The sequence below is a fragment of the Roseburia zhanii genome, assembly GCF_014287635.1.
Lineage (GTDB): Bacteria > Bacillota > Clostridia > Lachnospirales > Lachnospiraceae > Roseburia_B > Roseburia_B zhanii.
Genome location: NZ_JACOPH010000004.1, coordinates 173,015 through 230,685 on the forward strand (window position 1 = coordinate 173,015; position 57,671 = coordinate 230,685).

Consider the following 57,671-nt stretch of genomic DNA (forward strand, 5'->3'; position numbering starts at 1 on the left):
ATTTTCAATGTGGTAGATTTACCAGCGCCATTCGGTCCAAGCAGTCCATAAATCTGTCCCTTTTCGATATTAAGTGAAACATTATTTACCGCTTTCTGTTTTCTAAAATATTTACATAGATTTTGTGTCTGTAACATCATTTCCATCTTTACTATCCTTCCTTCTATATTTCATTTCTTACTGAAATATAACCTAACAGAAAAAAATAAAGATTTGATGAAGATTTATTCCCGTATGGAATAAACCATCAATTGAATATCATTATCAGAACTCGGCTTTCCACTGAAATCAGCAAAGCTGTTACAAATACGAAGTCCTAATTTACAGAATATCTCCGTGATTTCATCCAAACTATATAACCTTATAGGATTTCCTTCTTTCAAAAAGAAAGCGAATACCATTTCATGATGATCTTCGCTTTCTTTTTTTACTCAAAATATTTTTTATAAAACTTTTCTGATTCTAAATTATCATTTTTTATATCTTCGCAAACCTTTTTTAATAACTCCTTGCATTTTATCAAGAAATTATTTAATTGATAAATCCCTGCTTCCATAAGGTTTTCTTTATCAAAAACTACCGGATTTAATTGGATTTTATTATCATATATCTTTGCTAATTTCTTCTGAAAAGCTTCATCTACACAAGGAATAATAATATTATTCCAATATCCCACAGCGAAACTTCCACCATTTGCGCCCACAGACATCTTTGTTAGTATCCCTTTATGTCTCATGTAATTCAAATATAATCCCAAAAATATGCTTTTGATAATATCAGTTTGATTATCTATTGGATATAGCATCGTCCCATGAATGTTTGTTGTAAACTTCATTGAATCATCACATACAACAAATGTTTTTCCAATTGTTCCTTCAGATGAAAACAATATATACTTTTCACTCAAAAACCATACGGGTATTCTCGCTCCTAAATATGTAACTTTTTCTACAAATCCTGCATCAGATATATCACTTGGGTAGATTAAAACATTGTACCCTTTTCTATAATTTTCTGTTTGAATCGAACGCCCTAAATCTCTAACTTGTAAACTAGGTCCTCTTTTTGTCCTAAAGCCAAATCCTTCCAAATCTGTATAACCATTCTTGTAATTTTCAATGTTCTTCTGCCACTGATATACTTCTTTTGAGTAAATACCAGAATCCAGTCTTGATTTTTCTGTCAATTTTTTAATTGACGGATTTTGATATGGATATTCCCTTACAAGCAATTCTGAATCTATCATTTCTTCGGTCTGTCTCATTTTCATATTACATATATATTCTGTATAAGCAATATTTTTAATCAGATTTTCATAAAGACTAAATATCCAATCTTCAAAACATATTGGAATTCTACAATTAAGCAATAAATCTCTTGAATGCCTTATTGTTGACCCTTTAGGTGTAAGCGTATTTAATTGCTCTCTGAAATAATCATCTCTAATAAATCCCATTACATAATATTTGTATTTTTCATTTTTAAAATTTAGTTTCACAATCCCTGATGAATATACTGCTTTTTCATTTACTCCTAAATATAAACAGCAATCTCCTATATTCGCATCCGTACAAAAAAGCACATCTTCATTTTCAACAGTACATGCATCATAATAATTAGGATTTAAGTATATATATTTTTCTTTATCATTTGAAAATCTAATATTATCTATGCAACTATTTCTCAAAAAAATCTGATTTGACTTTTCAACATATGCTGTACTTCCTGGTTCAATTCCTCGTTCAAATGGAACATCTTTCAAAAAAAACGACAAATATTCTTCATTAGTATTCTGGATTTTAAGTTCCTTATAATTATTAGGAGATAATGATTCAATTTCTCTTATTCTTGATATTTTTACCTCTTTAGGTGCTATTAATTCATGCATAACATTATTACTCCAAAAACAATTTTTTTAGTTCAATTTCTTGATTTATACACCACTCTTTGAATTCTTTAATAATTTGGGAGAAATCCTCATCCAATATAGATTCACCTTGGTCATTTGTAATAGTTTCAAATGTATCTGGATTCAATTTATAATCATTATCAAACTTCACTGTTCGTTGTGATGGTTTTTTCTTATATCCAACTTTGTGAATGTCGCGTGTAAAGACACTATAATCATCTGAAACAAGCTTTTGTAATCGCTCTTTGGAAGGCTTATAGCCTACTAGAATTGTCGTATTTACACCTGTTTCAGCAAATACATTCTCTGGCAAATCGAACAGCGCTACCACACGTATTTTCTCCATAACCCAATCTCGTGCAAAAGCCCATGTATTATTTGACATAATTGCATTGCTTAATACAATTGCAAATCTCCCGCCTTCTTTTATTTGCCTTATTGCATTTTCCAGAAATACAACCCCTTTATCCAACCCTGCCTTTGGATTTGTCTCTGTATACCTGTCGTATAGTTCATATAATTTTGCTACTTCCACATCATGCGAATTTGACAAGTCCAAACTTCTATTTTTCCCAAAAGGGGGATTTGTTAATATAACATCATATTCCATCAACTCAGTTTCGTCATACCATTTATTCCATTCGCCGCTTGAATGAATCGCATTATCAAGCAACGCAACCTTTTTATCAGTTGTTAATTTTTGTGTAATGCTTCCATATTCTGGCATATATTTAATAACTGCATTACCATCTCCATTCAACAACATATTCAATTGAGCCAAAACTGTCATATTATAATCATTATCAAATCCGTATAACTGACAATCATCAAGCTTCATATCTGCATTGATATAACTTTTCGAAAGAAAATCTGCAATCCCACAACAAGGGTCACAAATAGTTTCACCAGCCTTTGGATTAACTATCTTAACTATAAAATCAATAATAGGTAACGGTGTTAAAAACTGTCCCTTTTCATCCTTTTGAAATTTCGTTGCAAAATTATAAAAAATCAACTGATACAAGTCATTATTGCTTGACCTAACAAAAGAATAGTCTTGAAATTGTTTTACAATTTCATTAGCAACTTTTACATGTTTTTCCCTTTCCCATTTAATATTATTGTCTCCCAGAATATTACTATAATAAATTTTTGCTTCTTTATACAAATTCTTCATTCTCTCAACAAAGTTCTGTACTTCCCTTTTGTTTAGCGTACCAGTATAATATTCATCATCATTTATGTAAAACTTTAAAGTTCCACCATGGTCTTGCCTTTGCTTCTCATCATATATTTTCATCGCAATAAGTTGAATCAAAATCATGTATCCTTCTTCATTCGATAAACTTACTGAATCCAATACCCTCATAATAGAATTCAAAGCATTTTTCATATTATCATCCTGAATAGTATAGACAATATCCAAATCTTCGATATGCATACTACTTCTATCATTTTTTGAAGGATTTCTTAAAATTTTAACTATATTGTCCAAAGAAGGAATAGAATAATAAGGGTCTGTAATTTCTAATTGATATTGCTCTAGTATTTTCTGGCTATTAGGAAAACTCAAACTGTTATCAAACCTTGTTATCTCATCCTTTATTTTCTTAAACAAGAATAATCTACCTGTATCATAGTAAATACCCAATACAAAAGGATTTTCTGGTTCTTTTATTGATGCTCTTATTTGCGAACTAAATACTTGTTCAATGCTTTTATCATTTCTCTTATACTCAATTACACCAATTGCTAGTTCTCTTACCTTTTTCAATGAAACAACATCTTTAGGATTTGCTCGATAATTTCTGTAATAATCTATCCATGCAATATCGGAAAATATAACAGAGTCAATTTTTATCGGTGCTGAATGTATATTACCTTTTGGAAAATATATCTCAGCTCCAATATAATCACGACTCGGTATCTTTCCAGAACTAATTAAGCTATATATAAATTCCCATTTGTAGTACTCCTCATTAGGATTTCCATTTACATCTTTAATCGAAATATTTTCAACAAAAGTACCATCTACTGTACATAAAGACTTTGGTAATACTTCTTTTCCTCTAAATTCATTATTGTAATTTATTCTTGCCTGTGAAAAATCCATCTCACACATTCCTCCTGCTATTTATCCCTATTTTCTTCTTTTTGAATAATTCTGTTTGATTCAATTAATGCAGTTCTTCTTACAAACTCGCTATAAGAAGCATATGCTTCTAACCGAGCTGCCTTCTTCAATTTTTCTAATTCTTCCCCGCTAACCCTAATACTCATTGAATATGTTTTGTTCATATTTAAGCCCTCCTAGAAAAATTATAAAATCTGCGTGGAGCATTTACAATACAAATATCCACGTTTTTTCAAAAAAATAGAACCCCATGCAAAATGGAGTTCTATTGAACGTGTTCTCTTATCTTTGGTCATAAATTAGCCATAGGATTTAGTTTATTATGCTATATCACTAACTAATTTAGTAAAGTTTTGCACCAGCTGGGATATGATTATCAACCATAATAAGATGAAGTTCTTCATCCTCTGAATCTTTAAGATTATTTACTGCCGAAAGTAACATACCACAAGATTCAATTCCCATCATTGCTCTAGGTGGAAGGTTTGTAATAGCAATAAGTGTCTTTCCAACTAATTCTTCTGGTTCATAATATGCATGAATACCAGAAAGAATTGTTCTATCTACACCTGTACCATCATCAAGAGTAAATTGTAAAAGCTTTTTGCTCTTTGGTACTGCTACACATTCCTTAACCTTAACTGCTCTAAAATCTGATTTTGAAAATGTATCAAAGTCAACTGTTTCCTCAAACAATGGTTCAATCTTTACATTTGAGAAATCAATCTTCTCCTCAACGGTCGCAATCTGGTCGCAATTCTCTGTCGAATCACTCTTAGATGCCTTATTTTCCTTGCTTCCGCCGTCTAATGACTTCATCGTCGGGAACAGGATCACATCCCTGATCGCCGGTGAATCTGTCATCAGCATTGCCATACGGTCGATTCCGTAACCGATACCACCTGTCGGCGGCATACCTACGCTGAGTGCATTTAAGAAATCTTCATCTGTATGATTTGCTTCTTCATCGCCTGCTGCAAAAAGTTTTTCCTGTGCCTCAAAGCGGGCTCTCTGGTCAATCGGATCGTTTAACTCTGAATAAGCATTTGCCATTTCCCATCCATTCATAAAGAACTCGAAACGCTCTACATAGTCAGGGTTGTCCGGTTTTCTCTTAGTCAGCGGGGAGATTTCTACCGGATGATCCATGATAAATGTCGGCTGGATCAGGTGCTCCTCTACAAATTCTTCAAAGAACAGATTTAAGATATCACCTTTTTCATGGTGTGCTTCATATTCCACATGATGCTCATCTGCTAATTTCTTAGCTTCATCTGTGGTATGGATCTCGTTAAAATCAACGTTTGCGTATTTTTTAACGGCATCTACCATTGTGATACGTTCAAATGGCTTTGACAGATCCATTTCGTGTTCACCATATTTTAACACTAAAGAACCATTTACTTCCTGTGCTACATAGCGGTAAAGATTCTCTGTCAGATCCATCATGCCGTGGTAATCTGTATATGCCTGATATAATTCCATCAATGTAAATTCCGGATTATGTCTGGTATCTGTACCTTCGTTACGGAATACACGCCCAATCTCATATACACGCTCTAAACCGCCAACGATCAGTCGTTTCAGATATAACTCTAAGGAAATACGAAGTTTTACATCTTCATTTAATGCATTGAAATGTGTTTCAAATGGTCTTGCTGCTGCACCACCTGCATTTGCTACAAGCATCGGTGTTTCCACTTCGATAAAATTCTGTTCATCTAAGAATCTGCGGATACTGCTGATGATCTTTGAACGTTTGATCATAGTTTCTTTTACATCTGCGTTCATAATCAGATCAACGTATCTCTGACGATAACGGGTATCTGTATCTGTCAGACCATGGAATTTCTCCGGAAGGATCTGTAAGCTTTTTGAAAGCAGTGTTACAGCAGATGCATGAATGGAGATTTCTCCTGTTTTAGTCTTGAATACTTCTCCTGTAATTCCTAAAATATCACCTACATCATATTTCTTAAAATCTTTGTAAGAATCTTCTCCAATACTGTCCCTTGCTACATATGCCTGAATACTTCCCTGTACGTCCTGCACGTTACAGAAAGATGCTTTTCCCATAACACGTTTAAACATCATACGTCCTGCTATGGTAACGGTCTTGCCTTCTAATTCTTCAAAATGATCTTTAATCTCGATACTATGATGTGTCACATCAAATTTTGTGATCTTAAATGGGTCTTTGCCGTTTTCCTGCAACTCTGCAAGTTTCTCGCGGCGTACCTTTAAAAGCTGATTGATATCCTGCTGCTGTACATTTTTCTGCTCTGCCATTTTATCCTCCATCTGCTATCCTTACATGGATCGCTGAATCTCTAATACCTTATACTCTAAATCTCCAACCTGTGTTTCTACTTTGACGGTATCTCCGACTTTTGCTCCGATCAGTGCACGTCCTACCGGAGATTCGTTAGAGATCTTTCCTTTTAAGCTGTTTGCTTCTGTAGAACCAACGATCTTATATTCTAATTCTTCATTAAATTCACAATCTAAAATACGAACGGTACATCCAACGCTGATCTTGTCTAATTCTACTTCTTCTTCTACGACAACTTCTGCGTTTTTCAAAATCTTTTCAATGTCTTCGATACGGGCTTCAATATCACGCTGCTCGTCTTTTGCTGCATCGTATTCTGCATTTTCGGATAAATCTCCCTGTTCTCTGGCTTCTTTGATCTTCTGTGCCACTTCTTTTCGTTTAACAACTTTCAATTCCTGTAACTCATCTTCGAGTTTTTTAAGTCCCTGATACGTTAAGATATTTTTCTTATCCATGCTGCTATTCTACCCTTCTTTATTTATTCATTCTCGTAAAAAGCCTGCTCGAACTTATCATAGCAAGGCTGTTTATGCACCGTTTTTATGTTCTTGACAATCACTGTATTATACCCGATAGGCACTGTAATGTCAAGGTTTCCGGCATCTTCCCATGGTTTTTTAAAGACCGGGATATAGATTTTTCTGCCGAATTTTATCTCCTCCTGCCGTTCACTTCCTGTTTCAAAATCTAAAATAAGATTTCCTTTGGTCTCTTCTTCACCTAATACCGCTATTTTTTCAAACGTTTTTGGAAAAAACTCTACGATCAGTCCCTGTTCTTCATACAGCTTTTCCGATATATTTTCAAAATATGCAGCACGGTCTGTCAATACGATCAGGCGGTTTAATTCACTACCGATACAACGTATCGCAAGAAGCACGTTTTCTATCTCATAGCCATCGATGACCACTAGAACCAGTTTCTCATAAGAAAGTTTCTTTTTCTTTAAAATAGCATCTAGGATTTCTTTTAACTGCGGCAGATATGGATTTTCTTCTTTTTCTGCTTCTTGCTGTGTTCTGTTTATATTCTCTTTGGACTTTCTCTTTTTAAAATAGGTTAAAATTCTTATTTTTATCCATGATAAAGGCAACAATTCTCTCCCTGATACTATGATGTATGCTTCAAATGCTTTATTCAGTATATGAGAGCACCTCGTCAAATAATGCCTTTAGTTCTTCATAGCTTTCGATCTCATTGATCTTTGCCCGCAGTTTTGCAGAATTGCGGTAACCGCCGGTATACCATGTGGCATGTTTACGCATTTCTCTGACACCGGTATAATCTCCCTTGTAGTCAATCAGCATTTTGGCATGACGCAGCATCATTTCTACCATTTCCTGCATTGATGGTTTGGGAAGATTTTCTCCTGTCTGCATATAATGCAGGATCTGCCGGAAGATCCATGGATTTCCCTGTGCTCCTCTTGCGATCATAAATCCGTCGCAATTTGTCTGCTCTTTCATACGCATGACATCTTCACCTGTTAAAATATCTCCGTTTCCGATCACCGGAATATGGACTGCCGCTTTTACCTGTCGGATGATATCCCAGTCTGCTTTTCCGGAATAATACTGTTCTCTCGTCCTGCCATGAACGGCTATCGCAGCGGCACCGCTTTCCTCTGCGATATGTGCCATTTCTACCGCATTGATATGTTCCTCGTCAAAACCCTTCCGTATCTTTACGGTCACCGGTTTTTTTATGGCTTTTACGGTCTGTTCGATGATCTTTCCTGCTAAAAGCGGATCTTTCATCAACGCAGAACCATCACCATTATTGACTACTTTTGGCACCGGACAACCCATGTTGATATCTAAAATATCAAACGGACGATCTTCGATCTGCTTTGCGATTTCACTCATCACCTGCGGATCTGAACCAAATAACTGCAACGACACCGGATGTTCTCTTTCGTCGATCGTCATTAGTTCTTCTGTATTTTTGTTTTTATAAAGGATTGCCTTTGCACTGACCATCTCCATGCAGATCAGACCTGCTCCCTGTTCTTTACAAAGAATACGAAATGGCAGGTCGGTCACACCTGCCATCGGAGCTAATATTAAATTATTTTCTAATGTTACATTTCCTATCTGCAGTCTTTCCATTGCTCCCTGCCTTTTTGTTTTCTATTGATAATCATTCTTTCTTATTTTGATTTTGTCTGCTTCTCATAGATCAGACGAAGACCCGATAAAGTCAGATTCGGATCATAGATATCGATACAGTCTGTTTCATTTGCAATGATCCTTCCAAGTCCACCGGTTGCCACAACTTTTACGTTTTCATAACCGGATTCTTTGATCATATTCTTTACGATATATTCTGTCTGTCCGATCTGTCCGTATACCAGACCTGCCTGCATACTGCTGATTGTTTCCTGCGCTAAGATGCTTGCCGGTTTGCGGATCTCAATTTCAGGAAGTTTTGCTGCATCTTCCCAGAGTGCCTTTGCACTGATACGGATTCCAGGTGCGGTAACTCCTGCCACAAATGCACCGGATGCATCGACAAGATCATAAGTTGTCGCAGTTCCAAAATCAAGTACAAGTACCGGTCCTCCATACAGATCATAAGCTCCTACTGCATCAACGATACGGTCTGCACCGATCTGTTTTGGATTTTCTGTGACCACGCGGATTCCGGTTTTGATCCCCGGCCCTACAATAATCGGTGTGATCTCTAGATATTTGATAATCGCACTGTTTAATGAATGCATGACATTTGGCACCACAGAAGCTGTAATGACATTCTCGATCTCTTTTTTCGGTATCTGGTTACGCTCTAACATATCGATCACGCTGACACCATATTCATCTGATGTACGAAGCTGTTTTGTCGTCATACGAAATGTGGTAACTAATGCTTTTTTATCAAATATCCCAAATGTAATATTGGTATTTCCTACATCAATGGTCAGTAACATCTTTATTCCTCCTCAAACTCCCCTAATATGATGACTCTGTAAAATATCTGAAGGGAGTCTAATAATTCCGCTTTTGAAACCTGTAACTCTTTTACTTTCAATACACTTCCGATCTCATCATAGAGATAATCTCCCTCGTCTGCTGATGTACGGAATTCTAATTCTCCGTCTTCATTGTAAACTAAGGTCAGAATCCCGCCTACATCTTCTGTAAAAAGTACACACATGATCTTTAGTTCATCTTTGACACTTTGCGGAAGCCCCTGAAATATCTGGTTTAAATAGAATTTTTTATCATATGCACTTGATGCGCATAATACGATCTCCTGCTGTTCCATACTATCTCCTTTTAAACATATCCATAGATTCCCCGAACGGATACTTCTCCCGAAGATACCAGCCGGATGCCGTCTTCTGCTTCTACTATCAGTTCCCCGCCATCTGTGATCCCTCTTGCGGTTCCCTCATAAGGTTCTCTTGGATCTAATACACGTACCTGCCTGTCTAAATTTACAAGCAGGCTGTTGTATTCTTCTTTGATCTCTGATAAATTTCCCTTGCTGCAGAATTTATCATAATAAATCTCAAACTGTTCCCAGATCGCTTCGATCAGTCCGGCTCTTTTCACCGGTTCTCCTTTTTCGAGCAAAAGAGACGTTGCCACATCTTTGATCTCATCCGGAAAACTCTGATTCAACACATTGATCCCGATACCGATCACTACATAATTGATATATTCGATCTCGGTATTCATTTCTGTTAAGATTCCACAGACTTTTTTGCCATTGATGACAATGTCATTCGGCCACTTCACACCTGCCGGGAGTCCGGTATATAAACGTATGCCTTTTGCAACTGCCATTGCTGCCACAAGTGTCAGCATGGAGGCTTCATCCGGTTTTACAGTCGGTCTTAACAGCATGGTCATAAAGATTCCAGTATTTTTCGGGGAATCCCAGCCTCTGCCCCTGCGTCCTTTTCCGCTCTCCTGTCGGTCTGCAACGACCAGGGTTCCATGCATACCGCCTTCTTCTGCAATCCGCTTTGCCTGCACATTGGTAGAATCTGTAACATCATAATAGACGATCTTCTGTCCTGCCCAGCTTGTCTTACGGATGCTTTCTAATTCCTCTGCACTTAAAACATCGGGTGAACTGATCAGCCGGTAGCCTTTGTTGGAAACAGCTTCTATCTCATATCCTTCTGCTTTTAATTTCTGCATTACTTTCCATACGGCAGTCCGTGAAACACCTAATGTTTCACATAACTCCTGTCCTGATACATATCCGTCACTGTTTCGTAATGCTGCTAACAATTCTGTTTTCAATCTAATTATCTCCTAATGTTGCTAACATGATCGCTTTGATACTGTGCATACGGTTTTCTGCTTCATCAAATACCACTGACCAGTCGCTTTCAAATACATCATTGGTCACTTCGATTTCCTCTAAACCGAATTTATCATGTACTTCCCTGCCGATCGTTGTCTTAAGATCATGGAATGCAGGCAGACAGTGCATAAAGATTGCGGTATCCTTTGCATTTTCCATCACTTTGCGGTTTACCTGATATGGCATCAGTTCTTTGATACGTTCTGCCCATGCTTCTTCTGGTTCTCCCATGGATACCCAGACATCTGTATAGATAACATCTGCATCTTTTGTGGATGCTTCTACATCTTCACTTAACGTAATCGTTGCGCCTGTTTCTTTTGCTACCTCATTGCAGTAATCTACTAATTTCTGATCCGGAAAATAATTTTTTGAGGTACATGCCACAAAATGCATTCCTAATTTTGCACAGGTTACCATCAGTGAATTTCCCATATTATAACGGGCATCACCCATATATACGAATTTAACGCCTTTTAATTTTCCTAAATGCTCACGGACTGTCATCATATCTGCGATCATCTGTGTCGGGTGAAATTCATTTGTCAGTCCGTTCCATACCGGAACGCCTGCGTATTCTGCTAATTCTTCTACGATCTCCTGTCCGTATCCTCTGTATTCAATTCCGTCAAACATTCTTCCTAACACTCTTGCGGTATCTGCAATACTCTCTTTTTTACCAATCTGGGAACCGGACGGATCTAAATATGTCACATGCATACCAAGATCATGTGCTGCAACTTCAAATGAACAGCGGGTTCTTGTGCTTGTCTTTTCAAAGATCAATGCGATATTTTTTCCTGTCAGATGTGTATGGGGAATCCCCTGTTTTTTCTCGTTTTTTAATTTTTCACCTAAATCGATCAGGTATAAGATCTCCTCCGGTGAGTAGTCCATCAGTTTTAAAAAATTACGTCCCTTTAAATTCATTTGATATCCTCCGTATCTGTTTCATAAAATCATAAAGAGCTGCCCGCTTTTGCAGACAGCCCCACATTGTTTACTTCTATTTATCTTCCTTCGCAACCTCGACTAATGACTTTGCAAGTCCTGCCACACCCTGAATTTCAGAAGGAATGATAATCTTCGTTGCCTTGCCGTCTGCTGCCTTTGCAAATGCTTCTAAGCTCTTAAGCTGAAGTACGGAAGCGTCTGGATTTGCTTCTTTTAAGAAACGAAGACCATCTGCATTTGCCTGCTGGATCTTAAGGATTGCTTCTGCCTGACCTTCTGCTTCGCGGATTGTAGCTTCTTTGTGTGCTTCTGCACGTAAGATCGCTGCCTGTTTCTCTGCTTCTGCATCTAAGATTGCAGATTCTTTCTTACCTTCTGCAACAAGGATCGTTGATTTTTTCTCTCCTTCTGCTTTTAAGATTGCTTCTCTTCGTTCACGTTCTGCCTTCATCTGTTTTTCCATGGCATCCTGAATCGCAGCCGGTGGAATGATATTCTTAAGTTCTACACGGTTTACTTTGATACCCCATGGATCAGTAGCAACGTCTAAGGATGCACGCATCTTTGTATTGATCGTTTCACGAGATGTTAAAGTTTCATCTAATTCAAGATCACCGATGATATTACGAAGTGTAGTTGCTGTCAGATTCTCGATCGCCATGATCGGATTCTCTACACCATAAGCAAATAACTTCGGATCTGTGATCTGGAAATATACTACAGTATCGATCTGCATCGTTACGTTATCTTTTGTGATAACCGGCTGTGGTGGGAAATCTACCACCTGCTCTTTTAAATTGATCCGCTTTGCAATGCGGTCTACAAACGGTCTTTTGAAATGAAGTCCAACGCCCCATGTAGCCCGATAAGCACCTAAACATTCCACAACTGCAGCGTGTGCCTGTGGTACGATCTTGATACAGCTTGCTGCGATCACTAATACAATGACCAGTAAGATTACAAATACAATCATAAATTCCATATATGAGTTTCCTCCATTTCATTTTTTAAGCTTGTTTTTTGCTGTATAGGGAATCCCAACGGATTTACCTATACAGTAAAAAAGTAGTATGTCAGCTATGTTCTCATAACTAACATACTACTATACTTCAAATAAGATTACAACTAGAAAAATACATTTGCCCCGATCACAGTACCCTGTGCACCTGATGCCGCACTACGGAACTGTAAGGCTCCATTTGTATTATCGATTCCACTGATTGCTTCCTGTGCTGCCTGTAAACAGGAACCTTTTACACCACTTGCTGCAACTGCTGCAACACTGCCGCTTAATGCCGGTGTAAATTGTCCACCCTGATATACAACACCGGAAATGGAATTTGGATATGCACCGCTTCTTACACGGTTCATAACAACTGCTCCAACTGCAAGCATTCCTTCGTAAGAACCGTTTCCTGCTTCACACTGGATCAGTGCACCTAACAGGGTAACTTCATCTCCATTTGCACTTGCTGCCGGTTTCTTTGTGATCCCTGCTTCTTTTGCTTCTTTTTCAGCTACCTGTTCGGCTGTCAATGCTGTTCCAAGATTCAATGCCACACTGACATATTCGCCTTTGACATAAGCAGTTGTTCCTGATGCGGAAACTGCAATCCAGCCATCGGCTGCCTCCGTGTCTTTATCTACTTTTAATTTATCTCCGTTTGCTGCTGTGGTAACAACATCTGCTTCTTCACTCGGCTCACTCCGAAGTCTGAGTGCATCTGCTGTTACGGTTGCATACAGGCTGCACACTTCATTTGCCAGCGCATTTGCATCATCACCGTATACTAAATAGTCATTTTTCACATAGCCGGTTACATCGCCGGATGTGATCTGTGTCCATTCAGGATCTACGGAAACAACTTCTGCCACATCGCCTTTATAAAGCTTGCCTGCTAATTCAGAACCTGCATCCGGTGAAGTACGGATATTCATATCCTCATCTACATCTGCCATGACACGGTTTGCCCATTCCGGATCGGCTGTTTCTTCTGTCTGGATTGTTTCACTTTCTTCTGCATCAGATACTTCTGCGTCTGCCACCTGTGTATCCTCTGCTGCTGTTTCCTCTGGTGCAGCCTCTTCCACTGTTGCCTCAGATTCTGTGGCTGCCTGCTGTGTTTCCTGCAAAGTTGCTGCTGCAAGTTCGTCTAATCCTGCTGCACCGCCTGCAAAATCTGCAGTTTCTTCATCTACACTTTCTGCAACCATATCATTTTGTGTTCTCTCGACTGTCGCATAGATAAGACCACCGTCTTCAAACACCCCTGATTCCATATTCCGTAATTCAGAAATAATTCCTGCTGTACCGTTTTTGCCTAATGCAACATTCTCTGTCACATTTCCTTTGCTGTCTTCTGTGGAACCCCCAAATGCGGTGATCGTTGTCATAACCAAAAGTGATGCTGTTACGGTCATGCTTTCAACCACTTTTTTGTTTAGTTTCATCATAAAACCTCCAAGTGCTGTAATCTCTGTCAAAATGTATCTGCTGAAAATATATCATTTGTATTATGATTTTTTCATTTTTATTCACATTTTTATTCAGAAATATTACATTTATTACAAAAATGTTACAGTCAGATATTAGCATACTATTTTGAAGTTGTCAAGTCAGTGCTCTAAAGTGATGATCTTGTTGAAACCTCGTTACTGTTCACACAGCAGCCAGACATTTACTGTCTGGCTGCGTAAGAAAGTGATTCAGGTGGTGATTTTTGCTTCGCAAAGCGAACTTTCATGCAAAAATCACGAGTTACTGCTCACGGAGTGAACAGTAACAACTCTAAGAAAGAGCCGGCAGAACATCCTGCCGGCTCTTTCTCATATACTGTATGATCATAATCTCTTTAATAATTCTTCTCTCTGTGCTTCATAGCCCGGTTTTCCAAGAAGTGCAAACATGTTCTTTTTGTAGCTTTCTACACCCGGCTGGTTAAATGGATTGACACCTAACAGATATCCGCTGATACCTACTGCAAACTCGAAGAAATAGAATAATTCTCCTAAATAAAATTCGTTCTGCTCTGGAACTTTGACCATTAAGTTCGGTACATTTCCGTCTGTATGTGCAAGAATCGTTCCGTTCATTGCACTCTTATTGACAAAGTCCATATCTTTTCCTGCAAGATAATTGAGTCCGTCTAAATCTACTGCCTCTTCCTCGATAACAACATTTCCTCTGGATTTTTCAATATTTAAGACGGTTTCAAACATGATTCTTGCTCCATCCTGAATAAACTGTCCCATGGAATGAAGATCTGTTGTTAAATCAACAGATGCAGGGAATAAACCTTTCTGGTCTTTTCCTTCGCTTTCTCCATATAATTGTTTCCACCATTCAGATACATAATGCAGGCTTGGCTCATAATTTGCAAGCACTTCGATGGATTTTCCCTTTCTAAGCAGGATATTACGGATTGCTGCATACTGTAAGGAATCATTCTCCTCAAACTTCTGCTCTAATGCTAATTTTCTTCCTTCTGCTGCTCCTGCCATCAACTGGTCAAGATCTGCACCGGATACTGCGATCGGAAGTAAACCTACTGCTGTTAAAACAGAGAAACGTCCGCCTACATCATCTGGTACTACAAATGTTTCGTATCCTTCTTCTGTTGCAAGGTTCTTAAGGGCTCCCTTTGCTTTATCTGTTGTTGCATAGATACGCTTTGCTGCTTCTTCCTTGCCATATTTTTCCTCTAATTTCTTCTTAAAAATACGGAATGCGATCGCTGGTTCTGTTGTTGTACCGGATTTAGAAATGATATTTACAGAGAAATCCCTGTCACCTACAACATCTAAAAGTCCCTCTAAATATGCACCGCTGATGCTGTTTCCTGCATAATAGATTTCCGGTGTCTTTCTTTCTTCTTTTGAGATATTATTGTAAAATCCATGTCTTAAAAATTCTATCGCTGCTCTTGCTCCAAGGTAAGAACCTCCGATACCGATAACGATCAATACTTCTGAATCAGACTGAATCTTCTTTGCAGCTTCTTTGATCCTTGCAAACTCTTCCTTGTCATAATCTACCGGAAGGTCTATCCAGCCTAAGAAATCGTTGCCTGCGCCATTTTTTGCAACAAGCTGTTCCTTAGCGTCCTCAACTAATTTGCTTATATAGCCGATTTCTTCTTCACTGATAAATCCGGCTGCTTTTGAATAATCCAATGTAACTTTACCCATGAGATAACACTCCTTTGTCTATATATCTTTACTTTAGTTAATATTTCTGACCTTTTTTATTTTAGCAAACCCACCCTTATAGTTCAAGTACAAAAACCGCACACTAAAAGACTTCCTGTATCACATCCATCAAAAGTTTTGCGTCCTCTGACGTTTGCTGTTTTTCCGCCTCTTTCTGCCGTCTTTTTGCCGTCTGATAGACCGGTACTTTTACCGTTTCTAAAGCATCGTCCTGCTCACTTTCCGTTTCTGGTATGCCATCTAATACCACTTCAAAATATCTGCGTATCTTTTTACAGATCTTATGTACTTCATGTTTCATCCTGCTGACCTGAATTAAGATCACAAGTAACAGAAAAAATAAAACACCTCCTGCGATCAGGGCAGTTGTCACTAAATTTTCTCTTATGTATAGAATCATTTCCTGTAACATAATGATGCCTCCTTTTCTTTGCTGATAAGGTTTACAAGCATAAATACAATTTATACTTTTGATACTTACATTATAGAAAAAGATGGCTGCAAAGAAAAGCAGGACAACCTGTCTTTTCACCGCAAGTTTTACCATTATATATGGGAGATATTCTTCTTTCGACAGCTGCCCCCATATCTATGGGCGATCCATGTCTTCTTTTGGCACAAAATAACCGGAAAGACAGCAGCCTCTCTCATTATCTACTGTAAGAAAGCGATTATTCGATGATGACAATACGATATCACTGACCACATTCTGCGATGTGATCTCATGCTTTCCACAGATCCAGTACATCCGGTCTTTACACTCGGATAAATGTAAAATCTCTGGATTCCAGTCCGCATGACTGCCGCTGTTTGGAACAGCAATCCCACGAACCCTCTCCCTGATCTTTGCAAACCGCTCTGTGATATTCTCATAGTAATGATTCAGATTCACATTTCCAAGCATCAAAAGTCCAAACCGTAAATCCATGCTGCTTTTGTGATGCTGCATGATATCATGATCTCTCTCATGCATACAGCGTATCGTACAGGTCTTGAAATTATCCTCCGCATACTGTATCCATGCCCTGCACTGTTCTTCACGCAAAAATTCTTTTTCGGTCATAAAACTTTCGTTCTCGCTTGGAACAATGTTCTGCGGACCTTCATACATGACAATCGTTGTAGCTGGTGAGTTACCAAATTTCAACTGGTATGTCATCATAAAACGTTTCATCTGGTTCTTGTAGTCTTCCTTCAAGTTCTCTGATACTTCATGGATATTTTCCATCTGGCTGAAATACTCTCTTGTAAAACCAGACAATGTCTGTATATCCAGACCATAGACACCAAAATAAAAGAACCATCCATTTTCTATGATATATCCTGCATGTACAACAGGAATGGCATAGCCTTCCATCTCCCAGATCAGTTTTAAGGACTTATCATCTGCTTCTTCAAAATAACAGCCTTCTGCAATTTCTTCCGGCTTCCTGTCAGGTATGCGGCCATTTCCATATACAAAATACAGATTCTTAATTCCACATTCCTGCAAAAACAGGTACGGATCCTGTAAAAAACGGATCACGTCTTTCATATTCTCTTTTCTGCCTATAGTTTCTTCCACTAACACGAGTCTCTGGATGGGTGCCAGATACGGCAGGATCAGTGTCCACACTGTATGCTCTTTCACCAGTGTGACCAGTTTCCTGATATAGTTGATCGTATATCCACCCAACACCAGCAGGTCGATTTCATCCGGTATGGCATCCTTCCTTGCCCCAAAATCCAATTCCCCTTTTACTCTTTCATTCCGGCTGTAACTTTCCACCATATAAATATAATTTGTGGTCGTATTTCTCTCTCTATCATATACACTTCCTGAATGAAACAGGCCTCCCGCCTGATTTTCAAATAAATAACGAAAATATCTTCCGCGCATAATACTTCTGCGTCTCCCCTTCCCAGATTTTTCATTCGAAAAGTTTTGATACTTATATTTTAATGTATCTGATGGTTTTTACAAGTCTTTTTTCTTGACTTTTTCATATATGAGTATATATGATGATACCAGGGTCAAAAGGTCAGAAAGCCTTTTGCGAGCTTGCTTACAAGAGGATTTTTGACCTTTTGACCCGCCAAAAACATGAATAAGCAGCCATTTTTCGTAGAAAAATGAGCGAATTATGAATGTTTTTGAGGATTGCGAAAGTGCAATGCACGGAGCAATCCGGTATCATAGGGGTCAAAAGACCTTTTGACCCCAACATCATATGATTAGATAACATCTATCAGAAAGGAAATGGTATTCCATATGAAAAAAATCGTCTTAACCGGCGGCGGTACTGCCGGTCACGTTACTCCAAATATTGCACTGTTGCCAAGTCTTAGAAAAGCTTCTTATGAAATTTCTTATATCGGCTCTTACAAAGGAATTGAAAAAGAACTGATCGAAGCTGAAAAAGTTCCATATTATGCTATCTCATCCGGCAAGCTTCGCCGTTATTTAGACATCAAAAATCTATCCGATCCATTTAAAGTCGTAAAAGGTCTTGGCCAGTCCATCCATCTTTTACATAAGTTAAAACCGGATATCGTTTTTTCAAAAGGCGGTTTCGTATCGGTTCCGGTCGTATTGGCTGCAAAATTCTGCCACATTCCGGTTATTATCCACGAATCGGATATTACCCCCGGACTAGCTAATAAGATAGCCATTCCCGCTGCAAAAAAGGTCTGCTGCAATTTTCCGGAAACATTAAACTACCTTCCGAAAGAAAAGGCTGTTTTAACCGGATCTCCGATCCGTCAGGAATTATTAGCCGGCGTTGCCGAAAACGCCCGCTCTTATTGTCACTTTAATACTGACAAACCGGTGCTTTTGATCATCGGAGGAAGTACAGGTTCTAAAGTGATCAATGATGCCATTCGTGCACAACTGCCTGTCTTATTAAAGAATTTCCAGATCATACATCTGTGTGGTAAGGGAAATTTAGACGATACGTTAATGAATACAAAAGGATATGCGCAGTTTGAATATATCAGCCAGCAGTTAAAAGATATGTTTGCATTAGCCAATCTTGTGATTTCAAGAGCCGGTGCCAATGCGATCTGTGAATTACTTGCCCTGCACAAACCAAATATCTTAATTCCGCTTTCTGCTGCTGCAAGTCGCGGCGATCAGATCTTAAATGCAAAATCTTTCGAAAAACAGGGATTTTCCTATGTCATTGAAGAAGAAAAACTGACTGCCGATAGCTTACAATCCGCAGTTGACACTGTCTTTTCGCAAAAAGAAGATTATATTGCTGCTATGAAAAAAAGTACACAGATCGACTCTATTGATAAGATCATGGATCTGATTGAAAAAGAGCTTGCACATTAGTGCAGCTCTTTCTTTAAATGTTCACAGATTTCTTTCATTTCTTCGTCTGTAAAATTCTCATGGCTCCATGTTAAAATAGTACTGTTTTTCATATTTTTATATCTTGGGATCAGATGCAGATGGAAGTGAAATACTGTCTGTCCGGCTACTTCTCCATTATTCTGTACCAGATTAAAACCATCGCATTTTAAGGCATCTGTCATCTTTGTTACAAGCCTTTTGGCTAATTTCATTGCATTGCCTGCTACTTCCTCATCAATCTCATAAAGGTTCGCATAATGCTCTTTTGGAAGGATCAGTGCATGTCCCTTTGATGCCGGTGCTGCGTCTAAGATCACACGGAACTGTTCATCCTCATAGATGGTGTTAGTCGGGATCTCTCCTGATGCTAACTTACAAAAAATACAATTACTGTCTTTCATTTTTATTCTCCTTTCCTGTCGAATCCTGTATCATTTTTCTTATTGAAATGTTTTTGATCTAATGCTAGCATAGTAAACAAGGGTTAAAATTACCAGAGGGGGAATCTTTATGACACCGGAAGACTATGCAAAAATCTTTCACGAGATCAAAAATTATATCACATGTATCAGCAGCTCCTTACAGCTGATTGAAAAAACTCATCCTGAAGTGACTGACTATCCATACTGGAAAGATACCATTTCTGATGTGTGGGCACTGAAAAAAATGGTCATTGAAATTTCTTCTGCACGCTTATGCAGTAAACTTAACACAGAAATGATCTCCTTAAACAGTTTCTTTGCAGAACTCAAAAATTCCTATACTGCACTTTGTGGATCTAAGGATTTTCTATGCAGTTTCAAAACCGAACCAGACCTGCCGGAATTACCTATTGATTCCGACCGTTTAAAACGTGCGATCTTTAATCTGATCAAAAACTCTTATGAAGCAATGGACGGCACTGGTGAAATCACCGTTTCTGCCCGATCAGAAGCTGACTTTGTGTGTATCGATGTCATTGACTCAGGTGGTGGTATCTCACCGGACTATCTTGAAAAAATATTCACACCATTTTCCACAACCAAACAAAACGGCACCGGACTTGGTCTGCTCATTACGAAACAGACTGTTGAAGCCCATGGTGGTCATCTGACTGTAGATTCAAGACCTCATGATGGCTGTACCTTTTCTATTTATCTCCCTGTGCAGTAGTGGAAACCTATGCAAATTCAAATATAGTGTCTAACATACGAAGTGTTTTAAAATTTCCCTTCGCAGTCATAACTCCTGTCATAAATGCTCTCTGGAAGGTCATTCTTCCATTTACAATGCTGTCCATCACTTCAGGACTCAGTTTTGCATACACATCGATATTTTCTTCCCTGCCATAATAGCAGTTCATCTCATCCTCACGGACATCTAAGAACAATGGCTGTTTCTTGCCCTCGATCATAAACAGATAAGATGCATGAAATCCTTCTTCCGGTATAAAGTGGCTTTCAAACTCTTTAATATACATCGTATCATCAGATTCATTGCTCTTGCCTAGGATATCCTTAAACATAGATGCTAATTCTTCAATATCTTCCTTCTGTTTTTTCACATAGGAATCGTCTGATACATATTTTGACAGCTGTTCACTTTCCTGTGGTGTCAGATCCATCGACTGTGTACGAAGCACTGTCTGTTTGATTGCCTGGTTACTGCCCGGAAGTATCTTCATCTTCTGGGAAATGGAACGATACAGATCCTCTGCTTTCTTTTCAATGATCAGTGTATATTCCTTATTCATTTCAAATGTCACCAGGTCTTCTACATAACCGCAAAGTCCGCTGCAGGGCTTTCCGCCTAAAATCTCCCATGCATTCTCTAAAGTGACAACTGCCTCCCGCTCTCCATATGTTGTTGACATGACGATCGGCTGCATATATAAAGAACTGATCAGTTCTTTATCTCCGTATAACCAGCAGGCATCTAAAAACTGCTGCATATAGCCACCGATCCCAAGCCACTCTACTGTGGTAGCAAGAATAATACCATCGGCATCCTTAAAGGTATGAGGTAATGTGGATATCTCATTTTTGTGTTCATAGATATTATAACATTCTACCGTCACCCGCAGTTCCTTTAACACATCTTCCATTTTATGCAGAACGTATAATGTAGGATCATCTAGTAATCCTCTTCCTCCGTAGTATATATTTATCTTCATTATTTCCTCCATCTAAAGAGCTGCTGAGTATTATGATCGTAACCATTCCATACAAATCATTACCTGTACGAAATACTTACTCTGTCTCCTATCTAGTATATTGATTTTCTGCTATAAAATCAATCTCTAAATTTTCGGATCAGTGCCACGATACATCCTGCTAAAAAACCTCCGCAGAGTCCTCCGATATGTCCCCAGTTATCTACACCTGCCGTAGAAAATCCATAGTACAGACTAAGTACTGCCATAAATAACAGACCTTTCATTGTGAGACCTTCCACTTTCCATTTATGGAATGCTGCCCATGCGATCAATGCCCCAAGGATGCCGAAAATAGCACCGGATGCACCGGCGGACACTGCATAATCTGCATAACGGATATCTTCCACCGCTGATAATATACTGCCACACAGCCCGGAAAACAGATATACTACTGTAAAAGGGATCTTTCCTAATACATCCTCTAGCCGCATTCCGATCACTGCTAATAACAACATATTATTCACAAGATGTTCTGCTCCAAAATGAAGAAACATACTTGTAAACAGCCGCCACCATTCATGATCTTCTATAATATAAGGAACAAATGCCGCTCCATGTGCCAACATAAACTCACCATCTGTAGTATCTCCGATCAGCTCAAGTACCAGCCAGATCAATACATTGACTGCAATCAGCGTAACCGTAACAATGGGAATCTTTCTCGTTACTTTTTTTTCCATAGTGTGCCTCATTTCATGCATATTTGCGGTCAGGACAGGCTGCCACATTTGCTTATCATTATACGGCTTCACTATATTTTTTCAATAGATTTGCTATGTTAAATTTTTATAAATCATGTTACACAAACCGGTATGCTTCTTTCGAAAAAACAATCCGGTCATTCTTTTCCAGCTTCACTTTTTCCATATAATTTAATAACTCGCCATTACGATACGTTCCATTCGTGGAATTCATATCTTCCATATAATAGCATCCATCTTCGATTGTAATCTTTGCATGTATCCTGCTTACGGTGTCATCACAGATTTTTCCATCTACTTCCCCATTATGATTCCCGATCAGAAATACCGGTGCATTGATCTTGATGTTCTGCTCATTACCGTCTCCCTCATATCTCAGTTCCCCGATGATCTCATTTGTTTCACTCCCTAAAAACACTGTCGGATTTATGGATTCTGCCACATATTCCTGCGGTTCAAACACGTACGCAAATTCCGCTTCGGTCTGTATTTTCTTCTTCATCACCGGAAATTTCCACCTGCTCTTTTTCTTCTGTTCTGTGAGATTTTTATGTGTATTTTTCTTATCTGTATCTTTTTCCTCTATCTCTGGTTTTTTCACTTCAGATTCTCTACTTTGACAGATCTCATCTTCCCTGTCAAAAAATTCTGTGTTTTCTTTCTCATATAAGATTTCTAACAGTTCTTCTATCCTGATATGTTCCATCTGACATACTTCATATACGTTATAGCACTTCTGGATATCTTCTCCGTTTCCATGCTCCATATGGGAAAGATAATATTCCATAAAACTCCGCAGGGATTCTTCTAATGTCTTTTTTGCAAATGGCATACAGCAGAAACCAAAATTTTCTTCTTTTGCATCTACAAAAATATATGCCGGAGCAAGTGATATTCCGTCTGTATCTAACAGGTATTCCCCCATCTGCTCTAAAATTCCCTTTAGAGCAGTTATAAATTTTCGTAAAAAAGCTGTTCCCAAACGCTGGATCTCCATCCAGTTTTCTAACGAATGTCTGCCACTGATGTCATACCAGAACTGCTGCTCTCCATTTTCATTTGTAATTTCAAACGACAGCAGTCCTGCGATCTTATTTTTCTTAAGCATCTGATATTCATAGGACTGTATCATAGTATCCTGTTTAAAAAGCAGATAACTTTTGCCCGAATTTCTTCTGTATTCTGCCATACTTTCCTCCCTTATGTTTTTTCTACAAGCCTCCACATTCTGATCTTCGTTTCTGCACAAAAATCATTATCCCAGCCACTTACCGATGCCTGCTTTGTTTCCTCATACAGATCATATGCTGCATAGATCGGCAGAAAAAGCGTCAACATGATCACCATGGCTAACATTGCAATCTCTACAGTATAAGATGCTTCATATTTCTTCATCCCATGCCTCCTATGACCATCAGTAATTCACCAAAAAATAAAAATGGCACAAATGGTATTTTTGTCTGCTTATCAAATCCTAAGACCAATAATAAAATCCCCCAGATTCCTGCCAGGAAAAAAGATATGCACAGCAAACGCAGGTTATCCACAATGCCTAAGTAAATGCCTGTCATTACCAATATCATGCCATCTCCGATACCGATCTTTCCTTTTGTCAGATAACTAAATCCCATGATGCATACTCCTAATGCCATTCCAGACAACATCTGCACGACACTATGATCTCCATTCCAAACCTGTAATAAGATCCCGATGATCGAAAAAATCAGCGTAATCACTGCCGTGATTTTCTTCTGACGGATATCTTCTATGCTATGCACGCCTAATGCCCCTAATAATAGATATGACTGTACCATGCTTACTCCTTTCCACATTTGCTGCAAGCCCCTTTTCCTTCTACCTGTTTTAATGGGACTGCCAGTATAGAATGTCTGATCCTGCTGCAATCAGACATTCTATGATAATGACTGCCATACGTTGTTATATATACCAGACTATGTCCTGTACCTCTTCCCCGTCCACACTTTGTACAGGGGTAATACTTGCCGCCGTTATGGTTACGGATAGCTGCAAGCTGGTTTTCTGATACCCCCCTGACCTTCGGATACAGATAGGTACAGTTCTTTTTTCTATGATAGACACTCCCATTCGGTGTCATATAGACAATCTCATCTCCTTCTTTTTGATCATAAGATCGTCCCATCCACTTTCTGACTTTTATCTTCTGTGTCAGACAAATTCCTGACTCATTCCACAAGCCAATGGGCAGACGCATCGTATAATCTGCTTTTAATTCAATATAATCACCCATAAAATCAGAATCCGATAGGGAAATTCCGATTGTTCCACCCCGTACATATTTACCAACAACACCTTTCTTCCCGATATTCTTTAAGAACAGTACCTTTGCCAACGGAAGATCTGCTGTCCGTTTTCCGACTCTCTCATACTCCCATACTGACAATTCCCTTCCTGTGTCAAGCAGTGCATTTCCCACTGTCTGCTGTACCGTAAGCACCTGAAAGAAAAACAGTAAGAATACCATAAATGCAGCATAAAATGGTAATGCAACTGCGGTTTCTGCCATATAAGATGCCTCCATACGGACATAAGGCGGTGCCTTTTTCGGTAATTGGCTTTGATTTTTTACAGGTAGAGAGATTTTTAAATTTTTCAAAAAGGCACCCCCTTATATCCGCATGATCCATTTTTACTGATAGGCATAACCGGTTTTTTCTAAAAACTGATAACTGCCTGCAAGATCCTCTCCAAATAATCCTAAAAATAAGGTATCTGCTTCATAAGTCATGTCTGCATGAAATTCTGTGATCATATGATCCATTCTGCATTTTGCATACTTTTCTTCATGCCGCATACTCTGTTCCATCAGATCCATTCCACGATATGCGATTTTTTTCGTACTCTGTGTATACAACAGCGCATCTAAATATTCCTGATATGACAGCCCTGACGTTTTATCATCAGCCGGCATAGTCGCTGCTTCACCTAAATTTGACAACTGTGTTTTCCAGACAGCCGCATCTTTCATCAGAGGAACTTGACCTTTCGCTAGCAGTGTCCTGACATCACATACACTTTCTGCATATGCCCATGCCGCTAAGATTCCCTGATGCACCAGCTCGATAATTGCCGGATTTGCAGTTGCTCCTGCCAACGTAGCTGCTAATACTTCTGCCTCTGCATTTTTTGCTTTATCCTGCTGCAAATACAGGAAGTTTAGTGTTTCACGCAGTAACAGCAGTTTATTTACTGTTTCTTTCAGATTCTTTTCATCGCTTTCATTTCCTGCGATCAGATACTCTGTCCCATAGGAAAGGGCTGCGTCCTCTGCCGGCTCTATAAAATTACCAATCTCCGGTTTTAAAAACTCCTGCATTAAGATCCGTTCATACCAGCCGCCTTTTCCACTCTTTTTACAGGTGCCTTTTTCACAGTCACGTTTTAACAGACAGTCCTCTAAAGAGATCGTTTTTGCAGATACAGCCTGTCCATCGGGAACTACCAGTCCTAAGATCCCATCTGCATCTTTCATGGACTGTATGCTTTGAAACGGATCTGTTGTTTCGCTGCTTTTTTCTGTATTCTCACCTTTTCTTAAGGGACTGCTCTTTTTCTTTTCTTCCTGTACACTTATTTCCGACTCTTTCTTTAAATCTTCTAAAGTCTGCTTTGCTGTGCTCATAGATGTTTCGGGATCTCCTCCGGTCGTCTGTTTGCTCTGTATCGTATTGACTTTCTCTAAGATCTTCTCTGCTGCTCTTTGACCTATCGTTTTTTTCATAATCTTTGCAGTCTGTGACATAAATACCCTGCCATCATCATCTGTGAGCAGTACATAGTCCGTAATCTCTGACTCCGCTTTCTGCATATGATACAGATTGATCCCCTCTTTTTCTGTTACAGATAATACGTTGTATGCTAAAAGTGCATCCATTTCCGCCTCTAGCGCATCGGTATCAAATTCTTCGCCTAAAAAACTGCCATCTAATAAAAAGAGGTCATACTTTTTTGATAAATACGGCTGATATCCTGCGGCTAAAGATTCTGCCGCTAAATGACTCCATTCTGCGGCATCCTCTTTGACACCATAAAATCTTGCCGCCTCTGCTAAACTAAAGATTAACGCCGCCGTAACTACAATCGTCAGGCAGAGTGTCACTGTCACAGATGCATTTTCTTTTTTTCTGATCTTCATTCGATCGCCTTTGCCTTTGAAGTAACCGTAGTCATCAGATCTGTAACTAACTTCTGAAGCTGTGTCCGGAATATCACAACTGCTCCGATCAAAACGACTAAGATCAATATTACTTCTACAACTCCGTTTGCACTTTCTTCGTTTAAAAATTCTTTAAATCCTCTCATGTTGTTTCCTCCTTATATTCCATAGATTGATAAAAACGCCGGTACGATCACAATGCCCATTACGACCATAAGCATAAGCATCATCGGGATCAGCAGCTTTGTAGATGCTTCTTCCCCTAATTTTCTTGCTGTGTTTTTGCGTTCTAAAAATACCCGTTCTGCTTCTTCCTCTAACTTGTCCATCAGATTCCGGTTGCCGATCTTCTGACCGGAGACCAGCAATGACACTAACTTACGGTATGGCTGCAAATCACAGCGTTTGGCAAACTCCTGATATGCCCGCACCTCACTCATGCCATTTTCCATTTCACAGATCATCTGATGTAATGGGACATAGACACCAGAGGGTTCTTCTTTTAAATGTTTCTTACCTGACTGGTGCATCTGGTCAATTTTTCGCAATGCCCCTGATATCGTCATTCCTGCCCCTAATAAAAGAGATAGTTTTCCGACAAATTCAGGATACTCTAATAACAGCCTGCGTTTTGTCTTCTGTGCCTGTCTGATCTTCTGCTCCCGCTCTGTATACACAACTGTCACTGCGGCAAGAATTCCAAATATCAGGATTTCGACCGCTCTTGTCTGTGTCTTTTGTTTCCATATGATCTTTTTTCCATCTGCATATTCCGGCAGTGCCACTGTTTTTTGTGTCGGTTCTGCTTCTGCGACCTGTTCTTTGATATCTGCGATCAGCCGCTCTTTTTTATTTTTTTGTAACGGTATCACACAAAAAGTAAATTCATAATTTTCTTTCTGTTCTCCACAGCTTAAGACAACAGTAGCTTCGATCTGATGAGGGATTTCTTTTAATGCTTCCTGATCGATCTTTCCTTCTGAAGAGATAACCGCTCCATCTGAAAACGCCCACTCTGCCTTTACCACTCCATTCTGATAGGATTTCTGTATATGGGGATCATGCCGGATCTCCTCAAGGGATTGATTTCCCCCACAGAATGTCGCATCGATCTCTTTTACGGCTGCTGTAAGATAGGCAGTTTCTTCACTCGCCCGATACTTCCATTCCGGGATTGAAAGCATCATTTCATATTCAGTTTCGTCCTCCTCCACATAGAAAACGGCTTCTGTTTCTAATTCCCCTTCACCAGGAGGATTTCTTACAAGCTGTTCCTTCTGCCCGCTGTCCATTCTCCCAGAAAGCCCGGACAAAAATCCTAATACTGCAAAAGCAGCTAAAATGGCATATGCCTTTTTTATTTTTTGAAAGACCGGATAACGTCTTAACAACAATGCTCCTGCTAAAAGCAGTACACTTACTACACCACATAAAATCATACTTAAACCTCAACCTCCACGATCTTCTCTCCTAAAAAGAAGGAACATCCATACACGAACAATGCTATCGTCATAATAAAAATACCCATGGCATTTCCGTATAAGACTCCGATAAACTCCGGTGATGTCAGCCGTAAAAATCCTAAGATACCAAGCGGTATCACGCACATGATCTTCTGTTCCAGCGCTTTTTCAGACATTACTGTATGGATTTCTTCTGAAACTTCGATCTTATCGCAGATACGCTCGATCGTTGTTCTGATGATATGGATGAAATCCCCGCCTCCACGCTTTGCATAACAGAAGATCTCTACAAAACTGTTAATATCTTCACTTTTACTTTCTTCTGCAAAGTCTTTTAAGATCTGTTCGATTGGTTCCTGTAAGCCGATGCGTCTTTCCATCTGTCCTAGCTGTATCAACAGGGCACAATCTGCACCATAGAGCATTTTCATTTCCTCTAATCCTTTTAAAAAGGCCTTTTCAATGGAATATCCAGCCATCAGCACGCTGCTTACCGCATACATATAATCCTTAAATTCCAGATTGATCTGTGCCAGCCGTTTACGATTTCTCTTATGTGTCATATAACGGTTGACAAGCAGATAGATAAGCGGAAATAATACCATTCCATAGACAGAATCGTAAAACAAAACTGCGACTGCTAAATTGACTGTGGCTGCAATGGCACCTTCTGATATAATCTGCCGTAAATTTAAAAGCCTGCCGCCTGCCATTTTTCCCGATGCAGCAATTCCCCCTGTTTTTCCCATCTTCCCTCTATCCTTCCGTTTACTTCTTTCGTTTCCACAAACTGATACAGTACATTTAATAGGATCTCACCATCTTTCATACCTTCTATCTCTGCGATCTCTAATACTTTTCTGCTCTTATCCCGCAGTCTGCCGAGATGGATAAAAATATCAATGCCGGAAACGATCTGTCCCCGTATCGCAGCTATCGGAAGTTCCATTCCCATCAGTACCATTGTTTCTAAGCGGTGGATCATGTCATAAGTTCCATTGGCATGTCCTGTTCCAAGGCTGCCGGAATGTCCGGTATTGTTTGCACTCAACAGATCGATCGCTTCTGCACCCCTGCACTCCCCGACAATGATACGGCTGGGACGCATCCGAAGTGCAGTTCGTATCAGTTCACGGATTCCAATAGAATCCACACCTTCAAACCCTGCTGTCCTTGTTTCTAAACGGATGAGATTTGCAATACCATTTAGCTGCAATTCTGCTGAATCTTCAATCGTGATCACACGCTCATCTTTAGGAATATAGCCTGAAAGTGCATTTAAAAAGGTCGTTTTTCCGGCTCCTGTTCCGCCTGATACAAAGATGTTATATCCTGACTTTACCAGTTTTTCTAAAAAATCTGCCATTTCCTGCGACAGGGAACCATAGGCTAAGAGTTTTTCCATATTCATAGGTTCTTTTGAAAACTTCCGGATTGAGATACTAGAGCCATCTAAAGACACCGGCTGCAGCACGATATTCACTCTTGAACCATCTGCCAACCTTGTATCTACAATCGGAGAGGCTTCATTGACCATACGGTTTCCACCTGCACAAATAGTCTGTATCAGGTCTGAGAGTTCTTCTTCTTTAGAAAATGTCTTAGGAAACAAATGCAGTTCTCCCTGTTTTTCATAAAAGATCTTATCTGCTCCATTGACTAAGATTTCTGTCACTTCTTCATCATCAATAAGTTCCTGTAATATGCCAAACTTCCGAAAAGAGTCGAATAATGCCTTTGCATATGTCTTTCGTTCATCAAAAGACAGCAGACCATTTTTGTCTGTTTTCTGCAATTCCTCCTCAATCTGTTCCATCAGTTCTGCATCGGAAAGTTCTCTGCTGCTATCCATCTTTTCTAAAACTGTTTCTTTTATCGTAAGATATAATTCCCTATCCATCGATCACCGCTCCTCCATATAATGTTCTGCGGATATAGTCACCCATTGTTCCATACAGATCTGCTTCTAAGAGGTTTTCCTCCGCACCTGCCTGCCGTTCTAACAGATGCAGGCTATGCATTTTTTCTACGGTATCCATGCTTTTCTTTTGCAGATATGTCAAAAATGCATCCATGCGGCAATGGTTGAGCCGCCCTTCTTTTTTCAGACAGTAAAAATTAGAAAATAATGGGATCAGTTCTGCAAATCCCAAAAAGATCCTGCCAAAATCAACGATCACGACATCATAGCCACTGTTATTTTTTAAAGCGATAAAAAATTTCTCATATAACGACTGTGAAATTTCTGATAAATGTTCGGGATTTACTGCCGGTGGGATATAATCAAAATTCCGACAGGTTTTTAAGATACTATGCAGATACAATGAAAAATCGTAATCTTCATGCATCATGGTATAGAACAGATCACCGATATCGGCTGTTGCTTCTGTATGAAGCAGTTCATAGAATCCGCTGTTTTCCATCAGATTTACATATAAGACCTTCTGGTCTGCTGCTAAGATCTGTGCCATTGTCATGCTAAAAAGCATCTGATCTTCATGCGACACCGGAGAATATATCCCGATCAGTTCTGCCGTATTTAAAAAAACTTCCTTTCCTTCTCTGTTTTCCTGCCAGAGATACGATGCGATCTTTGCCGATAATTTCTCTGCTGACTGGTATTTATCCACATGCAGGCAGCCTTGGACCGCATAACCATCTTCCTCTGACAGCAGGATCTTCTTTTCTGAAAAATCCTGCTCTTTCATCATTTCCCAGAACGGATACGTCATAACGACTGCATCAAACTGTTCTGTCATACGGCTCTTTAAAAAACTGTCTGCATCTGTAAATGTGTAGATTTTAAAAAAGTTTTCCTTTTTCTGTACAAAGTACCCTTTAAGCTGTTCTAAATACAGCTCCTCCTCATCTAAAAAAGCAATTTTTAACTGAATCATCTAACACCCCTCTTTCGTATTTTGCTAGAAATATAGTGTACAGATGGTACCAAAGAGAACCGGCACAGAAAATGCAAATGAAAACTGCTCCTCTTTAAAGACCGGCTCATATTGTGTGATCTTCCCTGTCCGTATCGTGTAGAATAGATATAAGATCCCCTGCCGGATACGCTGCCGACGTCTTTTATCTGCTGCTAAAAATAAAACTGCTCCTGCTCCCGCAGCCAAAAAACTGTATGCCATACACTTTAATAATTCCTGCATTGTAAGAAAACTGCCTATCATGGAAAATAATTTAATGTCGCCTGCCCCAAGGACACGCATTTGAAATAAAAGATATAATAGAATAACCGGAATGGACACATTCCGTAGAAAATAATACATACCGCAGATCTGATAATTCCTTATCTGAAAAAAGGATCCGATCATAAGACCTGCTGCAATCAGCCTGTTCGATACCTTACCGGACCGAATATCCTGTACTGCTGCAATCACAAGACACCCTAACAGCAGTATCATATCTACCCTTCCAATACACCACCTCGCATCTGTTTTTGATGTTTTGCATTATAGAACTCATTTTCTGGTTTGTCTACTGATTTCTGACAACTTTTTTATTTTTGTGAATTTGTCACAATAAATGATAAAACATAATGCCATAAAGAAGCCCTAAGCCCCCTGTACCAAGGCTTCCGACTGTCAAAACCGTAAATGGATTAATACCAACCGCACCTGCGATCCCCAGCTTTGCAAGGCAAAGATTGACTGCATAAATCCCCATCGTTCCTAAGACTGCACGCACAATAAAGTTCAATAAGATCTCCGCATTTTTTCTCAAAAAACCGATCGCAAGCACTAATATACAGATGCCTGCCACGACTAACATTCCTGCCTTTGTATCCATAAATTGATAACCTGTCTGACTGATTTTTATATAAATATATACGCAGAGTTGAAAAATATACCTTTTTTTGTATACTCTTCAAATTTTTGACTATAATTTAAGTAAACGATAACAGGTGAAAGCGGGGCTAGTATGAATCCAATGTTTAAGAACAGTGTACTTTATGACAAACGCTATGCTGTACTGTTAGATGATCTAGAAAAAACAAAACACGATTTAGATTCTGCGTATACAAATCTTGCTAATGTGATTGAACCCGATCTGATCGACTGTTATATCTATGAAGTCCAGTCTGTTCAGATGCGCTATAAGTTTCTCCTTAGCCGTGTAAAACAAATAGAGGATTCTTATGCAAAGAATCCTCTTGAAGTTTCAGGCACCTGAAACGTTTCTGTTAAATCATTTTTACCGTATGTCATACCGGCATAGACCTGCTGTGTATTCTGCATCAGCGGGAGCGAATGGTCCTGTTTTGAGGCTTCCATGAAAGCCTCATACAGGTCTTTTAAAACAGCTAGCACATCTTCTAACTCATCTGTACTGTTCTTTACAATGGCTTTTGCCATGGTCTCTTTTGAAAACACATACAAAGAATATAAATTCTTTGATACTTCGTATTGAAAATTTAATGCATGGATCAGTTCATCTACTGCACGCTGGGCTTTTCTTAATGCATTTTTAAATCCTTCATGATCCCCTGCCGCATAACTTTGCTTCGCATCCTCAATATATGCAAATACAATATCATAGATGATCACGATCATACTGCCTTTGTTGCACTGGCTGATCCTTCTTGTAAAATCTTTGATCTGTTCCTGCTTCATAAGCCGCCTCTTACTGGAGTAACTGCAATACAGACTGTGGAATGTCATTTGCCTGCGCTAATACAGAAGTTCCTGCCTGCTGCAATACTGTATATTTGGTATATTCTGTCATTTCTTTTGCCATATCTACATCACTGATCCTTGAGATCGCATTTGTCATATCCTCTTCCGATGCATCTAAGCTGCTGACTGCATACTCTAACCGGTTCTGGTAAGCTCCGACTGCGGAACGAACAGAAGTTGTTGTCTTGATCGCTTCATCTAATCTTGCGATTGCTCTATCCCCACCATCTACTTTTGTCACATCAACTTCATCTAAGTATAAAGTTTTGCTGGAGATCTCAGGGATTCTGACCTGCATTGTCTGATGCTCATTTGCACCGATCTGTAAAGTCATTGTACCAATATCGGTTACTTCGATATTAACGTCACCTTTTTTACCTGCATCCAATACAAAATCCATTTCAAATCCTGCTACATCTGTGATTTTAACTTTGTTGCCATCCATGATAACTGTAGTCTGTGCATCAAAGGACGAGGTAAGATCTGCCTTAACGTCTGCGTCTGTTCCAACTGTCTGTGTAGCTGCATCTAAACCTAAGAAAGAAGCTAATGCATTGTTGCTGCAACTGATCTGGATCTCAGAAGAAGTTCCATACTGGTTTGATACAAATGCAAGTGTATCTCCAAAATCAAATGTCTTATCTAACATTTCATAACCGCCACTGGTCGGATAAGTATCATAGTCCTGTGTTGCTGCCGGATCGATCACCATTAAGTTCACATCTGCCTTTTCCGCACCAAATCTTAATTTTTCAAATACAGATGCCGCATTTTCACCGGCAGAAATCTCAACTTCATTTCCATTGATCGTCACTGTTCCTTCCGGAATCGTACCTGCTGTTGTTGTCGTTGGAAGTGCAGACTGTTTTGCCGGCTCATTGACTGTAATCTTATAATTACCGGTTCCAACACTGTCGGAAACTGCCATTCTCGATGTTCCATCTGCATATACTCTTGTATCTGATGTTCCATCTAATAATTTTTTTGTATTATATTCTGTATCTCTTGAAATACGGTCTACTTCTGATACTAACGAATCGATTTCCTTCTGGATTGCTTCCCTGTCCTCTAACTGGTTCGTATCGGTTGCTGCCTGCACAGATAATTCTCTCATACGCTGTAACATGCTTGTGATCTCACCTAATGCAGAATCTGCAATCTGTAATACGCTGATACCATTTGAAGCATTTTCAGATGCTTTTCCTAAACCATCGATCTGAGCCTGCATCTTATTGGAAATTGCCATACCTGCAGGATCATCTTTTGCATGATTGATCTTTAAGCCTGAAGATAAACGTTCCATGGAATCTGCAAGACTATTCTCCGTTCTTAGTAATTGTGCATTTGTTATAACTGCCGACATATTGTGATTAACTTTCATATCATCTTACCTTCCTATTCTTCCTGCGCATCCATGCAATCTGTTACATCCTTGTATTCTCTACTGTATCTATCTCTGTTTTGTATATCGGTTTAAAATTGAAGTTCCTTAACGCTTTCAATAAAGCTCTTTGCGATTTTGTATAGCCTTACTGTCTGGACTGCATACTCACTGTTTTGACTGTCTTTTTCATCTTTGATGATCTCTTTTTTAAACTGTGAAAAATCGAGATCTTCTGCATAAGTACATTTCAGAGCACAGTTTTCACCTAACGATTCTGCGATCTTATCTGCATTTTTCGACAAAAGATCCTCTGTGTCCTGATCATCTGCTGCGATCAGTCCGGTAATGCCTTCTTCTTTTGCCGCTATGCTTGCAGCTACTTTGCCTGCATTCTCCATTTCAAACATGATCTCAACCATACCATGCCGCTTTGTTCCACGGACGATCTTTAATGAAAGATTTGTGACCTCATCTCCGACAAGCACCGGTATGTTGTATTCTTCTTCATCTGCCATCTTTCCTGCGATCGAAAGCTGTGTATTCATCAGCTTTAATTCACGGATATCCATGCTGGTAATGTGTTTTTCATCTGCGATCATCGTTTTCATCACATTTTCTGCAGTTTCGGCTAATGCCTCCTGTGCGGCTGCCATTTCTTCCGGTGTCTTTAATGCTTCTGAAAACTTCTCTAGGATATCCTGCTCGATCGCTGCAAAATCAACTTCTTCTCCTGAAAATACTTCATCACTGTTAAACAACTGTGAAAATACCTGATTCCGCTTATTTAACAGGCGGTTTGCTGCAATCACGTTATTGATCGTATTGGGGATTTCAAAATGCTCCAGCAGATGGTATACTTCATCGTCTGCCGTTGCTGCTTCTTCTGCTTCTTTTAACTGGCTTTTTGCATAATCATGTTCTAATGCTAAATCTGCTTCCTGCGTTTCTTTTGCATATTCCATCAATGCTTCTTTTAACTGCTCCGGTGTATAATTTTCCCAGTCGGAGTTTTCTAACAGCCTCTGCATCGTTACCGGAGTCAGTGTTTTGGCCACATCTTTGATACAATTATTCTGGTATGCCGTATCAATCTGCTCGGTAATGGATTTTGCAGCCATACTGCCCTTATCTGCTCCTGCAAATTCATCATCGATCGTATAGTCCATGCCGCTTTTCTTTGCGCTGCGCACAGCCGTTAGCAGATTGCGCATCGTAAGTTCGCCGCCCTGGCTTATCAGCGCTCCGATCGCAGCACCATCTGTCTTTTCCACCTGACGGATCAGACGGTAAATACCGATATAAGACTCTCTTTCATCTTGTGAGATCTCATGGTTCTGCTCTAGTTTCCACAGGTATTCGCTGAAGCGCTTTGTATCCTCTGCACCTGTTTCTTCCTGTATACTCTCCACTGTGGCATTTAATTCTTCTAACGGCATATCTAATGGGTTATTTCCCTGACGGATCAGTTCCCGTACTGCTGCCGGCGTCAGATTTGAAAATGTTCTCTGTACCCGTTCATCTGCCGCTTTCATTGTCGTAATGGATTCTTCCGTGATCTCTAACTGGTTATATGCTAAGATTCTGACTGCCCTGCGGTTTGCTTCACTGCTCTCTAAACCGATATCTTTTAGGATGTCATCCACATTGGCAAATGCCTTTTGTATAGAATCTCCTAAATCTTTTCTCGGTGCAGTCATCAGTGTTTCATAACTTTCGCCTGCTTTTTCAAATGTATCTTTTAATGCAGTACCTGCTTCGTGCAGTCCGTTTACTGTATCGAGATCATATCCATGCATTCCTAACAGATATGCCGGCATTTCTTTTAAATCCGATACTTTTTGGGACGTTTCTTCAAATAGTGCGGCTGCACCTGCATCTTCTACTTCCCCATTCTCCTGAAGCAATGCGGTATAATAACTGCTCTCCTGCTGTTTTAAATCTTCAACTAATGCCTCTAACGGCTTTGTATCTATGGAAATTCCCTGCTTGATAAGTGCCCGGTTGGCTTCGGTCGTCATTGCAAGCCTTGTTTCCTCTAACACTCTTTTTGCCCGTAAAAATGCAAGTCCCTGATCGGTAATGGCTTCTAGGGCACCATTATTTTCACCTGCATCTGTGACAGGGTTTGTTTCCTCTGCACTTTTATTTCCTGCTGTGATCAGATCATCTGCTTTGGTCAGATCAAGGATTCCATTTTTCCGCTGTGTGATCGTCTGTTCTAAACTTTCGACAGAAATTTCTATATTATTCGCAACTAAGTAGGCAATATCTTCTTCGGTTGCCTCTGTCACGATCTCTACGGCATGTTCTGCCTGTGCCGTAATCGAATATTCCGGCAGAAGCATCGCATCATTTGGACGGTTTCCTTCTGATACTGCGGTTACGATCGCAGAGATGACATTGTTTCCTTCCATTGGAAGTGCAAGGTTACTTAATTTCTGCATATAAGAAAAATTCTCAGCTGTCAGTGGTATCTCGCTTTCTACCATCCACTTACTGTCAGAAAGTGTCTGTTCATTTACCTCTTCCCCAGCGGCAGTAATAACCTGCTCTAACTGAGCAGTAAATGCTTCAAAATCAATCTCAGAATCCTGTGGCGGCATATAAGATGCACTTCCTGAAAATTCTGCCATATACAGATTCTCAATGCTCGGCTCTAAACGGTTATCTAACAGATATTTGATTGCACCTTCGGATAACGGTTTTAACTCCTGTGCCTGTGCATATGCTTCAACACCCTCTGTAAGATTTGCTTCTGTTGCCGGCAGATTTGCTCCTTCTAAACACTTCTGAAGCTGTGCGGCTGCGGCTGCATTACCGCCTAATGACTCTAACTGCTCCTGTGTCAGGGAATCTCCAAATACGGAAACGTCCACACCTGCTTTTGCAAGCTGCACTTTGATCTTATCCATCGCTGTAATGACCGTATGGCTTGCCATATCCCCGACGGAAAATCCATCTTCTTCGGCTTGTCTGTAATCTTCTGCTGACATCGTATTTGCCATGACTGCCATCTGGTTTTTCCGCTCTGTGGCATCCATCTGATTACTCATTTTTTCCTCAAATTCTTCTATGACACCCTTTGTCAGTTCCTCTTTTCCATAACCGGTCTGTCCCATGCGGACGGATTTTTCTAACTTGTCCGTTTTCGTCTTTATGGTTTCCTGAAAAGAAGTTGTCACCTTCGCTTTTTCAAATGGTGACTCTACTGTAGTCTGTTCTATGCCTTTCCCATTTTCTATCTTCATAAATTTTACCTCAAATTCTTATACTGTTTATTATTTCGGTAAAATCCTCCAAAAAATAAACATATCTCAGGCATTTTGTCTGAAACAATTCGGATTTATAAAAAGAGGCAGTATATGCATCTAAGCTCACATATACTGCCTCTTTCCTATGTATATCGCATTTTCCTAATAAGAGAATCTAAAGATTGCAACACCATATCCCGGCAACGGATAAGAAATTGAATAGTCCCTTCCGTCACATTCGGATTTGACCGCTTTATAACTTAGCGGACGTTTCGTTCCCTCTGCCTGGAACTTCTCATCATCACTGTGAAAGATCAGACGGTATGATTTATTCACCGGCACGCCGACACGATAGTCATCTCTTGCAACCGGTGTAAAGTTACAGACAAAAAGCAGACAGTTCTTGCCATCTTTGCTCTTTCTGATAAAGCTGAAAATACTGCGGTCTGCGTCATTTGCATTGATCCACTCAAAGCCGTTCCACTCATGGTCTAATTCGTACATTGCCGGATATTTCTTATAGATGTGCAGTAATTCCTTTACAAATGTCTGCATAGATTTGTGGCTTGGATTATCTAACAGATACCACTCTAATTCCGTCTTTTCACTCCATTCGTGGAGCTGTGCAAATTCCTGTCCCATAAACAGAAGTTTCTTGCCCGGATGTCCCATCATAAAAGCATATCCCACTTTTAAGTTCGAGAATTTATCTTCACCTGTTCCCGGCATTTTATTGATCATAGAGCACTTTAAATGCACCACCTCATCATGGGAAAGGACTAAGATATATTTCTCACTGTTATTATAAGACATTGCAAATGTCATTTTATTGTGGTTGTTTTTTCTGAAATACGGATCTAATTTCATATAATCCAAAAAATCGTGCATCCAGCCCATATTCCATTTGAAGGAGAAATTCAGTCCACCTTCCGGTGCCGGTCCTGTTACCATCGGCCATGCGGTAGATTCTTCTGCGATCATAACCGTTCCCGGATTCCGTCCGGTGATCAGTGTATTGATATGTTTGAAAAATTCGATCGCTTCTAAATTCTTATTCTCTCCATACTTATTCGGTATCCACTGTCCCGCATCTTTGCCATAATCTAAATACAGCATAGATGCAACTGCATCGACACGCAGTCCGTCAATATGGTAATGCTCGATCCACATCAAAGCACTTCCGATCAAAAAGTTTTTGACCTGATTATTGCCATAATTAAAGATCTTTGTACCCCAGTCCGGATGTTCACCCATTCTAGGATCGGCATATTCATACAATGCCTGTCCGTCAAATTCTGCTAATCCATGTGCATCTTTTGGGAAATGTGCCGGTACCCAATCTAAGATCACACCGATATTATTCTTATGGAAATAGTTGACTAACCATGCAAAATCCTCCGGTTTACCATAGCGGGAAGTCGGTGCATAATAGCCTGTTACCTGATAACCCCATGAACCGTCAAACGGATATTCTGATATTCCCATCAGTTCGATATGCGTATAGCCCATTTTTTTCACATAACTGCATAAGGATTTTGCAAGTTCCCGATAGGTATAAAATCCGCCATCCCCATCTTCTCCCGGATGACGCATCCATGAGCCCGGATGCACTTCATAGATACTCATCGGCTGATGATCCATCGTTCCATGAGATGCACGTTTTTTCATCCATACATCATCTGTCCATTTAAAGTGCTCTATATCGGTAATACGTGAAGCTGTTCCCGGCCTTACTTCTGCAAAATTCGCATACGGATCGGCTTTGTATAACTTTCTTCCGTCAGGAGTGATGATCAGATATTTGTACAGACTTCCTGTTCCAAGTCCCGGAATGAACAACTCATAAATACCTGCTTCTTCCGGCTCTAAACGCTCCATCTCATGTTTTGTTTCATTCCATTCATTAAATTCCCCAATGACAAACACTTTTTCGGCATGAGGTGCATAAACTGCAAAACAGATTCCTTTTTTATTTCTGCGTATCTGTGGATGTGCACCTAATTTTTTGTAAATATCGTAGTGTGTTGCCTGCCCAAATAAATACATATCCAGTTCTGAAAAATTACCCATACCTTTACCCTCCGAGTTCCTTTATTATGTAACGGCAGTCATTTCCTGCTATTATTTATTCTTCAAAATCTTTCTCTCTTAAGATAACATAATCATCCTCGGTATATCTTCTGGACGTAATGATCGAAAGTGCCTTTTTTAAGGACTTCTTCTCTGCCTTCTCAATGGCTTCGTCCACGATCTCTTTGACTTCTGTTAAAGTTGTCGCCCGGTCAAGTTTCTGTATATTGCTGATACGGTTATAGAGTGCAAGCACTCCCATATTATCAATCTCATAATCAAGATCATGTGCATAGGCTTTTCCAAACTCGACTAATTCATCACTGGTAAATACCGGAATTGTGATCTTTTCGGTAAATTTCTTTGCAAGTCCTTCATCTCTGCCCATTGCCTGATTTAAACCGACTCTGGTATCTTCCATAATGACCAGGATACCGCTTGTATCCGTTTCTAAGAGAAGCGACAGCTTGACTGCTGTTTCCCGGTCAATCTCACCTGCCCGCTCAATGATCAGACAACCGCCGGAAATCTTCTTTAATAGTGCTGAGAGGTCTTTTTTATTCAATGCTTCTGCATCGATCTTACCGATCTTGCCATTCGGACGTTTGACTTCCTTTTGAAGTGCCTTGATGAGCCCTGTTGCAAGAACTGTCTTTCCGCAGCCTTTGCCACCCTGTATCAGGATATTTCCGGTTGCTGAACTTGCACATTTTGACAATCTTGCAGATGCTCCGGTCAATACCTGACAGATCTGGCGTTCCATTCCGTCAACCGGTACAAAATAGGAAAAGATTGCTTTCTGTGCATCACTTAACTTTGTAATTGCCGGACGTTCTCCTGCTACCGGATCTTCACCCTCATTTTCTAACTTCATAACCTGCTGCACTAAGGCTTCTGCGACCTTATCAGTCTTGATCTCCTTAGTGTCCTGCTTCATAAGCGGACTCTCTGCGGCATCTTCCATACCTTCCGGCATTGCGATCTCTGGCAGCGGCTGATCTGTTGCAGCACTCGTTTTACCATAAAATTCTGCTTCCGCAAGCTGCATTTCTTCTTCATTTGCTAAATATGGATCTGCTTTATCGGAAACCTCTGTTTCTACCGGATGTTCAACCTTCAACGCATGTTCTGTTTCAACAACTCCTTCTGGCTGAACCGGTTCCTCTGGTGCACCAGAACTCTCTGCAGCTGTCTGCGGTCTTTCAAACTCCCTTGGTACATATGGCTTTAATCCGATCTGTTCATCGAAATTCGGTTTTGCCTGTTTTACTTTGCGGAGCAGTTCATGTTCTGTTTCATCCTGAAGTCTGTCGATTTCCTGCTGAAGCCTATGGTTCACGTCTTCCATCAAACGTCCGGCACCTTCTTCATCGGATATCTGCTCTCCGCTCTCTAAGTAATCTTTCCTTAAAACCTCTGCCGGTGTCATGCCATTTTCTAACTTCGGCATCACATCTGCCAGACGATCCATAATATCTCCGGCTTCCTGCAAAGCTCTTGCTTTGGCGGATTCTAATTTCTGCTGGTCTGCCATCTGAAGTGCCGCCTCTGCAGCATGCATTTTCTTTTTCCATCCACTTAAGGAATCATGTATACTCATCTGACCGTTGAGCTGTGGTTTTTGTGCATCGCCCTCTGTATTCATGTTATGCTGTCCATCATGATCCTCTGATAAGATCTCTTTAAAATTCACTCTGAGTGCATCATCGATCTTCGCTTCCGTTTCCATATGTGCAGCTTCTTCCTCTGCTTCTTTTTTAGCATCTGCCGGAACTTGAAGATATGGGATCTCTCCTACCATCTTCTTGATCCCATCCATCGCATCGTCTACAGCTTCTTTCTCGGTCGCATCCATGATCTGCTGCATACTCTTTGCAAGTTCTTCCTGCAGGTTCGTTGTATTATATTTTTCAACATCCTCCTGAACTAACGGAATTGTAACGGAAGGTGCATCTGCCTCTGGTCTGATCTCCTTAATGCCATCCCGGTACTGTCTGAAACTGCGGTACTTATCTTCCTGTGACTTCGTAAGCGGCTGATAAAGCATCTTTAATTCTAAAGCACGTTCCACATAAACTCCGTCACCAAACCATAAGATCAGTTCATCGCAGGCATTGATACACTTCTCCACTTCGCCTGCACGATGATACAGATATGCTAATTCATATGCCCATTCTTCTGTATATTCAGATTCTTTTAATTCTTCTAAAATCGTGATCAGCGTATGGATATCTGCTCCTTTTGCCTTACTGATACGGTAACGGAGCACATATCTTAAATTATCATGGGGCGCAAGTTCTACGAATTCATCATAGTATTCTTCCGCTTCCTCGAAATTCTTCATCTTGATCGCAATTTCTGACAAACGGTATATGATCATTCTTCCGATCGGTGAACGGTCATATGCCATCAAAAGGATATCTCTTGCTTCTTCATAACGTTTCTGCTTTGTATAAACATCCCCTGCTTTGATCAATAAATTTATATTTTTTATTCTTCTCCAGTTGATCGTGTCTGCAATCTCTGCCGCTGTTGCATAATCTCCCTCGGCAGCTAATGCCTTCATCTGGTCTAGTTTTAGTTTATATTCGTATTTATCCAATTTGTGTCACCTCAAAAAGTGCAGATTTACTCCATTTAAGTGTAGCATAACAAGCGGTGTTATGTCAAAAAATATTCCTTGATTCTATATTAAAATTCTTACTCAAACTTCAACACCTCGATATCCCATATGCCGATATTTTAGAAATGCCGACTTTTGATTTTCTGAAATATCAGATTTTAGGACTTTATAAATATATCGGCATTGCTTACTAATAGAGATGTAACCAGTCATCACTATGATCTCTCGGAATCTTGAGTGATCATGCCAGCAAAACTCTGGCATTGAACTTTGAAAAGTAAATATTATTCTTGAACGTAAAATGAACGCAAGAAATAAACATAACTGTCGCTATGTTTCAAAAAATGAGATATAATAATCTACAGGATTATGCTACATCCAAAATCATTTTTTTCAGGGTTGATTCAGATGGCAAATCCCATGCATCCAGATGCTGTAACATCAGAATGTGACAGAGGCGGCAGTACCACATCTTAGTTGAGCGGTGTCTGCCGTCTTCTAATTTAAAATCTAATTTCTCGCGTTTGTTAGAACGCTCAGCAGAAGTTCTTGCATTGTATTCCTGTTTCCATGAGCTTTCGTACGTTTACTCTTCTCTCATCTGGTCATTTTTCAGCTCCAGCAGCTCATCCATTATTCTGGCATCCAGTGCTTCTGCCTTTTTTCCTTCCAGCAGATATGATCCACTGCAATTCAGGGCTTTTGCTATTTCCAGAACAATGCTGCTTTTCTCATTTCCCTGATTCTTGTTCGCATTGTATTTTCTGCATATGTATTTCTCATTCTTTTCTCCGTTTCCGGAGCCCAAACGGAAATACAACATGTCCTATGATTGAACAGAAAAAGAGCCTGCAAAACGCATTAAAATAAAACGATCTCTCGTTATATTTCCGTTTTGCAGGCTCCTTATAGTCTTCTGCTATATTCAACTCGTTTACAAACTCTTGCGCAGTGGGATCATCTTTAAGGATTCTCGGCATTACCGAAATCATGCTTCCGGCTCCTCTGTCCAGTCTGATGGTCCACCCACTGGCTCATTTTATTCAGTTATCTATTACTCGTGCAGTATTTTCATACTGCTTATATTATTCAAATCTGATTTTTTCTCCGATCCCGGATTGTCTTAAGTTCCCCTGATTTCAGATCCGCAATCGTAACCGTCCGGCATTTCGGACAAATGATATTCAATGATATTACTTCTTTACATGTTGCCAAAAACTTTCCACAGCCTGAACAATAAATCATTCTGTGTTCATTATCTCGTTTATCATTTCTCATTTCCATCCTAATAGTCGGTTTTTTCACTACTCCCCTATAAATATTACGATTCCCCTGTCTATTCTCCTTTGTGTTGTACAATATCCTGAGTACATATCTGGCCATTCTCTCAAAAAAATCGCGTTTTTCCTTCCAGGGCATATTAACAACTATTCTTTTGATATTCCTAGTCTTTATCGTTATCGTTCGACATATTACTCCTTCCATTTCATCCATAATAGAATACTATTTTCTTCTATAAATCAGAACCGAGTAATATGTGGAAGGTTTTGGACATATTAGCGTGATTTTTTCCAGATAAAACCAGACACCCAACACATATCAGTATTTTTTATTATTTGTACCAAGGACAGATTATGGGGATATTTTCCTATATTCTGTACCTTTTCTGTATGTTATTACTACATTACTCTTTTTTGCTGCCGTAATGCTTCCATATCTGTAGAGTACCTGCTGGCTTTTTCCTGATCATGTTCCTTTCCGCGGCAGTTCTCAAATATCTTCATATAAATTTCATCCACCACCCCTACGATTTCTTTCTTGCATCTCACACATATAATCTCAACACTGCAATTTCCCGCCATCTTAAACAACTGCTTTCCGCAGGACGGGCAGCTCACATATCTCATCTTAACTCTCTCAGTCATCATCAAAGTCCTCCTGACATTGTACAATTTGCGTACCATTCAACGGATAAGGGAAATGAAAACCATTGATGATTATATTCTCTGGATAAATGAGTTCCGATGTGCCGAAGTCCGCACCATTCATCCTGTGACCTTCTTGCTGATCTTTTCGATTGGTATAACACCATTAAAAAAACTATCTCTCCTCCATAAACCACATATTGTTGTCCTCATAGAAAAGATGGCTCTCTTTTCCGTCAACAATACAGGTATAACGTATTCCGACTCCACCTGCTTTCAGTCATCCTGGTGTTCAGCAGACTCCATCTAAAGGAGATGATCTGAATGAATAATAAAAAAATGTTAGATTTCCAGACAATCGCTGTTGATTTTGATGGCACTCTCTGCTACAGCAAATGGCCGGAGCTTGGTCAGCCAAACCAGGCACTGATCGAATATCTCCAGGAATGGAAACGCAATGGCAACAAACTCATTCTCTGGACCTGCCGCGCCGGCGAAGCTCTGTCGAAAGCTGTCGAATGGTGCCGGGAACAGAATCTTGAATTTGATGCCGTCAATGACAACCTTCCGGAAATCATAGAATTCTACGGACACAACAGCCGCAAGATATCCTGCGACTACTATATTGATGACCGAATGCTACTGCCGGAAAATGCGAAGGCATAGGACCTGTGATGGGTGCTATGCCTTTTATATTTGATTTTCAAAGAGTTACAATAATCCCTGGATGATCTGTATACTTTTCATCAAATGAGCTAATATCTATTTTATCTTCTAATATGGAATTTGATACTATAGCATAATCCCCCATACATGATAAAGGTTCTCTGTTTCCTTTTTGATACCAAATATCATATGCATTATATAATATCTTTCTAAACTCTTCCATGTTTCTATTATTGATAGTATTAAAATCTCCTATGAGAATATACTCTTCGTTAGAATGTTTCTGTAAAAATGAATACAATTCATTCCAAAATTGTTTATCATATTTGGGTGGAATTGGTTATCTAATTAACTACATGATTTTCTATCTAAAATATTCATAAATTCGTCACCTGTAATTGTTTCCTTCTCATACAAGTACATAGCCAGTTCGTCCAGTTTTTCCCTGTTTTCAGCAAGGATTTTTCTTGCTTTTTCATGCTCTGCTTTTACGAGCTGCACGACTTTTTCATCAATTTCCTTCTGGGTATCTGCTGAACAGGAAAGAGACGTATCGCCGCCAAGATACTGGTTGGTCACGGTTTCCATTGCCACCATGTCGAATTCATCTGTCATGCCGTAGCGGGTGATCATCGCTCTTGCAATTTTTGTTGCCTGTTCGATATCATTGGAGGCTCCGGTCGTGATCTCACCAAATACGATCTCCTCTGCCGCACGTCCGCCTGTAAATGTAGCAATCTTATTCTCAAGTTCTTTTTTCGTCATTAGATATTTATCACCTTGCTCAACTTGCATAGTGTAGCCGAGTGCACCTGAGGTACGCGGGATGATCGTAATCTTCTGGACCGGTGCTGAATGACTCTGCAATGCAGCTACCAGAGCGTGTCCTATCTCATGATATGCAACAATCTTCTTCTCCTGATCTGAAAGAACCGCATTCTTCTTCTGATATCCTGCAATAACCACTTCTATACTTTCTTCGAGATCAGATTCATTTACAACGGTCCTTCCACTACGGACAGCACGTAATGCTGCTTCATTTATAATATTAGCAAGCTCCGCACCGGATGCACCCGATGCCATACGTGCAATCGTATGCAGGTCAACATCATCAGATGCTTTTATCTTCTTGGCATGAACCTTTAAAATTGCTTCACGACCTGCAAGATCCGGCAGTTCAACCGGCACACGTCTGTCAAAACGTCCCGGACGTGTAAGTGCCGGATCTAACGACTCCGGACGGTTCGTTGCAGCAAGAATGATGACACCATTATTTCCTTCAAATCCATCCATCTCTGTAAGAAGCTGGTTTAAGGTCTGCTCTCTCTCATCATTTCCGCCCATTTGTCCGTCACGCTTTTTACCAATGGCATCAATTTCATCAATAAACACGATACATGGTGCCTTTTCCTTTGCCTGTCCGAAAAGATCTCGAACTTTGGAAGCTCCCATACCGACAAACATCTCAACGAATTCTGATCCGGACATTGAGAAAAATGGTACATTTGATTCACCCGCCACTGCTTTTGCAAGCATTGTTTTGCCGGTTCCCGGAGGTCCTACAAGAAGGACACCTTTTGGCATAGATGCACCTACATCGGTATACTTCTTCGGATTGTGAAGATAATCAACGATCTCTGAAAGGTTTTCTTTCGCCTCATCTTCTCCTGCAACGTCTGAAAAACGGATTCCCTCACTGGATTGCACATAAATCTTCGCATTGCTTTTTCCCATTCCAAAAGCCATCGAATTTTTTCCTCCGGCATGCTCCATCAGTTTCTTCGCCATATAATTTCCCAGTGCGATAAAAAGGATCAATGGCAAAACCCCGGTCAGCAGGAAGCTGATGATCGGTGACATCTGCTTATCGATATCTTTTGCGAATACTGCTCCACATTCATATAGCCTGTCCGTCAGGTTCGGATCGTTCATCAGACCTGTTTTATAAATATTTTTTTGATCTTTATCTGTAAAGATGATCTGATTGTCCTTAACTTCTACTTCACCAATATTCTTCTTCTCGATCATGCTCATAAAAGTTCCATAATCCGTTTCCTTTACCTGATGCTCCATAAGGATTGGTGTGACAACCAGATTAAATACGATCAGCACTATTAACACAATCCCATAATAATATGCCAGTGGTTTTTTCGGTGTTTTAACTTCTTTCATGGTCTTTCCTCCTGTTGTTCTGCGTTATGCTTTCTCCGTGCATTTTCGTATTATTTATTCTGCCATCTGACTTCGCCCTTGGACAGAAGCGGATAACAGATCAGCTGATCTGAATCCAGATTTTCCGCATGCATGTCAACCGCTGTGATCTGATGATTATCATAAGTCGTATAATAATAAATACCTTTTGCTGTATTACAACAGGACGTGTATATCGTGATCTCATATTTGCCTTCTGTCACCTCACAGCATCCACGCTGCTGATCTACGGATCCTAAGATATGGAAGAACTGGCTTACACTCTCATCCTCTTCTTCACCGGAGATCGAATTTAATTTTGTAAAGGCAACTTTCACAAATCTTGACTGGCTAGAAAGATCTCCAGGTATTCCCATTCCACCCATTCCTCTGCTATATGCATCAAGCTGTAATACTTCTGCAAAAGTACTCTCCGGCTGTTTTCTGGATACACCGGCATAATTATTCAGTGCAAACATCTGACCCGGGAATGGTGGATTATTGGTAAGCACTCCTACCGGATTATCATATACATGCAGCCCATCCTTCATAGACTCAACAACGATACAGGAGTCTTTGTCTGCAATGATCCAGTGAAGCTGTGCTGTCGGCAGCTGTTCGCTGAATGCTGTGCCTGTCAGTCTCATTGCTGCCAGCTTCTCTCTCACCTCTTCTACAGTAGCACACTGTACAAGGATCCATGGGATGAACTCGAACTGTGCCACCTGGCTGACTTCTGTTTCATCTCCCGGCAAAGCCTCTTCATATGCCGCATTGCCAACAAAATTAAGACCTGCCATTCCAAGGCCTTTTTCATTAACAGCATCATAATAAAGCGGATAACCTCCTGCAACAAATGCCATTCCGATCAAAGCATAATGGCTTTTTATCTTCCCGGCAAACCGGAAATCAAATTCGTAATTTCTTGGCGTTATCGTAATCTGTTCCCCATAGGAAAATTCATAATCAAGCGTTCTGCCCATATAAAAATCTTTTGTTTTGTAAGTTGCTGCTGTACACATATCGAACACCTCTTCTTTCTGCTATAATAGTCCTGCAAACAATCTCATAAACAACTGTCCAAGCCGTAAATATGCACTCCGTCCTGTGCGGTACTTTTCGGTCACTTCCCTGCATTCATTCATTGTTGCTCCCAGATCATCTCTTATATCCAAAACTGTCTGACTATCCGCCATAAAACAACCATTTTCAAAGTGGTGATAAAGACTTCTATAGTCAAGATTTATCGTTCCGCAAGTTGCCATACAGTCATCTGCAACACTCATTTTTGCATGACAGAATCCTGGTGTCCATTCATAAATCCTCACACCATTTTTCACCAGTCCATGATAGAAAGAACGTGTAATGCTGTATATTAACTTCTTATCCGGCATTCCCGGAGTGATGATCCTGACATCTACTCCACGCTTTGCTGCCAGACACAAGGCATGTGTCATCTCATCGGTAATGATCAGATATGGTGTCATAAACCAGCAATATCTCTCTGCCTTGTTTATCATACTGATATAGACTTCTTCTCCCACCTGTTCATCATCCATCGGACTATCTGCATAAGGCTGGATAAATCCTTCCTGTGCTGCCTGATAATCTGATTTTACAAGATACTGATCAAAATCTGTATCATTTATATCTTTCATACTTACAGCATTCCACATTTCCAGAAATGTAATCGTCAAAGATCTGACTGCATCACCTTCCAGACGTATTCCGGTATCTTTCCACTGCCCATATGGATGCGTATAATTAAAATATTCATTTGCAAGATTGTATCCGCCTGTAAAACCAATCTTTCCATCGATCACCGTGATCTTTCTGTGGTCACGGTTATTCAAAAACACATTCAGTCCTGGCATAAATGGATTAAACACTCTGCAATGAATTCCTACAAATTCCAGTTTTTTCACAAAATCCGTATTAATAAATCCTATCGATCCCATATCATCATAGAAAACACGGACTTCCACTCCTGCCTTTACACGTTCTTCCAAAACATTCTGTATTTTCTTCCATGCCTTGTCATCTTCTATGGCATGATATTCCATAAAAATAAACTTTTCTGCTTTCGACAGATCTTCAAGCTGTGCATCAAGCCCTTTTTCTGCTGCATCATAATAGGTAACATCTGTATTCTGATATACCGGGTAATGTGCATTTCTCTGAATATAAGCACTGATATTTCCGGCTTTTGGAATTTTAGCATTCATCTTTTCCAGGCATGCCACATTATCAGGAAGCAACGGCAATAACTTTCTGTCGATATCTGCATACCGCTCCCGCATCTTACGTGTGCCTCCATTCAATCCGATCAGTAAATATAGTGCTACACCCATGATTGGGAAAATAAGAATCAAAATAACCCACGGCATTTTCATAGAAGATGTTTTATCTGACGCATATAATGCCAGAACCAGTACTCCTGCAAATAATCTCGTAATAAGGTTCACGATCTCAGCATATTCATTCAGTTTTGTGATCATCATTACAATAAATGCAGCTTCCAGTAAGATACAAAATACAGAAAAACATAGTCTTTTTACACCATTCTTTGATCTCGCCCTGCCTTCTAAAGTATCCTGCTTCATGTATATCACTCCTAGTATAATAATTTCTTCTTATTTGATGATCCATTACAAAAAAAGAATGGCTTATCTTTTCAGAATATAATAAAATATAGTATATCATTATTACCAATGCCATTCAGTTAAGCATCATTTCAGTGGTTTTCTGTCATAGAAAGCCACTGTTTTTATGCCTAAAAACTTTAAAAATATTACAAAAAACAGTTGACAAGTAAGCCAATATATGTTGCGCAAGCCTTGATTATAAACATATTTCAAGAAGGCTCATTATGACTGATTTTTTCTTATCTAATTTAAAATCCACACTCGACAACTGCATCACAGAACTTGATGAAATTCACTCCATGTTCTGCCGTAATCCGGAAAGTGATTTTACCAGGAACCGCAAACTTTCTTTCCGCGAGTATATTCAGTTTATGCTCCAGATGCAGAGTAAATCCGTTTCAAATGCAGTAAACATATGCAGGGCATATCTCAAACACGGTGGTAACGAAACAGAGACCATGCTTCTCATACAAAAGTATCTGACACCTGTCAGGTACAATCCAAAATATCCTATCCACCTCCGTCCAAAGAGAAATAGGGATTTCATGTATCGGGTTGCATAAATCTCGTTACCATTATACTGCATTATAAGGCAGATAAGCAATCTGTCTTTTTGTCATAAAAAACCTTATCTAAATGACATTGAATGATTTATTTTCTATCTAAAATTTTATTAAACCGACTAAAGACTCCATAGTTTGTGTGTTTGGCTTACTGTTTATATCTATCTTCTCCTAAATATTTTTCTAGTCATTGCAATATAAAATTGCTTATACAGTCTCTCCCTTAAGAGTCCTGGTATTCTGGATAATATACAGAGCGACCGATATGACCATCATTATAGCGCACAAACCAATCAACAGATCTGATACCATCGGTGTAATGTGGAACCATATAATATGCACCGCTGCAGTTCCATATAATAAAAAGGTTACTATCTTTCCATGCCAGTCTGCACCATGTACTTTTCCTGTCTTTCGTATCACAAGACATCCACTGACTACCATATACAGCTCCTTACCTGCCATTATTACGATTAAAAGAAGCACATGCGGAAAGCGAGTAAACAGACAGATTAACATCGCTGCCTGTGTCAGCTTATCAGCCACCGGATCAAGTATTTTTCCTAAATTACTAATCCCATGGAATCTTCTTGCGATATATCCATCAGCAAGATCCGTAAGACCAGACAGCAATAAGATTTCACCAGCTAACAGAGGATTTTTCTTTACACAATAACTCCATATAATTACCGGAATCAGACAAAGCCGAAAAAAAGAAAAAAGATTAGGAACCGTAATAATTCTATTCAAATTTTCTTCCTGATTCACTTCACTCTGCATGTACGGTCACATCACTTTCCTTTTTTTTAGACATAAACCAATAAAATATAACACAAAATGCTAATGCAAATACAACGCCAAAAACATTCTGAATCACTCTAAGACCAACTGCTCCTTTTAGTCCATAACTCTCTGTAGCAATGGCCAAAGCACCAAATGTGTTAAATACTGCCTGCCAGCCATATTTTGCAGAAAGTCCTACACCAATTCCGCCAAGGATTCCTATGTATGTATAGATGGATGACGGAAGCAGAAAATATAGTACTGTAAAGCATATTACACCTGCAATATTTCCGACAATCCTTTTGCGGACTCTGTAGTGCATATCTTCCATAAACGGCAAAATCGCGGACATGGCCGCAATACCAGCCCACATTGCACGTGGCATATTACAAAGTTCTGCAATGCAAAGGACAATCGGTACGCATAAAATCTGACATATCTGCCATTTTGTTCTGGAAGAAGTGATATCAAATTCTTGTATCAGATCTTTCAGATTTCTTTTATAAGTTCTGTTTTTATGATTTCGATAAAATACGAAGCAGGTAAGTGCTGCACCTAAAGCCATTCCGGCTAATCGCATCTGATAGCTTTTTCCCGTAACATCATAACCATATAGCAGCAGATACCCAAGAACCAATGTAGATTGATTAAACATGAATGGATTATGGCATCCGAACAGAATCAACACAGCCAGTGCCGCAATATTTAACAGCATTCCCAATACCGGTGAAAACTGATTTGCTAAATGTGGACATACAGTCATAATTACAAAGAACAAAGCCAAAAGCATCGTAGATTGTCCGGTGTGGATCCCCAGATCCGCATTTCTAAACACCATGAGACATAATAAGACTACTACACCTACAATGCTGTTCTCATTTCCAAATAGGATGCTGAAAATACTAACAAAGAAAAAACAAAATGCCATTGTAACAACTATCTTCACCAGATATACCCATATATGATATAATTTTTCTTTTAGTGTTTCACTCTTTTTCAACAGGTTTTTAGAACCTGCCTGATTTAACTGCAATTCCTGATAAAATGTCATGTAATTCCTCCTCTATCTGTTTTTCTTAAACTTATATGGCCTCATCTTTCTGTATTGGAAGCTCTACAACAAATCTGCATCCACCATATTCACGGTTTTCTGCTTTGATTGTTCCTCCGGCACTATCTACAATCCGTTTTACAAGTGCAAGACCTAGGCCATTTCCTTCTGCTTTATGAGATCCATCTACCTGATAGAACTTGTCAAATATTCTGGATTTTACATCATCCTCTATTCCTGGTCCTTCATCTTCCAGAATGAACTTAACAGAATCCTGTTCTTGTTTCAGAAACATCGTAATTGTCCCCTTTGAAGGGCTGAACTTAATCGCATTATCCAAAAGATTTATCCAGATATGCATAACAAGTCCTTCATTCCCAGTATATTTAACTTCCTCCAATTCTACCTGAAAACCAATTTCTTTTTCTGTCCATTTTGTTTCCAATGAAAGAAATGCCTGGCGGATCTGTTCATCCAGACGATATTCTGTTTTTTTCATTGGTATATTCTGATTCTCTAACTTGGATAACAGCAAAATATTACCAACCAATCCGGAAAGTCTTTGGGTGTTAAATAAGATTTTTTCTACATATTCCTCTTGATCCGGAGACAGTTCTTCTCCCTGAAGCAGCATTGTATATCCTTCAATGGCATTAATCGGGGTCTTAAACTCATGAGAAACATTGGAGACAAAATCCATCTGCAGCACTTCTGTTGCACGAAGCTCTTTTGTCATAACGTTAAAACTTTGATAAGATTCTCCAACTTCTGCTATACGGCTGTTCGTTTCCAAATGCTGTTCAAAATCTCCCCGAGAAACTTCCTTCATTGCTTTACTAAGTCTGGTAATTGGTTCCAGTAACTTTGCATTGATAAAAGAAGTGATTAGCCCTGCAATCAATGTATTGAAAATCAAAAGCCAGCCAAGCACAGGTATGCTGCCCGGCAGATTAAAAAAATGATTCAAAAAAGCAAATAATAAAGCAGATATGATTGTTGAAAATACAAGTGCCAGCCAGATTGCACCAGTCAGACAGGATCGGATCCGCAATCCTTTTTTTTTCTTTTGTTCCATTATTTTTTCACCACCTTGTATCCAATTCCACGCATTGTTACGATTTCAAAATCAGGGTTATCTTTAAAACGCTCTCTGATTCTTCCTATATGTACCTCTATCGTATGTGGGTCTGCCTCCGTCTCGTATCCCCATACTTCATCCATCAACTGTTGTTTTGTAAATGTTCTGCCTGGCGAAGCTGCAAGCTTATATAAAAGCAGGAATTCTTTTTTAGGCAAAACAAGACTTTCCTTATCAGTTGTAATCGTCATTGCATCATAATCAAACTCTGTTGAACCGATCACAATTTTGTGTTCATTCAGTATCTGTGCACGGCGAAGCAGTGCTCCAACTCTTAAAACCATTTCATTCACATTTACCGGTTTTACCATATAATCGTCACTTCCCGAAAGAAATCCCTGGCGCATATCATCAAAGGAACCTTTCGCAGTGATCATAAGCACTGGTATCTGATATCCTGCTGAACGAAGTTCTGACACCAGTTCATAGCCATCCATAACCGGCATCATAATATCAGAAATGATCAGATCAATATATTCCTTATCCAATACTTCTAATGCCTGTGCTCCATCCGATGCACTTTTGACTTGATATCCATTCTTCTCAAGCACTTTTTGGAATAGCTGGCTTAATTCTTTATCATCTTCTACAATCAATATTTGAAACACGTTTTCCTTCCTCCTTATTAAAACAGATACCTTGCCCATCCAAGCAGATGCTGTACCAAAAATATTTTTCTCTGACGTTTCTTTGTTAATTCGATTGGCTCTACATGATATGGATCATTATAAGTTCCGCCTTCTAATATCTGGCGGGACACTTTTTCATATTCCATCATGCCCTCTTCCAACTGTTTATTAATATCTTTACTGCGTATTACAAGCATCAGTTCCGTATCCAGATATGCACTTCTCATGTCCATATTAAAGGAACCGATTACAGACAGATCATCGTCAATCAGAATACTTTTTCCGTGATATGAATAACCGCCTTCATATTCCCAGATATTAATTCCTGTACTTAAGATTCTATTTCTGTTTTTCGCATAATCGGCAGACCCAAATGGATTCCCATTATTCGCAACTGAATTTGTCATGATAGAAAAATCTGAAACGTTCTCTGCAATCTCCTCCCATGTATTATACATCATATCATTACAGATAATATATGGCGTGTGGATCTTCACACGATTTTTTGCATTTTTCATCAATTCTCCCAACTGATACCACACTACTGGTTCTTTGGAACCTGTGTGGATAGGATTTGACACTAATGCAATCTTTTCTGTCTCAAAAGTTTCGTCCGTGTAATCGGTATCGCAAATTCTTTCCTTATTCTCTTCAAAATATTTCTGATAGCTGTTCTGCAGCTCTAAAACTGCGTTCTTTACAGATTTTCTATTTGCCAGTTTTTTATTGTTATGAAAATAACCACTGTCTTCCTGATTCCATATGGTTTCAAAATACTCTGACAACTGGTTAACTGAATTTTCTTTCTCAGGTTCATCGCAAACCACTAACACGTCTCTGTCATAGTTCTTATGTCCCGGAAAATCACCCAGGAAATAATTGTATGTATTTCTTCCCCCAAGAATATATCTCTTTCCATCTGCAATCAAATATTTATCATGCATTCTACCCATCATTTTCCACGGTTTCAACGGATTGGCCTTATTATACAGTTTAATTTCAACATTCTCATGGGAAGATAATCCATAGAAATACGGATTTCCTTCCATATCAATCCAGCTCTCCATTCCATCTACTAACAGACGAATATGTACACCTCTGTCTGCCGCCTCATGCAGTGCTCCTAAAATCAATTTTCCACTTTCATCGGATTGAAATGCAAAAGTAGAAAGAATAATTTCCTTTTTTGCATTCTTGATCAAACGCACTCTTTGTAAAAGCGCTTCTGGATTCTTTTCTATGATTACTGCCCGTTCTGTATTTTCACTGCATTCGTTCCATGACCCATTTTTTGTTTCTTTTTTGGTTGTATTGGACACTTCCGGCTGCTTTTTATATGCAACGCAGATTCCGAGCAATTCATAAAAAGCCACACATAAAAAAATTGCCAGTATAACAAGAAGGATTTTACATATTTTATGCTTTTTCATTGTACATCACCTGATTCCTTTTTATTTCATACTTATACAATACAAAGTCAATCTCAATTTAACCTCAACAAAATTTATTTTTCATAAAAAAATATGACCGGCTTCTTTTTAAAGAAACAGTCATATTTTTATTCTAATATATGAAGGAGCTTTTCTTACTCCGTTGTATTAATCACTATTTTATTTCTTCCATAAGATTGTAGATGAATCCGGTCGAGGCATCCTGCGAAAAGAGTTTTATATGGATGGACTGAACTGTGATCCAATGTCTTTTGACAAGGAATGTGAACTGACAAATGCTCATTTTCACAAAAATAAGAAACGTGAAGATATCAAAAGTCATCACTACATTATCAGCTACGATCCAGCCGATGTTACAGAAAACGGACTTACCGGAGAGAGAGCACAGGCAATCAGTTTGGAACTTGCGAAGCAGATGTTTTCCGGATATCAGGCACTGGTAGTTACTCATACCGATCTTTCACTTGAAACAGATGCTCTTTGAATGGACGAAGACGCTCAATCTCAATTTCTATGATTCTTTCTTCGTTTTTTCCTGATTGTCTTTTGGGCTCAGTCATCCTGACTCCTTTCCTCCAGGATTCAGGAACAAAAAAATGCCTGCCTGGAACTTTTATAGATAGTAAAGTTCCAAACAGACATTACTGTTTGACCATTAGCTGTAGCTAATAGAATTGTATACTGTTTCAGCTATTTTATGTTTGCAAACCGGTAATTTTGATTAGCTGTCAGCTAACAAAAATCGGATTGCATTAGCTGAAAATTGATCATTTTGAATGGAATTTTGTGTCACGAACGTGATTAGAAAATAACAAAAGCGTTCGTTGTCAGCTAATCCAGCTAACATTTTCGAACGCTTTGAAGCCCGTCACCAAGAGGATTTGAACCTCCGACCCCTCGCTTAGGAGCTCGAGATACCACTGTAAATACATACAATGATTAGTCAACCTAAGTCAGGGAAATCCTTGGTTTTCCTAACTATTCTGTTACTCCCTGTCAAAATAAGAAAACCTGTTTTCATCTCTGTAAAGCACCTTTCGGTGCTCGTCCGGTGCTCGGAGCACCCGGAGGATATAACCATTCCGTTCCATCGAGTTCACTCAGTTGGCCACTATTACGATTCAGCTTCGTAACAATGATCACTTGGTTTTCTTATTAGATTAACTATATTATAACGTGCTGTAGGTCAGATGTCGATGATTTTTTGACCATATTTATTGTTTTATATGTTATTTCTCTATTAGTTCTGCAAACTTGAAGTTATCGCTTTCTGCCAATATAGCGACAAACTTTCTTCTTATATTGCAGATACTCATTTCCAAATGTGGCAAATAAAAAATCTTCTTCAACATTGACAATCTGCAAATGGTACATGATGACCGCAAATACCGTTAGGAAGCACAAAATCCAGTTAAAAAACATCAATAGTGTGCCAATATATAAAAGGTCAAATCCCAGAAAGGCGGGATTGCGGCTGATTTGATAAATGCCGTTTGTCACAAGCTCCGTTTTATCGGTTTTGGACACTCCTGCTCGCCAACTGTCACGCATCGTCCATACCGCAACGATAAATATAGCCGTTCCCGCAACACTCAGTATCGCTCCAAAAATCCGAACGGAAACAGGGTTATGCTCCGTTTCAAAAAAAATACTGGAAAGCCCCGCTATAAAAACAAGAATAGCCGCAATCTTCATGGTAATTTCCACGAATTTCACAAAACCAACTTTGTTCTTTCCGATTTGGTCTGTCTGTATTCCCTGCTTTTTTTGATGAAACATTTTCACAAAATAGCAACCATAAAAAGCGATTATGCTTGCTATGGAAATCAACTTAAATTCCATTGCCCTTATCCTCTCAAACTTAAATTTGCTCTTTTCTTTGTTTTAACAATTTCATACCCAAACAAAATACAAATGCACCTAATATAATAAAAAATCCCCACACTATATTCCAGTACTGACTATTTACATCAAACATAAACAATAATAAATCATTCCACACTTTCAACTCAATTGCTATTGCAAATAAGTCGAACAATACATAGCTTCCGCCGAAAATGTATATCCATCTCCACCAATAATTATTCTTTATATTCTTACAGAATGTTGCTATCCCGCAAACACAAAGAAATGCCAAAATTCCCATCAATACAAAATAGAATATACCTTTACTCTCCAATATCCCAATCCAAAAATCAGCATACGATGTTCTGTCAATTAATCCCCATATTCTATGTAAATGAAATAGTCCGAAGAACATAAAGAACCATGGTTCCTACTCATATATTTTCTTCACTTTTCCATCCCTCAAATTCAATTTTATTTCCAAGGTCGTATTTTCCCTGTCCACCCTTTTGCCTTCCAATATTCAACATCACGAGGATTAAATCCATTCTTCTGCATTAAATGCATGATCCAAAACATTACCTTGGTTTTTATCCCTGGTTTAACATTTCCCGAATTATGTATAATTTTCTTCGCTATGCTTGATGTTGTTTTGTCAATTACTCTTTTTTTCTTTTCGCTTACTCCGTTCCAATCGACCGCCGCGACACCTACTCCATATTTATATCTTTTAGCTACTCCCCAGAAAAACAAGCTGTCCATCATATCTTTATTTGTCGATTTCATACCAGCTCCAGCAGCTGTGGATATGCATACTCCTTGTTTCTTAAACATAGATTCTTCTGGACTATGCACCATCCATCTATATCCGTAATGGTCCAAAAAAGCCTTCATTGCCCCAGTCGCATGATATACATAAACCGGACTGGCTAAGATAATAACATTTGCTTCATCCATTGCATCAGTAAGAGGCTTTAGTTTTTCATAATGCGGACATTTTATCTCAGATTCAGTAAAA

The 57,671-nt window shown here is 39.3% G+C and carries 54 protein-coding genes (2 of these 54 running past the window's edge); 6 read left to right on the forward strand and 48 right to left on the reverse strand.

The genetic code is table 11. From position 1 onward, the window contains the following. From H8S17_RS07255 to H8S17_RS07335, 17 genes are all read right to left on the reverse strand, one after another. Positions 1-146, reverse strand: partial view of a lantibiotic protection ABC transporter ATP-binding protein gene (locus H8S17_RS07255; protein ID WP_005609481.1) — the 5' portion only. Its footprint begins 568 nt before the window's first position; the window shows 146 of its 714 coding nt (coding positions 1-146); it begins with the start codon at positions 144-146; its stop codon lies off the left edge, out of view. A 281-nt stretch (positions 147-427) separates the two neighbouring features. Then, positions 428-1,888 carry a restriction endonuclease subunit S domain-containing protein gene (locus tag H8S17_RS07260; protein WP_186866774.1) on the reverse strand — a complete coding sequence of 487 codons (1,461 nt, stop codon included), beginning with the start codon at positions 1,886-1,888 and terminating at the stop codon, positions 428-430. A 7-nt stretch (positions 1,889-1,895) separates the two neighbouring features. Next, positions 1,896-4,022 carry an HsdM family class I SAM-dependent methyltransferase gene (locus H8S17_RS07265; RefSeq protein ID WP_186866775.1) on the reverse strand — a complete coding sequence of 709 codons (2,127 nt, stop codon included), beginning with the start codon at positions 4,020-4,022 and terminating at the stop codon, positions 1,896-1,898. 17 nt (positions 4,023-4,039) lie between these two features. Further along, the gene (locus tag H8S17_RS07270; RefSeq protein WP_186866776.1) at positions 4,040-4,207 is read right to left on the reverse strand and encodes a type II toxin -antitoxin system TacA 1-like antitoxin; all 168 of its coding nucleotides are present in this window, start codon (positions 4,205-4,207) and stop codon (positions 4,040-4,042) included. Between the two features lie 178 nt (positions 4,208-4,385). Continuing rightward, positions 4,386-6,332, reverse strand: coding sequence for a lysine--tRNA ligase (lysS, locus tag H8S17_RS07275; RefSeq protein WP_186866777.1), 1,947 nt, complete (start codon positions 6,330-6,332; stop codon positions 4,386-4,388). A gap of 21 nt (positions 6,333-6,353) precedes the next feature. Then, positions 6,354-6,833: a transcription elongation factor GreA gene (gene greA / locus H8S17_RS07280; RefSeq protein ID WP_186866778.1), complete on the reverse strand. Its 480-nt coding sequence runs from the start codon at positions 6,831-6,833 to the stop codon at positions 6,354-6,356. A 23-nt stretch (positions 6,834-6,856) separates the two neighbouring features. Continuing rightward, the gene (locus H8S17_RS07285; RefSeq protein WP_186866779.1) at positions 6,857-7,471 is read right to left on the reverse strand and encodes a hypothetical protein; all 615 of its coding nucleotides are present in this window, start codon (positions 7,469-7,471) and stop codon (positions 6,857-6,859) included. Between the two features lie 40 nt (positions 7,472-7,511). After that, entirely contained in the window at positions 7,512-8,486 is a 975-nt protein-coding gene (gene dusB / locus H8S17_RS07290) for a tRNA dihydrouridine synthase DusB (protein ID WP_186866780.1), read from the reverse strand. A gap of 41 nt (positions 8,487-8,527) precedes the next feature. Further along, entirely contained in the window at positions 8,528-9,304 is a 777-nt protein-coding gene (locus H8S17_RS07295) for a type III pantothenate kinase (RefSeq protein WP_186866781.1), read from the reverse strand. Between the two features lie 2 nt (positions 9,305-9,306). Then, complete coding sequence (locus H8S17_RS07300) at positions 9,307-9,642, reverse strand: DUF6145 family protein (protein ID WP_186866782.1); 336 nt, start codon at positions 9,640-9,642, stop codon at positions 9,307-9,309. 11 nt (positions 9,643-9,653) lie between these two features. After that, positions 9,654-10,631, reverse strand: a complete 978-nt coding sequence (locus H8S17_RS07305; RefSeq protein WP_186866783.1) for a biotin--[acetyl-CoA-carboxylase] ligase — start codon at positions 10,629-10,631, stop codon at positions 9,654-9,656. 1 nt (position 10,632) lies between these two features. Next, complete coding sequence (gene argF, locus H8S17_RS07310; protein WP_186866784.1) at positions 10,633-11,625, reverse strand: ornithine carbamoyltransferase; 993 nt, start codon at positions 11,623-11,625, stop codon at positions 10,633-10,635. Between the two features lie 76 nt (positions 11,626-11,701). Further along, positions 11,702-12,631 (reverse strand): SPFH domain-containing protein, encoded by a 930-nt coding sequence (locus tag H8S17_RS07315; protein WP_178051542.1) that lies wholly within the window; start codon positions 12,629-12,631, stop codon positions 11,702-11,704. A gap of 143 nt (positions 12,632-12,774) precedes the next feature. Beyond that, positions 12,775-14,133 carry an SH3 domain-containing protein gene (locus H8S17_RS07320; RefSeq protein ID WP_186866785.1) on the reverse strand — a complete coding sequence of 453 codons (1,359 nt, stop codon included), beginning with the start codon at positions 14,131-14,133 and terminating at the stop codon, positions 12,775-12,777. Positions 14,134-14,490: 357 nt separating this feature from the next. After that, positions 14,491-15,837: a glucose-6-phosphate isomerase gene (locus H8S17_RS07325; protein WP_186866786.1), complete on the reverse strand. Its 1,347-nt coding sequence runs from the start codon at positions 15,835-15,837 to the stop codon at positions 14,491-14,493. Between the two features lie 103 nt (positions 15,838-15,940). After that, entirely contained in the window at positions 15,941-16,270 is a 330-nt protein-coding gene (locus H8S17_RS07330; protein WP_186866787.1) for a hypothetical protein, read from the reverse strand. A 177-nt stretch (positions 16,271-16,447) separates the two neighbouring features. Next, positions 16,448-17,737, reverse strand: coding sequence for a hypothetical protein (locus tag H8S17_RS07335; protein WP_186866788.1), 1,290 nt, complete (start codon positions 17,735-17,737; stop codon positions 16,448-16,450). A 372-nt stretch (positions 17,738-18,109) separates the two neighbouring features. On the opposite strand from H8S17_RS07335, the gene H8S17_RS07340 reads away from it, so the two are divergent. After that, entirely contained in the window at positions 18,110-19,177 is a 1,068-nt protein-coding gene (locus H8S17_RS07340) for an undecaprenyldiphospho-muramoylpentapeptide beta-N-acetylglucosaminyltransferase (protein WP_186866789.1), read from the forward strand. Here the strand turns inward: H8S17_RS07340 and H8S17_RS07345 are convergent. Beyond that, positions 19,174-19,599, reverse strand: a complete 426-nt coding sequence (locus tag H8S17_RS07345) for an HIT family protein (protein WP_178050687.1) — start codon at positions 19,597-19,599, stop codon at positions 19,174-19,176. The genes H8S17_RS07340 and H8S17_RS07345 overlap by 4 nt on opposite strands. A 109-nt stretch (positions 19,600-19,708) precedes the next feature. Between H8S17_RS07345 and H8S17_RS07350 the strand changes: the two genes are divergently transcribed. Continuing rightward, on the forward strand, positions 19,709-20,350 hold the full coding sequence (locus H8S17_RS07350; RefSeq protein ID WP_186866790.1) for a sensor histidine kinase: 642 nt from the start codon (positions 19,709-19,711) through the stop codon (positions 20,348-20,350). 7 nt (positions 20,351-20,357) lie between these two features. Here the strand turns inward: H8S17_RS07350 and H8S17_RS07355 are convergent, their stop codons facing one another. From H8S17_RS07355 to H8S17_RS07420, 14 genes are all read right to left on the reverse strand, one after another. Beyond that, positions 20,358-21,350 (reverse strand): SCP2 sterol-binding domain-containing protein, encoded by a 993-nt coding sequence (locus H8S17_RS07355; RefSeq protein ID WP_178050685.1) that lies wholly within the window; start codon positions 21,348-21,350, stop codon positions 20,358-20,360. A gap of 119 nt (positions 21,351-21,469) precedes the next feature. Next, positions 21,470-22,072, reverse strand: a complete 603-nt coding sequence (locus H8S17_RS07360; RefSeq protein ID WP_186866791.1) for a rhomboid family intramembrane serine protease — start codon at positions 22,070-22,072, stop codon at positions 21,470-21,472. A gap of 118 nt (positions 22,073-22,190) precedes the next feature. After that, positions 22,191-23,282 carry a DUF6382 domain-containing protein gene (locus tag H8S17_RS07365; RefSeq protein ID WP_186866792.1) on the reverse strand — a complete coding sequence of 364 codons (1,092 nt, stop codon included), beginning with the start codon at positions 23,280-23,282 and terminating at the stop codon, positions 22,191-22,193. An 11-nt stretch (positions 23,283-23,293) separates the two neighbouring features. Further along, the gene (locus H8S17_RS07370) at positions 23,294-23,488 is read right to left on the reverse strand and encodes a hypothetical protein (protein ID WP_186866793.1); all 195 of its coding nucleotides are present in this window, start codon (positions 23,486-23,488) and stop codon (positions 23,294-23,296) included. Continuing rightward, entirely contained in the window at positions 23,485-23,907 is a 423-nt protein-coding gene (locus H8S17_RS07375) for a prepilin peptidase (RefSeq protein ID WP_186866794.1), read from the reverse strand. Before H8S17_RS07375 ends, H8S17_RS07370 begins: the two co-directional genes overlap by 4 nt. A gap of 2 nt (positions 23,908-23,909) precedes the next feature. Further along, positions 23,910-24,638, reverse strand: coding sequence for a hypothetical protein (locus H8S17_RS07380; RefSeq protein WP_186866795.1), 729 nt, complete (start codon positions 24,636-24,638; stop codon positions 23,910-23,912). A gap of 123 nt (positions 24,639-24,761) precedes the next feature. Then, the gene (locus tag H8S17_RS07385) at positions 24,762-26,267 is read right to left on the reverse strand and encodes a DUF5702 domain-containing protein (RefSeq protein WP_186866796.1); all 1,506 of its coding nucleotides are present in this window, start codon (positions 26,265-26,267) and stop codon (positions 24,762-24,764) included. Continuing rightward, on the reverse strand, positions 26,264-26,434 hold the full coding sequence (locus tag H8S17_RS07390; protein WP_178050678.1) for a Flp1 family type IVb pilin: 171 nt from the start codon (positions 26,432-26,434) through the stop codon (positions 26,264-26,266). The genes H8S17_RS07385 and H8S17_RS07390 overlap by 4 nt, the downstream gene beginning before the upstream one ends. Before the next feature lie 12 nt (positions 26,435-26,446). Further along, positions 26,447-27,727: a hypothetical protein gene (locus H8S17_RS07395; protein WP_186866797.1), complete on the reverse strand. Its 1,281-nt coding sequence runs from the start codon at positions 27,725-27,727 to the stop codon at positions 26,447-26,449. 2 nt (positions 27,728-27,729) lie between these two features. Beyond that, on the reverse strand, positions 27,730-28,500 hold the full coding sequence (locus H8S17_RS07400) for a type II secretion system F family protein (protein ID WP_186866798.1): 771 nt from the start codon (positions 28,498-28,500) through the stop codon (positions 27,730-27,732). After that, a complete protein-coding gene (locus H8S17_RS07405; RefSeq protein WP_186866799.1) occupies positions 28,443-29,651 on the reverse strand; it encodes a CpaF family protein in 1,209 nt (402 codons plus the stop codon). Before H8S17_RS07405 ends, H8S17_RS07400 begins: the two co-directional genes overlap by 58 nt. After that, positions 29,644-30,648: a P-loop NTPase family protein gene (locus tag H8S17_RS07410; protein WP_186866800.1), complete on the reverse strand. Its 1,005-nt coding sequence runs from the start codon at positions 30,646-30,648 to the stop codon at positions 29,644-29,646. The genes H8S17_RS07405 and H8S17_RS07410 overlap by 8 nt, the downstream gene beginning before the upstream one ends. A 24-nt stretch (positions 30,649-30,672) precedes the next feature. Then, positions 30,673-31,167: an A24 family peptidase gene (locus tag H8S17_RS07415; protein WP_186866801.1), complete on the reverse strand. Its 495-nt coding sequence runs from the start codon at positions 31,165-31,167 to the stop codon at positions 30,673-30,675. Positions 31,168-31,279: 112 nt separating this feature from the next. Next, positions 31,280-31,552, reverse strand: a complete 273-nt coding sequence (locus tag H8S17_RS07420; RefSeq protein WP_178051026.1) for a pro-sigmaK processing inhibitor BofA family protein — start codon at positions 31,550-31,552, stop codon at positions 31,280-31,282. A gap of 132 nt (positions 31,553-31,684) precedes the next feature. On the opposite strand from H8S17_RS07420, the gene H8S17_RS07425 reads away from it, so the two are divergent. Further along, positions 31,685-31,936 carry a YaaL family protein gene (locus H8S17_RS07425; protein ID WP_178051025.1) on the forward strand — a complete coding sequence of 84 codons (252 nt, stop codon included), beginning with the start codon at positions 31,685-31,687 and terminating at the stop codon, positions 31,934-31,936. Here the strand turns inward: H8S17_RS07425 and H8S17_RS07430 are convergent. The 6 genes from H8S17_RS07430 to H8S17_RS07455 all read right to left on the reverse strand — a co-directional run bounded on the left by H8S17_RS07430 (position 31,900) and on the right by H8S17_RS07455 (position 43,695). Then, on the reverse strand, positions 31,900-32,376 hold the full coding sequence (locus H8S17_RS07430) for a flagellar export chaperone FliS (RefSeq protein WP_178051024.1): 477 nt from the start codon (positions 32,374-32,376) through the stop codon (positions 31,900-31,902). The two genes, H8S17_RS07425 and H8S17_RS07430, sit on opposite strands and share 37 nt — an antisense overlap. 10 nt (positions 32,377-32,386) lie before the next feature. Beyond that, the gene (locus H8S17_RS07435; protein WP_186866802.1) at positions 32,387-33,820 is read right to left on the reverse strand and encodes a flagellin N-terminal helical domain-containing protein; all 1,434 of its coding nucleotides are present in this window, start codon (positions 33,818-33,820) and stop codon (positions 32,387-32,389) included. Positions 33,821-33,912: 92 nt separating this feature from the next. After that, the gene (locus H8S17_RS07440; RefSeq protein WP_186866803.1) at positions 33,913-37,071 is read right to left on the reverse strand and encodes a DUF6240 domain-containing protein; all 3,159 of its coding nucleotides are present in this window, start codon (positions 37,069-37,071) and stop codon (positions 33,913-33,915) included. A 165-nt stretch (positions 37,072-37,236) separates the two neighbouring features. Continuing rightward, positions 37,237-39,144 (reverse strand): 1,4-alpha-glucan branching protein GlgB, encoded by a 1,908-nt coding sequence (glgB, locus tag H8S17_RS07445; protein WP_186866804.1) that lies wholly within the window; start codon positions 39,142-39,144, stop codon positions 37,237-37,239. Positions 39,145-39,199: 55 nt separating this feature from the next. Then, complete coding sequence (locus tag H8S17_RS07450; protein WP_243238001.1) at positions 39,200-41,746, reverse strand: P-loop NTPase family protein; 2,547 nt, start codon at positions 41,744-41,746, stop codon at positions 39,200-39,202. A 1,700-nt stretch (positions 41,747-43,446) separates the two neighbouring features. Next, positions 43,447-43,695, reverse strand: a complete 249-nt coding sequence (locus H8S17_RS07455) for a hypothetical protein (RefSeq protein WP_186866805.1) — start codon at positions 43,693-43,695, stop codon at positions 43,447-43,449. A gap of 321 nt (positions 43,696-44,016) precedes the next feature. Here H8S17_RS07455 and H8S17_RS07460 point away from each other — a divergent pair, with 321 nt between their 5' ends. Further along, complete coding sequence (locus H8S17_RS07460) at positions 44,017-44,358, forward strand: hypothetical protein (RefSeq protein ID WP_118668428.1); 342 nt, start codon at positions 44,017-44,019, stop codon at positions 44,356-44,358. A 348-nt stretch (positions 44,359-44,706) separates the two neighbouring features. Here the strand turns inward: H8S17_RS07460 and ftsH are convergent, their stop codons facing one another. The 3 genes from ftsH to cls are packed head-to-tail and all read right to left on the reverse strand — an operon-like array spanning position 44,707 to position 49,151. Then, on the reverse strand, positions 44,707-46,530 hold the full coding sequence (gene ftsH, locus H8S17_RS07465) for an ATP-dependent zinc metalloprotease FtsH (protein WP_186866806.1): 1,824 nt from the start codon (positions 46,528-46,530) through the stop codon (positions 44,707-44,709). A gap of 50 nt (positions 46,531-46,580) precedes the next feature. Next, on the reverse strand, positions 46,581-47,570 hold the full coding sequence (gene bsh, locus H8S17_RS07470; RefSeq protein WP_117947895.1) for a choloylglycine hydrolase: 990 nt from the start codon (positions 47,568-47,570) through the stop codon (positions 46,581-46,583). A gap of 21 nt (positions 47,571-47,591) precedes the next feature. Beyond that, a complete protein-coding gene (cls, locus tag H8S17_RS07475) occupies positions 47,592-49,151 on the reverse strand; it encodes a cardiolipin synthase (RefSeq protein ID WP_147619354.1) in 1,560 nt (519 codons plus the stop codon). A gap of 266 nt (positions 49,152-49,417) precedes the next feature. Between cls and H8S17_RS07480 the strand changes: the two genes are divergently transcribed. Beyond that, a complete protein-coding gene (locus H8S17_RS07480) occupies positions 49,418-49,756 on the forward strand; it encodes a hypothetical protein (RefSeq protein ID WP_186866807.1) in 339 nt (112 codons plus the stop codon). Between the two features lie 207 nt (positions 49,757-49,963). Here H8S17_RS07480 and H8S17_RS07485 read toward each other — a convergent pair whose 3' ends face one another. The 5 genes from H8S17_RS07485 to H8S17_RS07505 are packed head-to-tail and all read right to left on the reverse strand — an operon-like array spanning position 49,964 to position 54,787. Beyond that, positions 49,964-50,536 (reverse strand): CDP-alcohol phosphatidyltransferase family protein, encoded by a 573-nt coding sequence (locus H8S17_RS07485; RefSeq protein WP_186866808.1) that lies wholly within the window; start codon positions 50,534-50,536, stop codon positions 49,964-49,966. Further along, positions 50,526-51,590 carry an FUSC family protein gene (locus H8S17_RS07490; protein ID WP_186866809.1) on the reverse strand — a complete coding sequence of 355 codons (1,065 nt, stop codon included), beginning with the start codon at positions 51,588-51,590 and terminating at the stop codon, positions 50,526-50,528. The genes H8S17_RS07485 and H8S17_RS07490 overlap by 11 nt, the downstream gene beginning before the upstream one ends. A gap of 31 nt (positions 51,591-51,621) precedes the next feature. Next, positions 51,622-52,665 carry a HAMP domain-containing sensor histidine kinase gene (locus H8S17_RS07495; protein ID WP_186866810.1) on the reverse strand — a complete coding sequence of 348 codons (1,044 nt, stop codon included), beginning with the start codon at positions 52,663-52,665 and terminating at the stop codon, positions 51,622-51,624. After that, positions 52,665-53,375, reverse strand: coding sequence for a response regulator transcription factor (locus H8S17_RS07500; RefSeq protein WP_186866811.1), 711 nt, complete (start codon positions 53,373-53,375; stop codon positions 52,665-52,667). The genes H8S17_RS07495 and H8S17_RS07500 overlap by 1 nt, the downstream gene beginning before the upstream one ends. Then, positions 53,354-54,787 carry a phospholipase D family protein gene (locus tag H8S17_RS07505; protein WP_186866812.1) on the reverse strand — a complete coding sequence of 478 codons (1,434 nt, stop codon included), beginning with the start codon at positions 54,785-54,787 and terminating at the stop codon, positions 53,354-53,356. The genes H8S17_RS07500 and H8S17_RS07505 overlap by 22 nt, the downstream gene beginning before the upstream one ends. A 241-nt stretch (positions 54,788-55,028) precedes the next feature. Here H8S17_RS07505 and H8S17_RS07510 point away from each other — a divergent pair, with 241 nt between their 5' ends. Beyond that, on the forward strand, positions 55,029-55,292 hold the full coding sequence (locus H8S17_RS07510) for a relaxase/mobilization nuclease domain-containing protein (protein WP_243238002.1): 264 nt from the start codon (positions 55,029-55,031) through the stop codon (positions 55,290-55,292). Between the two features lie 776 nt (positions 55,293-56,068). On the opposite strand, the gene H8S17_RS07515 is transcribed toward H8S17_RS07510, so the two are convergent. Further along, a complete protein-coding gene (locus tag H8S17_RS07515; RefSeq protein ID WP_118204127.1) occupies positions 56,069-56,650 on the reverse strand; it encodes a methyltransferase family protein in 582 nt (193 codons plus the stop codon). Positions 56,651-57,127: 477 nt separating this feature from the next. Then, on the reverse strand, positions 57,128-57,671 hold the 3' portion of the coding sequence (locus H8S17_RS07520) for an NAD(P)H-dependent oxidoreductase (protein ID WP_330595667.1). It continues 212 nt past the right edge of the window; only the last 544 of its 756 coding nucleotides appear in the window; its start codon lies off the right edge, out of view — the gene reads right to left on this strand; it ends in the stop codon at positions 57,128-57,130.

What these genes read in the sequence shown, in the direction of transcription:
- H8S17_RS07315 (WP_178051542.1), bottom strand. Translation starts at nt 12,631, where the DNA reads ATGGAATTTATGATTGTATTTGTAATCTTACTGGTCATTGTATTAGTG.
- H8S17_RS07270 (WP_186866776.1), bottom strand. Translation starts at nt 4,207, where the DNA reads ATGAACAAAACATATTCAATGAGTATTAGGGTTAGCGGGGAAGAATTA.
- H8S17_RS07360 (WP_186866791.1), bottom strand. Translation starts at nt 22,072, where the DNA reads ATGGAAAAAAAAGTAACGAGAAAGATTCCCATTGTTACGGTTACGCTG.
- H8S17_RS07495 (WP_186866810.1), bottom strand. Translation starts at nt 52,665, where the DNA reads ATGGAACAAAAGAAAAAAAAAGGATTGCGGATCCGATCCTGTCTGACT.
- H8S17_RS07395 (WP_186866797.1), bottom strand. Translation starts at nt 27,727, where the DNA reads ATGATTTTATGTGGTGTAGTAAGTGTACTGCTTTTAGCAGGAGCATTG.
- H8S17_RS07260 (WP_186866774.1), bottom strand. Translation starts at nt 1,888, where the DNA reads ATGCATGAATTAATAGCACCTAAAGAGGTAAAAATATCAAGAATAAGA.
- H8S17_RS07365 (WP_186866792.1), bottom strand. Translation starts at nt 23,282, where the DNA reads ATGGCAGAATACAGAAGAAATTCGGGCAAAAGTTATCTGCTTTTTAAA.
- H8S17_RS07405 (WP_186866799.1), bottom strand. Translation starts at nt 29,651, where the DNA reads ATGGATAGGGAATTATATCTTACGATAAAAGAAACAGTTTTAGAAAAG.
- ftsH (WP_186866806.1), bottom strand. Translation starts at nt 46,530, where the DNA reads ATGAAAGAAGTTAAAACACCGAAAAAACCACTGGCATATTATTATGGG.
- glgB (WP_186866804.1), bottom strand. Translation starts at nt 39,144, where the DNA reads ATGGGTAATTTTTCAGAACTGGATATGTATTTATTTGGGCAGGCAACA.
- H8S17_RS07500 (WP_186866811.1), bottom strand. Translation starts at nt 53,375, where the DNA reads ATGGGCAAGGTATCTGTTTTAATAAGGAGGAAGGAAAACGTGTTTCAA.
- H8S17_RS07355 (WP_178050685.1), bottom strand. Translation starts at nt 21,350, where the DNA reads ATGAAGATAAATATATACTACGGAGGAAGAGGATTACTAGATGATCCT.
- H8S17_RS07300 (WP_186866782.1), bottom strand. Translation starts at nt 9,642, where the DNA reads ATGGAACAGCAGGAGATCGTATTATGCGCATCAAGTGCATATGATAAA.
- H8S17_RS07460 (WP_118668428.1), top strand. Translation starts at nt 44,017, where the DNA reads ATGAATAATAAAAAAATGTTAGATTTCCAGACAATCGCTGTTGATTTT.
- H8S17_RS07335 (WP_186866788.1), bottom strand. Translation starts at nt 17,737, where the DNA reads ATGCGCGGAAGATATTTTCGTTATTTATTTGAAAATCAGGCGGGAGGC.
- H8S17_RS07440 (WP_186866803.1), bottom strand. Translation starts at nt 37,071, where the DNA reads ATGAAGATAGAAAATGGGAAAGGCATAGAACAGACTACAGTAGAGTCA.
- H8S17_RS07455 (WP_186866805.1), bottom strand. Translation starts at nt 43,695, where the DNA reads ATGATGACTGAGAGAGTTAAGATGAGATATGTGAGCTGCCCGTCCTGC.
- H8S17_RS07480 (WP_186866807.1), top strand. Translation starts at nt 49,418, where the DNA reads ATGACTGATTTTTTCTTATCTAATTTAAAATCCACACTCGACAACTGC.
- H8S17_RS07295 (WP_186866781.1), bottom strand. Translation starts at nt 9,304, where the DNA reads ATGTTACTGACCATTGATGTAGGAAATACCAATATTACATTTGGGATA.
- H8S17_RS07505 (WP_186866812.1), bottom strand. Translation starts at nt 54,787, where the DNA reads ATGAAAAAGCATAAAATATGTAAAATCCTTCTTGTTATACTGGCAATT.
- H8S17_RS07490 (WP_186866809.1), bottom strand. Translation starts at nt 51,590, where the DNA reads ATGACATTTTATCAGGAATTGCAGTTAAATCAGGCAGGTTCTAAAAAC.
- H8S17_RS07330 (WP_186866787.1), bottom strand. Translation starts at nt 16,270, where the DNA reads ATGTTACAGGAAATGATTCTATACATAAGAGAAAATTTAGTGACAACT.
- H8S17_RS07485 (WP_186866808.1), bottom strand. Translation starts at nt 50,536, where the DNA reads ATGCAGAGTGAAGTGAATCAGGAAGAAAATTTGAATAGAATTATTACG.
- H8S17_RS07345 (WP_178050687.1), bottom strand. Translation starts at nt 19,599, where the DNA reads ATGAAAGACAGTAATTGTATTTTTTGTAAGTTAGCATCAGGAGAGATC.
- H8S17_RS07325 (WP_186866786.1), bottom strand. Translation starts at nt 15,837, where the DNA reads ATGGGTAAAGTTACATTGGATTATTCAAAAGCAGCCGGATTTATCAGT.
- bsh (WP_117947895.1), bottom strand. Translation starts at nt 47,570, where the DNA reads ATGTGTACAGCAGCAACTTACAAAACAAAAGATTTTTATATGGGCAGA.
- H8S17_RS07515 (WP_118204127.1), bottom strand. Translation starts at nt 56,650, where the DNA reads ATGGAATTTAAGTTGATTTCCATAGCAAGCATAATCGCTTTTTATGGT.
- H8S17_RS07400 (WP_186866798.1), bottom strand. Translation starts at nt 28,500, where the DNA reads ATGGGAAAAACAGGGGGAATTGCTGCATCGGGAAAAATGGCAGGCGGC.
- H8S17_RS07340 (WP_186866789.1), top strand. Translation starts at nt 18,110, where the DNA reads ATGAAAAAAATCGTCTTAACCGGCGGCGGTACTGCCGGTCACGTTACT.
- H8S17_RS07410 (WP_186866800.1), bottom strand. Translation starts at nt 30,648, where the DNA reads ATGATTCAGTTAAAAATTGCTTTTTTAGATGAGGAGGAGCTGTATTTA.
- cls (WP_147619354.1), bottom strand. Translation starts at nt 49,151, where the DNA reads ATGAAGCAGGATACTTTAGAAGGCAGGGCGAGATCAAAGAATGGTGTA.
- dusB (WP_186866780.1), bottom strand. Translation starts at nt 8,486, where the DNA reads ATGGAAAGACTGCAGATAGGAAATGTAACATTAGAAAATAATTTAATA.
- H8S17_RS07415 (WP_186866801.1), bottom strand. Translation starts at nt 31,167, where the DNA reads ATGATACTGCTGTTAGGGTGTCTTGTGATTGCAGCAGTACAGGATATT.
- H8S17_RS07375 (WP_186866794.1), bottom strand. Translation starts at nt 23,907, where the DNA reads ATGGTACAGTCATATCTATTATTAGGGGCATTAGGCGTGCATAGCATA.
- H8S17_RS07385 (WP_186866796.1), bottom strand. Translation starts at nt 26,267, where the DNA reads ATGAAGATCAGAAAAAAAGAAAATGCATCTGTGACAGTGACACTCTGC.
- H8S17_RS07430 (WP_178051024.1), bottom strand. Translation starts at nt 32,376, where the DNA reads ATGAAGCAGGAACAGATCAAAGATTTTACAAGAAGGATCAGCCAGTGC.
- H8S17_RS07265 (WP_186866775.1), bottom strand. Translation starts at nt 4,022, where the DNA reads ATGGATTTTTCACAGGCAAGAATAAATTACAATAATGAATTTAGAGGA.
- H8S17_RS07390 (WP_178050678.1), bottom strand. Translation starts at nt 26,434, where the DNA reads ATGAGAGGATTTAAAGAATTTTTAAACGAAGAAAGTGCAAACGGAGTT.
- H8S17_RS07420 (WP_178051026.1), bottom strand. Translation starts at nt 31,552, where the DNA reads ATGGATACAAAGGCAGGAATGTTAGTCGTGGCAGGCATCTGTATATTA.
- H8S17_RS07380 (WP_186866795.1), bottom strand. Translation starts at nt 24,638, where the DNA reads ATGGCAGAAACCGCAGTTGCATTACCATTTTATGCTGCATTTATGGTA.
- H8S17_RS07370 (WP_186866793.1), bottom strand. Translation starts at nt 23,488, where the DNA reads ATGAAGAAATATGAAGCATCTTATACTGTAGAGATTGCAATGTTAGCC.
- argF (WP_186866784.1), bottom strand. Translation starts at nt 11,625, where the DNA reads ATGAATTTAAAGGGACGTAATTTTTTAAAACTGATGGACTACTCACCG.
- H8S17_RS07510 (WP_243238002.1), top strand. Translation starts at nt 55,029, where the DNA reads ATGGATGGACTGAACTGTGATCCAATGTCTTTTGACAAGGAATGTGAA.
- H8S17_RS07435 (WP_186866802.1), bottom strand. Translation starts at nt 33,820, where the DNA reads ATGAAAGTTAATCACAATATGTCGGCAGTTATAACAAATGCACAATTA.
- H8S17_RS07350 (WP_186866790.1), top strand. Translation starts at nt 19,709, where the DNA reads ATGACACCGGAAGACTATGCAAAAATCTTTCACGAGATCAAAAATTAT.
- lysS (WP_186866777.1), bottom strand. Translation starts at nt 6,332, where the DNA reads ATGGCAGAGCAGAAAAATGTACAGCAGCAGGATATCAATCAGCTTTTA.
- greA (WP_186866778.1), bottom strand. Translation starts at nt 6,833, where the DNA reads ATGGATAAGAAAAATATCTTAACGTATCAGGGACTTAAAAAACTCGAA.
- H8S17_RS07425 (WP_178051025.1), top strand. Translation starts at nt 31,685, where the DNA reads ATGAATCCAATGTTTAAGAACAGTGTACTTTATGACAAACGCTATGCT.